45 protein-coding genes and 3 rRNA genes (2 of these 48 only partly in view) are annotated in these 57671 nt (G+C 65.9%); 35 read left to right on the top strand and 13 right to left on the bottom strand.

Features of this window, described 5'->3' with window-relative positions; all coding sequences use genetic code 11:
* On the bottom strand, positions 1-647 hold the 5' portion of the coding sequence (locus tag AC6JAC_RS14470; protein WP_028271924.1) for an MFS transporter. 565 nt of this gene lie to the left of the window's left edge; 647 of the gene's 1212 nt are visible here — the first part of the coding sequence; its start codon is at positions 645-647; its stop codon lies beyond the left edge, outside the window.
* Positions 648-827: 180 nt separating this feature from the next.
* On the opposite strand from AC6JAC_RS14470, the gene AC6JAC_RS14465 reads away from it, so the two are divergent.
* From AC6JAC_RS14465 to AC6JAC_RS14450, 4 genes are all read left to right on the top strand, one after another.
* Positions 828-1280, top strand: a complete 453-nt coding sequence (locus AC6JAC_RS14465) for a (deoxy)nucleoside triphosphate pyrophosphohydrolase (protein ID WP_028271923.1) — start codon at positions 828-830, stop codon at positions 1278-1280.
* A gap of 158 nt (positions 1281-1438) precedes the next feature.
* Positions 1439-2419 (top strand): methionine ABC transporter ATP-binding protein, encoded by a 981-nt coding sequence (locus tag AC6JAC_RS14460; RefSeq protein WP_028271922.1) that lies wholly within the window; start codon positions 1439-1441, stop codon positions 2417-2419.
* On the top strand, positions 2416-3117 hold the full coding sequence (locus AC6JAC_RS14455; protein WP_028271921.1) for a methionine ABC transporter permease: 702 nt from the start codon (positions 2416-2418) through the stop codon (positions 3115-3117). The genes AC6JAC_RS14460 and AC6JAC_RS14455 overlap by 4 nt, the downstream gene beginning before the upstream one ends.
* A gap of 101 nt (positions 3118-3218) precedes the next feature.
* Positions 3219-4022 carry a MetQ/NlpA family ABC transporter substrate-binding protein gene (locus AC6JAC_RS14450; protein WP_028271920.1) on the top strand — a complete coding sequence of 268 codons (804 nt, stop codon included), beginning with the start codon at positions 3219-3221 and terminating at the stop codon, positions 4020-4022.
* A gap of 125 nt (positions 4023-4147) precedes the next feature.
* On the opposite strand, the gene AC6JAC_RS14445 is transcribed toward AC6JAC_RS14450, so the two are convergent.
* A complete protein-coding gene (locus AC6JAC_RS14445; protein WP_497965171.1) occupies positions 4148-5281 on the bottom strand; it encodes an Rv2578c family radical SAM protein in 1134 nt (377 codons plus the stop codon).
* Between the two features lie 79 nt (positions 5282-5360).
* Between AC6JAC_RS14445 and pcp the strand changes: the two genes are divergently transcribed.
* Positions 5361-6011 (top strand): pyroglutamyl-peptidase I, encoded by a 651-nt coding sequence (pcp, locus tag AC6JAC_RS14440; RefSeq protein WP_497965169.1) that lies wholly within the window; start codon positions 5361-5363, stop codon positions 6009-6011.
* Positions 6012-6075: 64 nt separating this feature from the next.
* Here pcp and AC6JAC_RS14435 read toward each other — a convergent pair whose 3' ends face one another.
* Positions 6076-6720, bottom strand: a complete 645-nt coding sequence (locus tag AC6JAC_RS14435; RefSeq protein WP_028271918.1) for an SIMPL domain-containing protein — start codon at positions 6718-6720, stop codon at positions 6076-6078.
* A 1-nt stretch (position 6721) separates the two neighbouring features.
* On the bottom strand, positions 6722-7183 hold the full coding sequence (locus tag AC6JAC_RS14430) for an eCIS core domain-containing protein (protein ID WP_043439070.1): 462 nt from the start codon (positions 7181-7183) through the stop codon (positions 6722-6724).
* Positions 7184-7486: 303 nt separating this feature from the next.
* Here AC6JAC_RS14430 and pheS point away from each other — a divergent pair, with 303 nt between their 5' ends.
* Genes pheS through AC6JAC_RS14415 form a run of 3 tightly spaced genes read left to right on the top strand, consistent with a single transcriptional unit; the run spans position 7487 to position 11830 of the window.
* Positions 7487-8548 (top strand): phenylalanine--tRNA ligase subunit alpha, encoded by a 1062-nt coding sequence (gene pheS / locus AC6JAC_RS14425; protein WP_028271917.1) that lies wholly within the window; start codon positions 7487-7489, stop codon positions 8546-8548.
* Between the two features lie 2 nt (positions 8549-8550).
* Positions 8551-11094: a phenylalanine--tRNA ligase subunit beta gene (gene pheT / locus AC6JAC_RS14420; protein ID WP_028271916.1), complete on the top strand. Its 2544-nt coding sequence runs from the start codon at positions 8551-8553 to the stop codon at positions 11092-11094.
* A 55-nt stretch (positions 11095-11149) separates the two neighbouring features.
* Positions 11150-11830: a 4'-phosphopantetheinyl transferase family protein gene (locus AC6JAC_RS14415; protein ID WP_497965166.1), complete on the top strand. Its 681-nt coding sequence runs from the start codon at positions 11150-11152 to the stop codon at positions 11828-11830.
* Positions 11831-11839: 9 nt separating this feature from the next.
* On the opposite strand, the gene AC6JAC_RS14410 is transcribed toward AC6JAC_RS14415, so the two are convergent.
* From AC6JAC_RS14410 to AC6JAC_RS14395, 4 genes are all read right to left on the bottom strand, one after another.
* On the bottom strand, positions 11840-13207 hold the full coding sequence (locus AC6JAC_RS14410) for a M1 family metallopeptidase (RefSeq protein WP_028271914.1): 1368 nt from the start codon (positions 13205-13207) through the stop codon (positions 11840-11842).
* A gap of 51 nt (positions 13208-13258) precedes the next feature.
* Positions 13259-17164, bottom strand: a complete 3906-nt coding sequence (locus AC6JAC_RS14405; RefSeq protein WP_497966830.1) for a Pls/PosA family non-ribosomal peptide synthetase — start codon at positions 17162-17164, stop codon at positions 13259-13261.
* Between the two features lie 217 nt (positions 17165-17381).
* Positions 17382-18347 carry a quinone oxidoreductase family protein gene (locus AC6JAC_RS14400; protein ID WP_028271912.1) on the bottom strand — a complete coding sequence of 322 codons (966 nt, stop codon included), beginning with the start codon at positions 18345-18347 and terminating at the stop codon, positions 17382-17384.
* Positions 18348-18509: 162 nt separating this feature from the next.
* Entirely contained in the window at positions 18510-19598 is a 1089-nt protein-coding gene (locus AC6JAC_RS14395) for a fatty acid desaturase family protein (protein ID WP_028271911.1), read from the bottom strand.
* 214 nt (positions 19599-19812) lie between these two features.
* Between AC6JAC_RS14395 and argC the strand changes: the two genes are divergently transcribed.
* The 10 genes from argC to AC6JAC_RS14345 all read left to right on the top strand — a co-directional run bounded on the left by argC (position 19813) and on the right by AC6JAC_RS14345 (position 29970).
* The gene (gene argC / locus AC6JAC_RS14390; RefSeq protein WP_028271910.1) at positions 19813-20844 is read left to right on the top strand and encodes an N-acetyl-gamma-glutamyl-phosphate reductase; all 1032 of its coding nucleotides are present in this window, start codon (positions 19813-19815) and stop codon (positions 20842-20844) included.
* Positions 20841-22007 carry a bifunctional glutamate N-acetyltransferase/amino-acid acetyltransferase ArgJ gene (argJ, locus tag AC6JAC_RS14385; RefSeq protein ID WP_028271909.1) on the top strand — a complete coding sequence of 389 codons (1167 nt, stop codon included), beginning with the start codon at positions 20841-20843 and terminating at the stop codon, positions 22005-22007. Before argC ends, argJ begins: the two co-directional genes overlap by 4 nt.
* A gap of 28 nt (positions 22008-22035) precedes the next feature.
* A complete protein-coding gene (gene argB, locus AC6JAC_RS14380) occupies positions 22036-22983 on the top strand; it encodes an acetylglutamate kinase (protein WP_028271908.1) in 948 nt (315 codons plus the stop codon).
* Positions 22980-24284, top strand: a complete 1305-nt coding sequence (locus AC6JAC_RS14375; protein ID WP_028271907.1) for an acetylornithine transaminase — start codon at positions 22980-22982, stop codon at positions 24282-24284. The genes argB and AC6JAC_RS14375 overlap by 4 nt, the downstream gene beginning before the upstream one ends.
* On the top strand, positions 24281-25288 hold the full coding sequence (gene argF / locus AC6JAC_RS14370; RefSeq protein ID WP_028271906.1) for an ornithine carbamoyltransferase: 1008 nt from the start codon (positions 24281-24283) through the stop codon (positions 25286-25288). Before AC6JAC_RS14375 ends, argF begins: the two co-directional genes overlap by 4 nt.
* Positions 25288-25818, top strand: coding sequence for an arginine repressor (locus tag AC6JAC_RS14365; protein ID WP_028271905.1), 531 nt, complete (start codon positions 25288-25290; stop codon positions 25816-25818). The genes argF and AC6JAC_RS14365 overlap by 1 nt, the downstream gene beginning before the upstream one ends.
* A gap of 43 nt (positions 25819-25861) precedes the next feature.
* On the top strand, positions 25862-27067 hold the full coding sequence (locus AC6JAC_RS14360) for an argininosuccinate synthase (protein WP_028271904.1): 1206 nt from the start codon (positions 25862-25864) through the stop codon (positions 27065-27067).
* 6 nt (positions 27068-27073) lie between these two features.
* Entirely contained in the window at positions 27074-28513 is a 1440-nt protein-coding gene (gene argH, locus AC6JAC_RS14355; RefSeq protein WP_497965161.1) for an argininosuccinate lyase, read from the top strand.
* 148 nt (positions 28514-28661) lie between these two features.
* Complete coding sequence (locus AC6JAC_RS14350; RefSeq protein WP_028271902.1) at positions 28662-29201, top strand: pyridoxamine 5'-phosphate oxidase family protein; 540 nt, start codon at positions 28662-28664, stop codon at positions 29199-29201.
* Positions 29202-29232: 31 nt separating this feature from the next.
* Positions 29233-29970, top strand: coding sequence for a maleylpyruvate isomerase family mycothiol-dependent enzyme (locus tag AC6JAC_RS14345; RefSeq protein ID WP_028271901.1), 738 nt, complete (start codon positions 29233-29235; stop codon positions 29968-29970).
* Between the two features lie 60 nt (positions 29971-30030).
* Here AC6JAC_RS14345 and AC6JAC_RS14340 read toward each other — a convergent pair whose 3' ends face one another.
* Both AC6JAC_RS14340 and AC6JAC_RS14335 read right to left on the bottom strand, forming a co-directional pair.
* Positions 30031-30525, bottom strand: coding sequence for a methylated-DNA--[protein]-cysteine S-methyltransferase (locus tag AC6JAC_RS14340; protein ID WP_028271900.1), 495 nt, complete (start codon positions 30523-30525; stop codon positions 30031-30033).
* A gap of 56 nt (positions 30526-30581) precedes the next feature.
* Entirely contained in the window at positions 30582-32132 is a 1551-nt protein-coding gene (locus tag AC6JAC_RS14335) for an AlkA N-terminal domain-containing protein (protein ID WP_028271899.1), read from the bottom strand.
* A 107-nt stretch (positions 32133-32239) separates the two neighbouring features.
* Between AC6JAC_RS14335 and AC6JAC_RS14330 the strand changes: the two genes are divergently transcribed.
* From AC6JAC_RS14330 to AC6JAC_RS14250, 17 genes are all read left to right on the top strand, one after another.
* Entirely contained in the window at positions 32240-32917 is a 678-nt protein-coding gene (locus AC6JAC_RS14330; RefSeq protein WP_028271898.1) for a DNA-3-methyladenine glycosylase, read from the top strand.
* Positions 32918-32948: 31 nt separating this feature from the next.
* A complete protein-coding gene (locus AC6JAC_RS14325; protein WP_028271897.1) occupies positions 32949-33506 on the top strand; it encodes an adenine phosphoribosyltransferase in 558 nt (185 codons plus the stop codon).
* A 180-nt stretch (positions 33507-33686) separates the two neighbouring features.
* Positions 33687-35915: a HelD family protein gene (locus tag AC6JAC_RS14320; RefSeq protein WP_028271896.1), complete on the top strand. Its 2229-nt coding sequence runs from the start codon at positions 33687-33689 to the stop codon at positions 35913-35915.
* Between the two features lie 153 nt (positions 35916-36068).
* Positions 36069-37382: a tyrosine--tRNA ligase gene (tyrS, locus tag AC6JAC_RS14315; RefSeq protein ID WP_028271895.1), complete on the top strand. Its 1314-nt coding sequence runs from the start codon at positions 36069-36071 to the stop codon at positions 37380-37382.
* A gap of 513 nt (positions 37383-37895) precedes the next feature.
* Positions 37896-39421 (top strand): 16S ribosomal RNA (locus AC6JAC_RS14310).
* Between the two features lie 527 nt (positions 39422-39948).
* A 23S ribosomal RNA gene (locus AC6JAC_RS14305) occupies positions 39949-43074 on the top strand.
* A gap of 231 nt (positions 43075-43305) precedes the next feature.
* A 5S ribosomal RNA gene (gene rrf / locus AC6JAC_RS14300) occupies positions 43306-43422 on the top strand.
* Together the 16S, 23S and 5S rRNA genes form the textbook arrangement of a ribosomal RNA operon.
* Positions 43423-44048: 626 nt before the next feature.
* Entirely contained in the window at positions 44049-46037 is a 1989-nt protein-coding gene (locus AC6JAC_RS14295; protein ID WP_497965156.1) for a hypothetical protein, read from the top strand.
* A 6-nt stretch (positions 46038-46043) separates the two neighbouring features.
* Positions 46044-47036, top strand: coding sequence for an HAD-IIA family hydrolase (locus tag AC6JAC_RS14290; protein ID WP_028271679.1), 993 nt, complete (start codon positions 46044-46046; stop codon positions 47034-47036).
* Between the two features lie 22 nt (positions 47037-47058).
* Positions 47059-47259 (top strand): hypothetical protein, encoded by a 201-nt coding sequence (locus AC6JAC_RS14285; protein WP_454698111.1) that lies wholly within the window; start codon positions 47059-47061, stop codon positions 47257-47259.
* A gap of 2 nt (positions 47260-47261) precedes the next feature.
* Complete coding sequence (locus AC6JAC_RS14280) at positions 47262-48074, top strand: TlyA family RNA methyltransferase (protein WP_497965154.1); 813 nt, start codon at positions 47262-47264, stop codon at positions 48072-48074.
* Between the two features lie 13 nt (positions 48075-48087).
* Complete coding sequence (locus tag AC6JAC_RS14275) at positions 48088-49110, top strand: NAD kinase (RefSeq protein ID WP_028271682.1); 1023 nt, start codon at positions 48088-48090, stop codon at positions 49108-49110.
* A 3-nt stretch (positions 49111-49113) separates the two neighbouring features.
* Positions 49114-50853 carry a DNA repair protein RecN gene (gene recN / locus AC6JAC_RS14270; protein ID WP_347897393.1) on the top strand — a complete coding sequence of 580 codons (1740 nt, stop codon included), beginning with the start codon at positions 49114-49116 and terminating at the stop codon, positions 50851-50853.
* 145 nt (positions 50854-50998) lie between these two features.
* A complete protein-coding gene (gene pyrG / locus AC6JAC_RS14265; RefSeq protein WP_497965151.1) occupies positions 50999-52807 on the top strand; it encodes a CTP synthase in 1809 nt (602 codons plus the stop codon).
* A 27-nt stretch (positions 52808-52834) separates the two neighbouring features.
* Positions 52835-53497 (top strand): NUDIX domain-containing protein, encoded by a 663-nt coding sequence (locus AC6JAC_RS14260; protein WP_028271685.1) that lies wholly within the window; start codon positions 52835-52837, stop codon positions 53495-53497.
* On the top strand, positions 53497-54519 hold the full coding sequence (xerD, locus tag AC6JAC_RS14255) for a site-specific tyrosine recombinase XerD (protein WP_347897397.1): 1023 nt from the start codon (positions 53497-53499) through the stop codon (positions 54517-54519). The genes AC6JAC_RS14260 and xerD overlap by 1 nt, the downstream gene beginning before the upstream one ends.
* A 31-nt stretch (positions 54520-54550) precedes the next feature.
* Positions 54551-55042, top strand: a complete 492-nt coding sequence (locus AC6JAC_RS14250) for an 8-oxo-dGTP diphosphatase (RefSeq protein ID WP_497965149.1) — start codon at positions 54551-54553, stop codon at positions 55040-55042.
* Positions 55043-55143: 101 nt separating this feature from the next.
* Here the strand turns inward: AC6JAC_RS14250 and AC6JAC_RS14245 are convergent, their stop codons facing one another.
* The 3 genes from AC6JAC_RS14245 to AC6JAC_RS14235 all read right to left on the bottom strand — a co-directional run.
* Positions 55144-56283 carry a bifunctional 2-methylcitrate synthase/citrate synthase gene (locus AC6JAC_RS14245; protein WP_028271690.1) on the bottom strand — a complete coding sequence of 380 codons (1140 nt, stop codon included), beginning with the start codon at positions 56281-56283 and terminating at the stop codon, positions 55144-55146.
* A gap of 65 nt (positions 56284-56348) precedes the next feature.
* Positions 56349-57254 carry a methylisocitrate lyase gene (gene prpB / locus AC6JAC_RS14240; RefSeq protein ID WP_454698114.1) on the bottom strand — a complete coding sequence of 302 codons (906 nt, stop codon included), beginning with the start codon at positions 57252-57254 and terminating at the stop codon, positions 56349-56351.
* Positions 57254-57671, bottom strand: the 3' portion of a protein-coding gene (locus AC6JAC_RS14235) for an MmgE/PrpD family protein (RefSeq protein WP_497965146.1). Its footprint extends 1103 nt past the window's final position; the window shows 418 of its 1521 coding nt (coding positions 1104-1521); the start codon falls outside the window, past its right edge; its stop codon occupies positions 57254-57256. Before AC6JAC_RS14235 ends, prpB begins: the two co-directional genes overlap by 1 nt.

The following is a 57671-nucleotide window of genomic DNA, read 5'->3' as shown; positions in this document are numbered from 1 at the left end:
CGCTTCAAGGCGCCAAGTTCCCGCCGGATGCTGGCATCCGGGTGCGCTTCCTGGAACGGGACGAACTTCCAGAGCATGGCAAGTGTCACCAGCCCGATCACACCGACAAGCACGAACAGCAGGCGCCACCCGAACGCCTGGCCCAGCCAGGTGGCGAAGGGAACGCCGATGACGTTTGAGATGGTCAGGCCGGCCATCACCATGGAAATCGCCCAGCCCCGCTTTGTCGGTGCAACCAGCGAAGCGGCAATGACGGCCGCCACGCCGAAGAACGCTCCGTGGGGCAATCCGGCCGCGAACCGGGACACCAGCATGGTGCCGTAATCCGGAGCGATGAATGACGTGAGATTAGCGAGGCTGAAGAACAGCATGAGGCCCAGCGCGAGGTGCTTGCGGGGAAGCTTGGCGCCGACGGCTGCCAGGAGCGGCGCCCCGATCACGACACCGAGCGCGTAGGCCGAGATGAGGTGGCCCGCTTCCGGAGTACCGATGTTCAGGCCCTGTTCCACCTCCTTGAGCAGCCCCATCATGGTGAATTCGGTGACGCCGATGCCGAATCCGCCCATCGCGAGGGACACGATGGCCAAGGCGACGTTGCGGGGTCCGGCCTTCGGCTTGACGGGGCTGAGGGTGGGCGTGAAGGTCATTGGCCTGCTTTTCGAAAGTTCTGGTTCATCGGGGATTCAGTCAGCGCGAAGCATAAAATCTGATTACTGCAACATTGGAGGAGGCGGCCGTATTCCGGGTCACCGGTTCCTGGGTGACTGCCGTTCCGGGACGACGCCGGCGGAACCGGCCACCACCATTGTCCCCCATAGACTGTTGCGGTGACTGGACTCATCAATGTAGTTGGCGGAGCTGTTGTGGATTCCCTGAGTGCCCCGGCCCGGCTCCTGGTGGCCCGCCGGACGGCGCCACCGCAGTTCGCCGGGATGTGGGAGTTCCCGGGCGGCAAGGTGGAGCCGCTCGAAGCTGCCCAGGATGCCCTGCACCGCGAGCTCAGGGAAGAACTGGGCATTGGCGTCCGGCTGGGCGCTGAGCTGCTGGCGGAGTCCGCTTCCGGCTGGCCGCTCAATGCCAAGGCCACCATGCGCGTCTGGTTTGCCGAGATCGCGGACGGCGAACCCCGCCCGCTGGAAGACCACGACGAACTGCGCTGGATCAGCTTGACGGAAAGTGGCGAAGCTCTCACCCTTCCTTGGATCCCGGCGGATTTCCCGATTGTCCGGGCCCTGCTCGCTGCAGTTGCCGGTTCAGAGCGGGTTCCGCTGGATTCGTGAAATTATCCGAGTGCTGAAACCCGTTTCTGCGGAATAAATTCGGATTGGGCGCCTTCAATGGCTTCTTGGCAGAATTCTTAAGTTGGGTGCGGACGTTGTCCGCACCCGCTTTTGCGGACAATCGTTCCGCGAGGATTTGAGCCATCACAGGGAGCCCCATGATTTCCGTAGAACGGGTGTCGAAGAGCTACGGCTCCGGTGAGACGGCGGTTCGTGCGCTCGACGACGTTTCGCTGGCAGTCGGACGCGGTGAGATCTTCGGCGTCGTCGGGCAAAGCGGTGCCGGCAAGAGCACGCTGATCCGCACCATCAATTCGCTGGAGCGCCCCGATTCGGGATCTATCGTGGTGGATGGCCGCGACGTCACGTCCCTGACCGGTGCCGGGCTGCGCAGCGCCCGGCACAACATCGGCATGATCTTCCAGCACTTCAACCTGCTCAGCAGCCGGACAGTGCAGGCCAACGTGGAGCTGTCCCTCGAAATTACCGGAGCGGGGCGCGCCGCGAGGCGGTCACAGGCCTTGGAGATCCTCGAGCGGGTGGGCCTCCACGGAAAAGCGGCCGCGTATCCGGCGCAGCTGTCCGGCGGTCAAAAGCAGCGGGTCGGGATTGCCCGTGCGCTGGCTTCCAAGCCATCCGTTCTGCTCAGCGACGAGGCAACATCCGCGCTGGACCCCGAAACCACCACCCAGATCCTGGACCTCATCAGGCAGCTCAGCAAGGACATGGGCCTCACGGTGCTGCTCATCACGCACGAAATGGACGTGGTCAAACGCATCTGCGACGCCGCCGCCGTCATGAGCGAGGGCAGGATCCTGGAACAGGGGCCCGTGGAGCAGTTGCTGACCACCGAGAAGTCCTTGCTGGGCCATGCGCTCTTCCCGCTCGGCGACATACCGGAAACGGACAACACCATCATCGAAATCACCTTCACCGGAGCCACCTCCGACAGTCCGGTCATTGCGCGGCTGGCCCGCCGGCACGGCATCGACGTCGGGATCCTCGGCGCGGCCGTGGAAACCATCCATGGCCGGCAGACCGGCCGCACCCGGCTGGAACTGCCGGGCGAACCATCGGCGGTTGCCGCCGCAGTGGCCGATCTTCGGGCCCAGGGACTCTTTGTGGAGGTCGTTAAATGATTGACCGCGACGACCCGTACTTCTGGCGCGACCTGTTCGAGACGATTCTCAAGGGCACCGGCGAGACGTTCTACACCGTGGGCTTCAGTCTGCTGTTCACGGTGGTGTTCGGCCTGGCCGCCGGTGTCCTCCTCGTGACCACCGAGCCCGGCGGACTCCTCGCCAAGCCGTTCGGCAGCAGGATCCTCGGCACGGTCATCAACCGCCTGCTGGACGTGGCAGTGAACATTGGCCGGTCCATCCCGTTCATCATCCTGATGATTCTGCTGATTCCCTTCACCCGCCTGGTGGTGGGCTCCTTCATTGGCGCAACAGCCGCGATCGTGCCCCTCACCATCGCCGGCATCCCGTTCTTCGCCCGCCTCGTGGAGATCGGCATCCGCGAAGTTCCCCGGGGGCTGATCGAAGCCGCCGAATCGCTGGGCGCCACCCGGTGGACCATCCTGACCAGGGTGATGGTGGCCGAGGCCGTTCCCGCCCTGGCGCTTGGGCTGTCCACCACCGTTGTTGGATTGATCGGATACTCCGCCATGGTGGGTGCCGTGGGCGGCGGCGGGCTCGGCGACGTTGCGTTCCGCTACGGTTACCAGCGCTACAGCCCCGAGTACATGTTCGGTGTGGTGATCCTGCTGATCCTGCTGGTGCAGGTCTTCCAGTCCCTCGGCAACTTCGCCGCACGCCGCCTCTCACACCGCTAGCGGCTCGTCATCCGGCCGTAAAAACGCGCCGGTGCTCCCTCCTGTTTCATACCCCGCCCAACTTAACTTCCCCTCATGATCCATTCCGCGAAAGAGTTCCAATGTTCCGATCACACGTCCTGAAAGCCGCCGCAACCGGAGTAGCCGCCATACTCGCCCTGTCTGCCTGCGGCGCCGGCACCTCTGCCGGATCCGCCGAAACCATCAAGGTGGGTGCCCTGGCCGTGCCGGCCGGCGACATGCTCAAGCACGTCCAGCGTGAGCTCGCCCCCAAGGAGGGCCTCACGGTGGAGTACAAGGAGTTCAGCGACTACAACACGCCGAACCCCGCTGTAAGCGACGGCGATATTGACGCCAACCTGTTCCAGAATTCGACCTTCCTGGAAACCTACAACAAGGCTTCCGGCAAGAACCTCGTGAGCGTCGGCAAGGTCTACCTGCCCCCGATGGCCCTTTACTCCAACGACATCGCCAGCCTGGAGGCCCTTCCCGACGGCGCCTCGGTGGCGATCCCCAACGATCCCACCAACGAGTCCCGCGCGCTGAAGCTGCTGGCGTCGAAGGGGCTCATTGAAGTCACCGAAAACCCGATCACGCTCAAGGACGTCAAGGCGAACCCGAAGAACCTGGCCTTCACCGAAATCGAGAACGCCAGCCTTCCGCAGGCGCTCAATGACAAGGACGCCGCCATTGTGACGCTGGCCTTCGCCCTGCCCGCCGGGTTGAGCGCCGACAAGCAGCTGCTCGTGGAGGGCAAGGACAGCGCGTACTACAACGTCCTGGCGGTCAAGGCAGAGATGAAGGACGACCCGCGCGTGCAGAAGCTCTTCAAGATCCTGACGTCGCAGGAGATGAAGGACTTCATCAACACGAAGTTCAAGGGCCTGGTCATCCCGGCCAGCTAACCGGCAGCAGCCCGCCAGCAATTCCGGCCCCCGGCCCGGACACTCAGGCACGCACACCGGCTCCGGCCCTGCCCATGGCAGAACCGGAGCCGGAAGCGTTTAACCCGCAGGGATGGAATGCCGGGTCAGAAAAGCGTGGGCTGGGCGGATTCCACACCGGAATTCGCGCCGGGCCCGGTACGGGCTTCGGGGATGCTGCCGGCGGGATACTGTGCTTCTTCGTCCCTGGCGTCCTGGGCCAAGTCGCGGTGGCTGAAGCCGTGCGAACCCGAAAAGCCGTGCCGGGCCTTGAAGTAGCGGATCCGTCCCGCGAGCCATTCGCGGTACTCCTTGGAGGCGTAGGATCCTGTGCCGTACAGCCTGCGGTAACGGCCCGCCAGTTCGGGATGGCGGGCGGCGATCCATTGCATAAACCACTCGCGGGTGCCCGGCTTGAGGTACAGGGCGCCGGCCGTCACACCCGTAGCGCCTGCCGCGGCGAGCGAGCCGAAGAGTGAGTCCAGGGCGTCGTCGCTGTCGGAGAGCCACGGCAGGATGGGCATGGCCATGACGCCGCACGGCAGGCCGGCTTCGCGCAGCCGTGTGACCAGCTTCAGCCGCGCCCTGGGACCCGGCGTTCCGGGCTCCACGGCCTCCGACAACTGTTCGTCGGTCATGGCCAGCGAAATACCGATTCCGACCGGCACCTGGGCAGCGGCGTGCTTCAGCAGCGGGATGTCCCTGGCCAGCAGGGTCCCCTTGGTGAGGATGGAGAGCGGCGTCCCCGAATCGGCCAGCGCACGGATGATGCCGGGCATCAGCTGATAGCGCCCCTCGGCGCGCTGGTACGGATCGGTGTTGGTGCCCAGGGCCACGTGGTGATGACCCCAGGACGGCTTGGCAAGTTCCTTCCGCAGGACATCGGCAGCGTTGATCTTGACCACCACCTGGCTGTCGAAATCCAGGCCGGCGTCAAAGTCCAGATAGGTGTGGCTCTTGCGGGCAAAGCAATAGACGCAGGCATGGCTGCAGCCGCGGTAGGGATTCACGGTCCATTCAAAGGGCATGCGCGAACCGGCTGCCACTTTGTTGAGCACCGATTTGGCGGTGACCTCATGGAAAGTGACCCCGGCAAATTCGGGGGTTGAGACAGAACGCACAAGCCCGGCCAGCGGCAGCAACGCGTCAGCGGCTGGGGCGGCCGCTGACGCGTTGCCTGCGCTGTTGCCTGCGTTGTTGCCCGCAGGCGCCGGCCGGAGTGCTTGTGCGTCCCATCTCATGGTTACTATTCGAAGGTATGTTCGAATGGAAGTCAAGGTCCCTGGTTAACCGTGCGGGTGGTCTTGCTACGCTGGGCCCATGATTCTCCTGACCGGGTTCGAACCGTTCGGCGGCGAAACCACCAACCCGTCGTGGACCGCCGCGGCGGCCGCTTCGGAAATCCTGCGGGCCGAGGGCCATGCTGTCGCTGCCCTTGAACTGCCGTGCGTGTTCGGGCAATCCGTCACGGTGCTGGAGGATGCCCTGCGGCGCCATAGCCCTGGGCTGGTGATCTGCGTAGGCCAGGCCGGCGGACGGCCGCGGATTTCCCTGGAGCGGGTCGCCATCAACTGTGACGACGCCCGTATCCCGGACAATGCCGGAAACCGCCCCGTGGACGAGGAAGTGGTCCCGGGTGGCCCGGCAGCCTATTTCAGCTCACTGCCCGTGAAGGCGGCGCTGGGGGCACTTCGGGCAGCCGGGATCCCCGCCGAGGTTTCCCAAAGCGCCGGCACCTACGTCTGCAACCACATTTTCTATGCACTGATGCACTCGCTGAACACCGGAGTGGGCGCCTCCGCAACGAGGGGCGGATTCATCCACGTCCCGTATGAGACCAGGCAGGTGCCCAAAGACGGCGGTACGCCCTCGCTGCCCGCAGCCGTGATGGCGGAGGCGCTCGCCGTCGTCGTCCGTACCGCCCTGGCCACCACGGCGGACGTCAAGCTGTCCGCCGGCACCGTCCACTAAAGCGGCACTGTCCACTGAGCCGGCACAGTCCGCTCACCTGCCGCGGCGCTCGCAGGCAGCTGCGCTAGCTGTGGTCGCGAAGTTCCCAGACGACGCCCACTGTCGCCGACACGCTCGATTGCCCGGCCTCAATCCCTACGGAGTCTGTGGCCATGGCCCGCTGCATCTTCGCCACCGGAATCGGAGCCGAGGCCGCGGGCTGCTGGGTGACGGAAACAACCGGTCCGAGTTCCGTGCCGGCCAGCGAGGCAAACTGCGTGGCCGTGGCGAGGGCATCCTGCCAGGCGGCTTCGCGTGCCTGCGCCGTGACTGCGGCCGGATCTGCGAACCCCAGCTCCAGTCCGTTCAGCCTGACATCGTTGCCGCCTGCGGCCACCGCCGCTGCGATGACGTCCGAGGAACCGGGAACATCCCGCAGCCGCACGGCCAGGACACTTGAGGCAACGTACCCCGTCACGGTCTGGCCCTGGCCCTCTTTCCACACCACGTCCGCCCGGACGTTGAGGCCCGAGGTGCTGATGTCCGGGTCCGGTACGCCGTGCTCACGCAGGACCGCCGAAATCGCGGCCGCGGCCCTGCCTGCCGCCGCATACGCAGCGCCCACGTCCTCCCGGCGGCATTCCACGCCGATGGAGACGCTCAGTAGGTCGGGCACAGCTTCGGCAGTGCCGGAGCCGGTTACTGTGACGGTCCTGGCGAAGTGGGTCATCTCAAGCCTCATTTCCATCGGGAGCAGCGTTGCCCTTGCGGCGTTTGCTTCTGCGTGTGCCTGACCGGGGGTAGTAGCCGCCGGCCTCCAGCCCGGCCAGGCGTTCAAAAACGTTGGCGGACCCCGGGTTGCCCGTCCGCAGCTGCGACCACCCGGCCGCGATGAAATACAGGGGAAGGAACGGCAGGCCCAGGCACCAGGCATACTGGCTGCTGTGCCGTTCCTCGTGGCCCAGCAGAACCTTGTTGGACAGCGCCTCCGTCGCCTCCGCCCGGAACAGCACCACGTTGCCCACCGTGAACGCCTGGGCGAAGGGGAGCCGCCACCGGTACCCAGTGGCGATCAGCAGGCCGCCCGGACCGGTGCGCACAGCCGTCCGGGCGCACCTGGCCAGCAGCAGGCCCAGGAGCGTCGTTGCATTCAGCAGGTTGGCGATCTGCCGAAGCCGCTGTCCGGAGGTCATGAGGCCATGGTAGCGGCAGGCGGTAATCCCCGTCCCTCCCGCTGTGCGTCCCTGCGGGGTCCCGCCCACCTGCCTGCGGGGGCGTCACGTCCGTGCTCTGGCGCGTCCAGCGTGGCGCGTTCAACTAGACTGGGGGAGAGTGCCCGCCGGACGAATGCCGGCGAGCCCTGCCCTTTGTCACTTCATACGGCTCCTCGAAAGGGCCGTGCGGAACGACAAGCCAGTGACGGACACGCTGCCGGTGGACCCGAATGCAGCTGGACAGCTCGCTGGCGAGACCCGACTCGTAGCTAAGAACAGTAGATGACTGAAACTTTGCCGGGCGCTGCCATCCCGAACCCTCTGGATGAAGCCGCCATTACTGCCGCCGTAGACCACGCCGTTGCCGCCATTGCCGCTGCCTCCACCCTTGACGAGCTCAAGGCCGTGAGGCTGGCGCACACGGGCGAGAAGGCGCCGCTGAGCCTTGCCAACCGCGAAATCGGCGGCCTGGCAAAGGACCAGAAGGCCGCCGCCGGAAAACTCATGGGCGCCTCCCGCGGACGCGTCAACAAGGCGCTCGCGGACCGCACCGCCGAGCTCGAAGCTGAAAACGACGCGCGGATCCTCGTCGAAGAGACCGTCGACGTCACGGCCGCTCCGCGCCGCCGCCGTGCCGGTGCGCGCCACCCGCTCTCCACGCTGCAGGACCGTGTGGCGGACATCTTCGTGGGCATGGGCTGGGAAATTGCCGAAGGCCCCGAGGTCGAATCCGAGTGGTTCAACTTTGATGCCTTGAACTTCAAGCCGGACCACCCGGCCCGCGAAATGCAGGACACCTTTTTTGTGGAGCCCCCCGAGGCCCACCTGCTGATGCGCACGCACACCTCGCCCGTGCAGGTCCGCTCCATGCTGGAGCGCGAAGTGCCCATCTACGTGCTGTGCCCGGGCAAGGTGTTCCGCACCGATGAACTGGACGCCACCCACACGCCCGTGTTCCATCAGTTCGAGGGCCTGGCCATCGACAAGAAGCTGAGCATGGCGGACCTCCGCGGCACGCTGGAGCACTTCGCGCGGCAGATGTTCGGCGACGAGGCCCAGATCCGCCTGCGCCCCAACTACTTCCCGTTCACCGAGCCGTCCGCGGAGCTGGACATCTGGCACCCGGGCGCCAAGGGGGGTCCGCGCTGGATCGAGTGGGGCGGCTGCGGCATGGTCAACCCCAATGTCCTCCGGGCAGCCGGCATCGATCCGGACGTCTATTCAGGTTTTGCCTTCGGCATGGGCATCGAGCGCACCCTCATGTTCCGCAATGAGGTAGGCGACATGCGCGACATGATCGAAGGCGATGTACGTTTCAGCGAGCACTTCGGGATGGAGATCTAACAGTGCGTATCCCACTTTCCTGGCTGCGTGAGTTCGCGCAGGTACCGGCCGGAGCAACGGCCGAAGACGTTATGGCAGAACTGGTCAAGGTCGGTTTTGAAGAAGAGGCCGTCCACCGCCCCACGGACGCACTCCGCGGTCCCGTTGTGGTGGGCCAGGTCCTGAGCCTGGTCAAGGAACCGCAGACCAATGGCAAAACCATCAACTGGTGCCAGGTCCGCGTGGTCCCCGAGGGCCAGGAGCAGACCCTCACCGGCAAGGGCATCGACCCCTCCGGTGTCCAGGGCATCATCTGCGGCGCCCACAACTTCGTGGAGGGCGACAAAGTAGTGGTCACCCTTCCCGGCGCCGTGCTGCCCGGAGACTTCCACATCTCAGCGCGGAAGACGTACGGCCACCTGTCCGCCGGCATGATCGCCTCCGTCCGTGAGCTGGGCATCGGCGAGGACCACGACGGCATCCTGGTGCTGTCCCGGATCGGCCTGGACCCGGAAATCGGGACCGACGCCATGGAACTCCTGGGACTCTACGACCAGGCCGCCGAGATCAACGTGACGCCGGACCGCGGCTACGCGTTCTCCATCCGTGGCGTGGCCCGCGAGTACGCCCACGCCACCGGTACGTCCTTCACGGACCCGGCGTCGAAGGTGCAGGCGCCGGCTGGACTGGCCGGCGGCTACGGCGTGAAGCTCAACGACGACGCCCCGATCTACGGAAAGCCGGGCTGCGACCGCTTCGTGGCCCGCACCGTCCGCGGCGTCGACGCCACCAGGCCGACGCCCCCGTGGATGGTCTCGCGCCTCAGGCTGGCCGGCATCCGCTCCATCTCGCTGCCCGTGGACATCTCCAACTACGTCATGCTGGAACTCGGCCAGCCCACGCACTGCTACGACCTGGACAAGCTGTCCGGCGACATCGTGGTCCGGCGCGCGGTTGCGGGGGAGAAGATCACCACCCTGGACGACAAGGAGCGCACGCTCGACGTCGAGGACCTCCTGATCACCGACAGCTCCGGAGCGATCGGCATCGCCGGCGTGATGGGCGGCGCCGCCACGGAGGTGAGCGATTCGACGTCGAACGTCCTGGTTGAGGCAGCTCACTTTGACGAGGTGTCCATTGGCCGTTCCCGCCGCCGGCACAAGCTGCCCTCCGAAGCGTCCAAGCGTTTCGAGCGCGGTGTTGACTGGCAGGTTGCCGGCATCGCCGCGCAGCGGGTGGTTGATCTCCTGGTCGAGCTCGCCGGCGGCACCGCCGATGAAGCCGGCACCGACGTCGGCACTGCGCCTGACGCCGTCACGATCGAGCTGCCGGCGGCTTTCGCCGCGGCCCGGATCGGCATCGACTTCACCGAAGAGCAGATCGTCACCTCGCTCGAGGACCTCGGCGCCGCCGTGGTGAAGCACGACGCCGGCTGGACGGTCACTGCCCCGAGCTGGCGGAACGACCTGGAAACCAAAGAGGACCTCTCCGAGGAAATCGCCCGGCTGGTCGGCTACGACAACATTCCCGCCACACTGCCCGTGGCGCCCCCGGGACGCGGCCTGACGCGTGTGCAGCAGCAGCGCCGCCGTCTGGTGCAGGCCCTGGCCGATGCCGGGCTCACCGAGGTCCTGGCCTACCCCTTCGTGTCCAAGGCCGCCAACGACACCTTTGGCGTGGCCGAGCACGGGGCAGAGCGCAAGGCCGTCAAGCTGGCCAACCCGATCAGCGAGGAACAGGGCTACCTGCGGACGTCCATCCTGCCCGGCCTGATCGAGGTGGCCAAGCGCAACCACTCGCGCGGCTTCCGCGACCTGTCGGTCTTCGAAGCCGGACTCGTGTTCCTGCCGGGTGACACGGTGGGAACGCCGTCCATCCCGCCGCTCGGCGTCAAGCCCTCCGATGAGGTACTGGACGCACTGTACGACGGCGTCCCGGACCAGCCGCTGCATATCGCTGCGGTCCTGACCGGCCATGACTCGCCGGCGGCCGCCGCCCACACGCCGCGTGCCTGGGACTGGGCCGACGCAGTGGACATCGCCCGCCTCGCCGGAGACGTCCTCGGCGTCGAAATCGTGGTCAGCCAGGGTCAGCACCAGGCCTACCACCCGGGACGCACAGCCCAACTGTCGCTGCGCTCCGGTGACGTTGTGGGCTACGCCGGTGAACTGCACCCCAAGCTGCTGGCCGCGCACGACATGCCGGCACGTTCGGTGGCGCTCGAGTTCAACGCAGACGCACTGTTCGAAGCGGCAGCCGACGTCATCGTCGCGAAGCACATTTCCGGCTTCCCGGTGGCCACCCAGGACGTTGCCCTGGTGGTCCCCAAGGAGATCCCGGCGGACGACGTCCTGGCCGCCCTCCGCGAGGGCGCCGGCGAGCTGCTGGAAGACGTGGCACTCTTTGACGTGTACGCCGGAAAGGGCATCGAGGACGGCAAGAAGTCGCTGGCCTTCGGACTCCGCTTCCGTGCGGCGGACCGGACGCTCACGTCGGACGAAGCATCAGCCGCCCGTGAGAGCGCCGTAGCGGTTGCTGCCGAGCGCTTCGGGGCCGTTCAGCGCTAGAGCGCTCAGCGTTCAACTGTTCGGCCGTTCAAGGCTAAGACCGGAAGGGCGGGCCATGGCATCACACCTTGTTGTGCGTGCCTGCCCGCCCTTCCGCGTCCCCGGGCAGGATTCCGCGCCGGCGGTTGCGGCCCTGGAGCGTGAAGCCCTGCAGTTCCTGGACCCGCCGGAGCTGGAGCGAGCCCGCGCCATGATGCCCGCGCCACGGCAGGACTTCCTTGCGGCCAGGCTGGCCCAGCGGCTGTTCGCCGCAGAACTGCTGGGCGTGCGTGCCCGGGACCTGACGGCCCGTTACCGTTGCCCCCGGTGCGGCAGCGGTCCCGGTGTCACCCACGGGATGCCCGGATATGAACTGGCGGGGCTGCGGGCGCCCCTGCTGCTGAGCCTGTCCCGGGCGGCCGGCTGGACCCTGCTGGCAGCCGTGGCGGAACCGGGGCCGGAACAGCGGCTGGGCGTTGACGCCGAGGATCCGCAGCGGCTGGACTTCGACGGCTTCGACGCCGTGGCCCTGACCCCGGCCGAGCACCAGGCGATTGCCCCGTTGCGGGGGAGGGCGCTGCTGCGCGAGCGTGCCCGGCTGTGGGCGCGCAAGGAGGCCTTCCTGAAGATGACCGGAGAGGGCCTCAGGCGGCGGCCGGAGACCGTTGACGTCCTTAACCGGGCAGGTGTCCGGGACCTGGCCCCCGCCGAGTCGGGGCTGCCGGACGAGCTGGTGGCCGCCGTCGCCCTCGGATGACGTGTTGGCCTACCGCACAGGCAGGGCAGGCAGCGGCTCTTCGAACAGCCAGGGGTGCAGCAGGGCTTCTGAATCAATTCCGGTGACACGGTCCGCAGTCTGGATGAACCCGGCGGTGGAGACGGATGCGTGGCGGTTGCTTGCGGCCCAGTCGTGCAGCAGCGCAAAGAAGGCGAGGTCGCCGCACCGGATCCGGAGGGCATGCAGCGCGAGGGCGCCGCGTTTGTACACCCGGTCATCGAACATCAGCTCGGGCCCGGGGTCACCGACCATGAGGTCCTGGTTCCCGGCGTCGAGCTTCCGCCAGGCGGCTGCGGCGCGGTCCGCTACGCTCATGACTCCGGCCGCCTCGGACCAGATCCACTCCGCGTAGCAGGCGAACCCTTCGTGCAGCCAGATGTCCCGCCAGGACGCGACGGTCAGGGAATTGCCGAACCACTGGTGGGACAGTTCGTGGGCGATCAGCCGCTGTGCGTTCCAGTCCGGGGTGAGATGGTTGGGGCCCACGATGGACAGTGTCTGGGCTTCGAGCGGAATTTCGAGCTCGTCCTCTGCCACCACCACCGTGTACTCCTGGAAGGGATAGGGGCCGAAGCTGTTGACGAAGGTGCGCATCATCTCCGGCTGGCGTGCCAGCCCCCGGCGTGCCGCGTCGGCCAACGAGGCAGGCACAGCCACATGCTGCGGGACGCTGCCCGGAACCGACGTCGTATCCAGGGTCAGGACGTCATACCGGCCGATCTGCACCGTGGCGAGGTAGGTGGCCATCGGCTCGGCCTGCTCATACGTCCAGGTTTCCCGGCTGGAGCCTGATTTTCGGGAGATCAGCAGGCCGTTGCAGACTGCCCGGTAATTGGCATCCGTGGTGACGGCGATCCGGTAGCTGGCCTTGTGCTGCGGATGGTCGTTGCAGGGAAACCAGGAGGCGGCGCCGTTGGGCTGGCCCGCCACCAGCACGCCGTCGGTGAGTTCCTCCCAGCCCACTTCGCCCCAGAGGCCCCGCCGTGGAGACGGATTTCCCTCATACCGGATGTCCAGGGTGAAGCGGTCGCCCGGGAGCAGGGCCGCGTCGGGAACGATCACCAGCTGCTCGGCCCGCTGGCTGAACCTGCGCACGCGTTTGCCGTTCAGCGACACTTTGACGGTGCGCAGCCCCGCGAGGTCCAGGACGACGGCGGATGCCGCCCGGTCCGCCTCCGCGTGCAGGACGGCCTGGCCGTTCAGCCGGTTACTGGCCAGCTTGTAGTCAAGGTCCAGTTCGTACCGCGTGACCCGGTAGGCGTTTGTGCCGTGCCCGGGGACGTAGGGATCCGGGGAGCCGGAGGGCTCGTCGGGCCGGCGTGGGCCGCCGGGACCGGCTGGTGCTGCAAAACTCATAAACTGGCCTTCGTATTGCGGATGGTCGGAGCCGGGCTGGCCGTGCGGGAGCTACTTGAGCCGCCGGGCCGGCACTGCCGGGCCCGCCCAGGGGCTGACCGGATTGCCCATCCAATACGTCGCTGCCGGAACTGTTTCCCCGCGCATGACCAAGGATGCCGGGCCCACCGTGCCGCCCTTCGCGATGCGTGCCCGCGGGAGGATGACGCCATGTGGGCCCATGGTGGCTCCGTCTTCGAGCGTAACAGTGTCAATGCTCATGATCCGGTCGTGGAAGAGGTGGGTCTGGACGACACAGCCGCGGTTGACCGTTGAACTTTCGCCCAGCGTGACAAGGTCCGCTTCCGGCAGCCAGTAGCTCTCGCACCACGTGCCGCGGCCGATTTTCGCACCGAGCCCGCGCAGCCACCACACGAGGGCCGGAGTACCCGAGGCCGAGCGGGCGAACCACGGTGCGCTCACCATTTCGATGAAGGTATCCACTACTTCGTTCCGCCAGATGAAGGAACTCCACAGGGCATGCTCGCCGGGCTTGATCCTGCCCACCAGCAGCCACTTGGCGGCCACCGCGCTGGCGGCGGCTGTGGCACCGGCGATGAGGACCACGATGCCGCCCAGCAGCGCCGCGATACCGTAGCCCCACGCCGAAGCGAGCCAGTCGAACGCGAGCATGACGCCGGCGGCCAGGCCGACGGTGAGCACCACGGGAATGAACCGGCAGAGTTCCCACAGGGCGCGTGCCAGCTTCAGCCGCAGTGGAGGCTGGAACGTCAGGGTGTTGTCGGTGGCGATAGCCGTGCGGCGCAGCCGGACCGGGGGACTGCCCAGCCAGGAGGTGCCTGATTTGGCTTTGGCAGGAGTCGCGGACAGGACAGCAACCAGCGAGTTCTTGGGCACGCTTCGTCCGGCCCCCGTCATCCCGGAGTTGCCCAGGAAGGAGCGCTTTCCGATCTTGGCGGGGGCAATCCTCATCCAGCCGCCGCCCAGTTCGTAGGAGGCCACCATGGTGTCGTCCGCGAGGAAGGCGCCTTCGCCCACGGTTGTCATTTTGGGGAGCAGGAGGACGGTGGAGGCCTCCACGTTCTTGCCCACCTTGGCCCCCAGCAGGCGGAGCCAGACCGGGGTGAAAAGGCTGGCGTAGATGGGAAACAGGACATCCCGGGCCAGGTCCAGGACGCGTTCGGTGGCCCACACCTGCCAGCCGATCCGGCTCCGCACCCTGAAGTAGCCTTCCTTGAGTCCGACGCCCAGCAGGCGGGTGGTGGCAAGGATCAGCAGGAGGTTGGCGGCGAACCAGGTGAGGGCCGCCAGCGGCAGTGAGGTAAGGACCTGGGGGAGGGCGGCCGTCAGCGATTCGCTGCCGCGGATGAACAGGAACACCACGAACGCCCCGGCGGCTGCGGACAGCAGGGGGATGGTGGCCAGGACCGCTGAGGCTGCAGCGAACGCCGCGAACCATAGCCGCCCGATCAGCGCGTGCGCCGGCGGCGTGTCCGGCCATGCCTGTTTGGCCTTGCCGATCCGCTCGGCGGGGGAGCCGGACACCAGTTGCCCGGCCTTGACCTTTCCGAGGACCGCCGATCCCGGCTCCACCTGCGCCCCGGCGCCGATACTGGCTCCGGGCATGAGGGTGCTGCGGGCACCCACGGTGGCACCCGCTCCGACATGCACCCGGCCGATGTGGACGGTATCACCGTCGATCCACCAGCCGGAGAGGTCCACCTCAGGTTCGATGTTGCTGCCGCGCCCCAGCGAAAGCATTCCGGTGACCGGCGGCAGCGAGTGGAGCTGGACATCATTGCCGATTTTCGATCCGAGGGCCTTCGCATAGTAGGGCACCCAGGGGGCACTTGCCAGGCTGATGGCGCCGGACAGGTCCTGGATCTGCTCCGCCAGCCATAGCCGCAGGTGTACCTTGCCGGACCTGGGGTAGGTGCCGGGAACCACGCGCCTCAGCAGGGTCCTGGCGGCAAGCACAGAGAGCGCCATCCGCCCGGCCGGGCTCACGAACACCAGCCACGACGCCGCCACCCACCACCAGGAAACAACCGGAGCCGCCGTGAAGCCGGCGAAGGCCGCCAGGAGGTTGTTGGCCACCATCACGTAGGTCAGCCAGCGCATGCCCACCAGGATGTGCAACGGGACACCCATCAGTGTCTGGAAGACCTGCGATTTCAGGGCCGTGGGGCGGACGTTCCGTTCCGGCGCCGGCCCGGCTGCCCCCTCAGGCAATGACTGCCGGGCGGCATCGATGAGCGCGCCCACGCGGGGTGTGGCGTAAATGTCGGCCACCGTGATGGTGGGGTAGCGGACACGCAGGGCAGACACGAGCTGTGCTGCGGCCAGGGATCCTCCGCCGTGGGCAAAGAAGTCCGCGTCCAGGCTCGACGCCGGTGTTCCCAGCACGCTGCCCCACTGCTCCACGATCCAGCCGGCGTCGTCCGGCAGGTTCAGCGGGGCGTTGTCCGCGTCGGCCGCCCCTGCTCCTGCCAACGGCCAGGGCAGGGCATGGCGGTCAACTTTTCCGCTGGTTTTGGTGGGCAGGGACTCCACCACGGTCAGGAGCGGGATGAGCGCGGCCGGAAGGCTGGCCCCCAGCCGTTCACGGGCGGCGGCCAGGTCGATTTCCGCGGTGCCCGCAGGCGCAAGGTAACCCACCAGGATCTGGTTCCCGGCCGCCGTCGTACGGACAGCGGCCGCTGCGCCGGCAATATCAGGCAGCGCCTGCAGCGCGGCGTCGATCTCACCGAGTTCAATGCGCCGGCCACCGAGCTTCACCTGTTCATCCGCGCGCCCCATGAACACGAGGCCGGCCGCTTCGTAGCGGACCAGGTCTCCGGACCGGTACGCCCGGGCCCAGCCGAGGGACGGCATCGGCGCGTACTTTTCCGCATCCTTGGCGGGGTCAAGGTACCGGGCAAGCCCCACCCCGCCGATGATCAGCTCACCCACCTCGCCCTCCGCCACCGGGACGCCGGAAGAATCAACCACGGCAAGGTCCCAGCCATCGAGCGGCAGGCCGATCCGGACGGGCCCGGGTGTGCCAAGCGGTGCCGCGCAGGCCACCACTGTGGCTTCGGTCGGCCCGTAGGTGTTCCACACTTCCCGGCCGTCGACGGCGAGCCGCTCCGCGAGCTCCGGCGGGCAGGCCTCGCCGCCGAAAATCAGCAGCCGCACGTTCTCCAGCGCTTCGGCCGGCCACAGCGCGGCGAGGGTGGGCACCGTGGACACCACGGTGATGCCGTGGCTGATCAGCCACGGACCGAGGTCCATTCCGGTCCGGACCAGGGACCGGGGAGCGGGGACGAGGCAGGCGCCGTAGCGCCAGGCCAGCCACATCTCTTCGCAGGAAGCGTCGAACGCCACGGATAGTCCGGCCAGGACCCGGTCCTGGGGACCGATGGGTTCGTCCTGCAGGAAGATCCGGGCTTCGGCATCCACGAAGGCGGCCGAGGACCTGTGCTGCACGGCGACGCCCTTGGGTGTACCTGTGGAACCGGACGTGAAGATCACCCAGGAGTCGTCGTCGGCCTGGGGCATCCGCGGGTGCGGGAACGGCCGCGGACGCTTGCTGTCCGTGACGATCTCGCCGTCCGCCCGGACGATGGCGGCCACGCGGGCCTCGCTGAACACCAGCTTGGCACGCTCATCGGGATCATCGGCATCCACGGGCACGTATGCCGCCCCGATCAGCAGGATGGCCAGGATCGACACGTAAAGCCTGTTGGTGCCGGAGGGGATCCGCACGCCGATCTTGTCGCCGGCGCCGAGGCCCGCGAGATGAAGCTCACGCGCCGTGGCCCTGACTTCCGACATCAGCTGGGCGTAACTCAGGCGCCGGCGGCCGTCGTCCAGGGCCGAGGCTTCCGGATATGTGCGGGCCGTCTCCTCGAGGATGTCGATCAGCGTCCGCTCGGGCGGCGCCGCGGCGCCGCCCGGCAGCTGCGGCAGATACACGTTCCGGACGCCTGGACGGGCAGTGCGTCCTTCCGTGCTTCCTTCCCTGCTTCCTTCCGTGCTTCCTTCCAGGAGGCCGGTCTCTGGCGCCGGCGCGGTTCCGGGAGCTTGCGGTAGTTCAGTCACGGGGTGATTCTTTCCGCACAAGATGAACAAAAGGTGTCGCAGTTCGCCGGAGGTTCACGCCTTGTTTACCGGATCAGGGGATTTGGCCGGATCAGGGGACGAGGATGATCTTGCCGGTGGTCCGACGCTGTTCCAGGTCGTCGTGTGCCCGGGCAGCGTGGGCAAGGTCGTAGCGGCCGCCGATCCGGACCTTGAGGCTCCCGTCTGCAGCTGCTGCGAAGACCTCGTCCGAGCGCCAGCGGCGTTCCTGGGCGTTGCGGAGGAAGTGGTTGATGGTGGGTCGGGTCAGGTACAGCGAGCCGCCGGCGTTAAGCCGCTGCGGATCGAACGGCGGAACGGGGCCGGAAGCGGCACCGAAAAGAACCAGCGTGCCGCGGACGCGCAGCGCGGAGAGGGAACCGTCGAACGTGTCCTTCCCGACGCCGTCGTACACCGCATCCGCTCCGGTGCCGTCGGTCAGCTCCCGGACTTTGGCGGAGAAGCCCTCGTAGGGGATGACATGATCGGCGCCGGCTTCGCGGGCCAGCTTCGCCTTGTCATCGGTGGAGACGGTGGTGACGACCCGGGCCCCCTTAGCCTTGAGCAGTTGAATGGCCAGCAGTCCCACGCCGCCGGCCCCGGCGTGGAGCAGGATGGTGTGGCCGGGTTCCACCCGGAACGAGGAATTGATCAGGTAGTGCGCCGTAATTCCCTGGAGCGGGAGGGCGGCAGCGGTGAAATCGTCCACGCCGCGGGGGACCGGCAGCGCTTTGTCCTCGTCCACCAGGATGTAGCCGGCGTAGCAGTTGGCGCCTTCGGCGGTGGCCACGCGGTCGCCCGGGGAGAACACGGTGACGCCGTCGCCGATTTCCTCCACGGTGCCGGCTGCCTCGGAACCCGGGGTAAACGGATAGGCCACTTTGTAAGTGCCGCTGCGCTTGTAGGTGTCAATGAAGTTCACGCCGGTGGCTGACACCTTGACCAGCAGCTGGCGGGGACCCGGTACCGGGCGCTCCACCTCGGCCAGTTCCAGGACGTCGGGTCCGCCTGCCTGGCGGGCCACAATTGCGTGCATCATGTGTCTCCTTCCCTGGGCTGGGATTTCCAGGCCCGGATACAGGAACCATCCTAGGGACACCGCCGCCAACGACGAAGTGACGGCCGGTAACCGGCCGTCACTTCGGGTCAAACGTGGATCAGGGGGTTCGCCCCGTAAGCGGCTGGGCGCCGGCGGCGGCGCCTAGTAGCGGCGGGTCACCGTGGCCATGGGGCACTCGAAGTGCCGCCCGGCGCTGAGGCCCACGTCGTTGAGGTAGCGGACGATGATGCCGTAGGACTGCAGCAGGGTGGTCTCCGTGTAGGGGACCTGGTGCTTGGCGCAGAACTCCCGGACGATCACGGCGGCCTTGTCCAGCTGCGGGCGGGCCATGTCCGGGAAGAGGTGGTGTTCGGCCTGGCGGTTGAGTCCGCCCATCAGGATGTCCATGAAACGGCCGCCGGAGATGTTCCGGGAAGTCAGCACCTGGCGGCTGAAGAAGTCCACGCGGCTGTCCGCCGGCAGGACCGGCATGCCCTTGTGGTTCGGGGCGAAGGAAGCGCCCATGTAGAAACCGAAGACAGCGAGCTGGACGCCGATGAACGCCAATGCCATACCCCACGGCAGGAAAGTGAACGTGAGGACCGGCAGCAGGCTTAGGCGGGCCAGGAGGATCGGGAGTTCAACCCAGCGGTGTGTGACCTTTGCGCGGCGGAAGACGAACTTGACCGAATCGATCTGCAGGCCGAGGCCCACCAGGAACAGCAGCGGGAAGAAGAACCAGCCCTGCTTGCGGGTCAGGAAGGCGAACCGTCCCTTCCGGTCGGCCACCGCTTCGGTGTGGAAGGCGATGGGTCCGGGCGCGATGTCGGGATCCTTGGAAATGACGTTCGGGTGGTTGTGGTGGGCGCCGTGCTTCTGCTCCCACCAGGAGTAGCTCATGCCGGCGACTGACGTGGCCAGCAGCCTGGCGGCCCAGTCGTTGGCGCGGCGGGAGGCGAAGATCTGGCGGTGCCCGGCTTCGTGCGCCAGGAAGCTCAGCTGCGTGCAGAGGATGCCGATGGCGGCGGCGATGAGGAGCTGGAACCAGCTGTCACCGATGAGTGCGAAGCCGAACCAGGCGGCCGTCATCAGGAGCACCAGGACGGAGAAGACCGTGATGTAGAACCCGACGCGTCGTTCGAGCAGGCCGGCGGCCTTGACGGTCTTGAGGAGTTCGGAATAGCTCAGGACAACCTGGTTGGGCTGCCGGACACGCGTCTGCGGGCGCTCCGAAGTAGTGGTGGGGGTCATGGACTCGGGGCCTCGTAACTGTTACGGGCAACGCTGCAGCCGACATTCGGACCGCGCGGTCAGGATCACCCTTCTCCAAGCATACGCTGACGCTCGCAATGCGGGCTTGACGCGAGCGTGAGCGTGAGCGGGGATCAGCGCTTGAACGGGCGCAGGTGCCAGCGCATGCATAAATATCGGGTTCTATGCATAGTCTTGCTGTATAGTCGTTTCCATGACTATTTCTGTTGCCGTTTCCGGTGCCAGCGGTTACGCCGGCGGTGAGGTGCTTCGCCTTCTGGCCGGGCACCCCGACGTCACCATCGGCGCCATCACAGCACACAGCAACGCCGGTTCAAGACTAGGCGAATTGCAGCCGCATCTCCATGGTCTGGCCAGCCGCATCCTTGAAGACACCACGGTGGAGAACCTCTCCGGCCACGACGTGGTGTTCCTGGCGCTCCCGCACGGGGCGTCTGCCGAGATCGCGGCCCAGCTGCCCGACGGCACGGTGGTGATCGACGCTGGTGCGGACCACCGGCTGGAAGATCCCGCAGCCTGGGAAAAGTTCTACGGCTCCGCGCACGCCGGAACCTGGCCCTACGGGCTCCCTGAGCTGCCCGGCCAGCGGGAAAAGCTCAAGGGCGCCAAACGGATCGCCGTACCGGGCTGCTACCCGACGTCGTCCCTGCTGGCCCTTACGCCCGGCTTCGCCGCGGGTCTCCTCCAGCCCGACGACGTCGTGATCGTCTCTGCCTCGGGCACCTCGGGTGCCGGGAAAGCCGCGAAAGTGAACCTCATTGGCTCCGAGGTCATGGGGTCGATGAGCCCCTACGGCGTGGGCGGCGGCCACCGGCACACCCCCGAGATCGAGCAGGGCCTGGGCAACGCCGCGGGCGAAGCCGTGACGGTGTCCTTCACGCCCACCCTCGCGCCGATGAGCCGCGGCATCCTCACCACGGCAACCGCCCGGGTGAAGCCCGGTGTCACGGCGGCAGAGCTGCGCGCCGCCTGGGAAGAAGCGTACGACGACGAACCGTTCGTGCACCTGCTCCCCGAAGGCCAGTGGCCCGCCACCAAGTCCGTGCAGGGCTCCAACCACGCCGTGATGCAGCTGGCTTTCGACGCGCACACCGGCCGCGTTATTGTCACCTGCGCCATCGACAACCTGACCAAGGGGACGGCCGGCGGCGCCGTGCAGTCCATGAATATCGCCCTTGGCCTGGCGGAAACCGCCGGCCTCAACCTGCAGGGAGTTGCCCCGTGACCGTTACCGCCCCCAAGGGATTCCGCGCCGCCGGCGTTAAAGCCGGCCTGAAGGCGTCCGGGAATCCGGACCTTGCCCTGGTTGTCAACGACGGCCCCTCCAAGGCCGCAGCCGCCGTGTTCACGTCCAACCGCGTGGCCGCAGCACCGGTGCACTGGTCCCGCGAGGTGGTGAAGGACGGCCGGGTCGACGCCGTGATCCTCAACTCCGGCGGCGCCAACGCCTGCACCGGCCCGCAGGGCTTCCAGAACACCCACACCACTGCTGAAAAGACCGCCGAAGCCCTGGGCGTCTCGGCCACGGACATCTTTGTCTGCTCCACCGGCCTGATCGGCGAGCAGCTGCCCATGGACAAGATCATCCCGGGCATCAGCGCCGCCAACGCCGCCCTCAGCGCTGACGGCGGCCCGGCCGCGGCCACGGCCATCATGACCACCGACTCGGTGTCCAAGGAAGCCGTGTTCACTGGCAAGGACGCCGAAGGCAACGAATACACCATCGGCGGCATGGCCAAGGGTGCCGGCATGCTTGCTCCCGGGCTGGCCACCATGCTCGTGGTCATCACCACCGATGCGGAAGTCCAGCCGGAAATGCTCGACGTCGTCCTCCGCGATGCCACGCGCGTCACCTTTGACCGGGCGGACTCGGACGGCTGCATGTCCACCAACGACACCGTGGTGCTCCTCGCTTCCGGCGCATCCGGGGCCGTGCCCTCGGCCAAGGACTTCGGTGCCGGGCTGACGCAGGTCTGCGCCGAACTGGCCCGCAAGCTGATCGGCGACGCCGAGGGCTCCAGCCATGACATCGCCATCCGCACGTTCAACGCGGCCAGCGAGAAGGACGCGGAGATCGTGAGCCGGGCCGTGGCCCGCTCCAACCTCTTCAAGACGGCCATTTTCGGCAAGGACCCCAACTGGGGCCGCGTGCTCTCCGCCGTCGGCACCACTGACGCCGCGTTCGAGCCGGACCAGCTGAACGTTTCCATGAACGGCGTGCAGATCTGCCGGAACGGATCCATCGGCGAGGACCGCAGCCTGGTGGACCTGGAACCGCGGGAAGTCCTTGTTGAGATCGACCTCCAGGCCGGCGACGCCGAGGCAACGATCTGGACCAACGACCTCACGCACGACTACGTCCACGAAAACAGCGCCTACTCCAGCTAGGCGAAGCACCCACCTTCCGGGGAGACACATGAGCACCCAGACACGCGCGACCACATCTATCGGCCCCGATACAACCAAAGCTGCCCAGGACAAAGCCGGCACGCTGATCGAGGCCCTGCCCTGGATCCAGCGCTTTGCGGGCACCACCATGGTGATCAAGTACGGCGGCAACGCCATGGTCAACGAAGAACTCCGCCGTGCTTTCGCCGAGGACGTCGTGTTCCTGCACCATGTGGGCATCCACCCCGTGGTGGTCCACGGCGGCGGCCCGCAGATCAACTCCATGCTCAGCCGGCTCGGCATCGAGTCCGAGTTCAAGGGCGGACTGCGCGTTACCACCCCCGAGGCCATGGATGTTGTGCGGATGGTCCTCACCGGCCAGGTGGGCCGCGAACTGGTGGGCCTGATCAACTCGCACGGCCCCTACGCCGTCGGCATGTCCGGTGAAGACGGCGGCCTGCTGCGTGCCGTCCGCACCGGAACCGTCGTGGACGGCGAAGAAGTGGACCTGGGCCTCGTCGGCGAGGTTGTGGGGGTCAACCCGGAAGGCATCGTTGATATCCTGGCGGCCGGCCGGATCCCGGTGATTTCAACCGTGGCCCCGGAGATCGCCGACGACGGCTCCACCACCGGGCAGGTGCTCAACGTGAACGCGGACACCGCGGCGGCCGCCGTCGCGTCCGCCCTGGGCGCGTCCAAGCTGGTCATCCTGACCGACGTCGAGGGCCTCTATGCGAACTGGCCGGACAAGTCGTCGCTGATCTCGTCCCTGACGGCGTCGGAGCTGCGCGAGATGCTGCCGAGGCTTGAATCGGGCATGATCCCCAAGATGGCCGCCTGCCTGAAAGCGGTTGACGACGGCGTGGAACGCGCCCATATCGTGGACGGCCGGCTGCCGCACTCCATGCTGCTGGAAACATTCACCACCGCGGGTATCGGCACGCAGGTGGTCCCGGACGAGGAAACGAACGCATGAGCCAGATTGAAAAGTCCCCGGTAGTCGAGCTCGTCGAAACCAAGGGCCACCCGACCGGTGCCGAGTGGCTGAACCGGTACTCCTCGTCCCTCATGGGCGTTTTCGGCACCCCGCAGCGTGTCCTGGTCCGCGGCGCCGGATGCCTGGTCTGGGACGCCGACGGCAAGGAGTACCTGGACCTGCTGGGCGGCATCGCCGTGAACGCGATGGGCCATGCCCATCCGTTCGTGACGTCGGTGATCTCCAGCCAGCTGGCCACCCTGGGCCACGTCTCCAACTTCTTTACGAGCCCCACACAGATCGCGCTGGCCGAGAAGCTGCTTGAGCTCACCAAGGCGCCGGCGGGGTCCAAAGTGTTCTTCGCCAACTCCGGCACGGAAGCGGTGGAGGCGGCGTTCAAGCTGGCCCGCCGCAACTCCGGTGCGGAGGCGCCCACCGGCACCTCCGGAAACGGCACCGCCGGCCCCGGCAGCGTCGTCAAGCGGCGGACCAAGATCATCGCGCTCGAGGGCGCCTTCCACGGACGCACCATGGGCGCTTTGGCACTGACCGCCAAGGCTGCCTACCGGGCGCCGTTCGAACCGCTTCCCGGCGGCGTTGTCCACATCCCGTTCGGGGACATTGACGCCCTGCTCGGGGAAATCGACGAAACCACCGCGGCGGTCTTCCTGGAACCGATCCAGGGTGAAGCGGGCGTCCGGCCGCTGCCCCCCGGCTACCTGCAGGCAGCACGCGAGGCCACGACGAAGGCCGGCGCGCTCCTGATCCTAGACGAGGTCCAGACCGGCATCGGCCGCACGGGCACGTGGCTGGCCAGTGAAGACGCCGGGATCGTCCCGGACGCCGTGACCCTGGCCAAGGGCCTGGGCGGCGGCTTCCCGATCGGGGCGCTGGTCACCTTCGGCCCTGAGACGTCCTCGCTCCTCACGGCCGGCCAGCACGGCACCACCTTCGGCGGGAATCCGGTGGCAACGGCCGCGGCACTGGCCACCCTGCACGCCATTGAAAGCCAGCGCGTCCTGGACAACGTCCGCACCGTGGGCGAACTCCTCCGTTCCAAACTCGCCGACGTCGACGGCGTCACGGAAGTGCGCGGCGAAGGCCTCCTGATCGGCTTTGACCTGGACGCGGACATTGCCCCCGCCGTAGTGACCGCAGGGCTGGATGCCGGATTCATCGTCAACAGCCCCGGTCCGCGCACCATCCGCCTTGCCCCGCCGCTGATCCTGACGGCCGAACAGGCCGACAGCTTCATCCAGGCCCTGCCCACGCTCCTCCAGACCGCAAAGGATGCCCAGTGACCAGCTCCGCAACCACCCGTCACTTCCTCAAGGACACGGACCTCACGCCGGCCGAACAGGCCGAGGTCCTGGATCTCGCGGTCCGCATGAAGGCTGCGCCCTACAGCGTGCAGCCCTTTGCCGCCGCGGGCAGCGGACGCAAGACCGTCGCCGTCATCTTCGATAAGACGTCCACCCGGACCCGGGTGTCCTTCGCCACCGGCGTGGCCGACATGGGCGGAAACGCCCTCATCATCAATCCGGGTGAGGCGCAGATCGGCCACAAGGAATCGGTGGAGGACACCGCCAAGGTCCTCGAGCGCATGGTCTCCACGATCGTCTGGCGCACCGGGGCGCACTCCGGGCTGGTGGCCATGGCCGAGAACTCCAAAGTTCCGGTCATCAATGCCCTGTGCGATGACTACCACCCCTGCCAGCTCCTCGCCGACCTGCTTGCCGTCAAGGAACACAAGGGCGAGCTCAAGGGCCTCACCATGAGCTACCTGGGCGACTCCGCCAACAACATGGCGAACTCGTACCTGCTGGCCGGCGTGACCGCCGGGATGCACGTGCGCATTGCCGGACCGGACGGCTACCTGCCGGCCGCGGACATCGTCGCTGCCGCGGAGGAGCGGGCCGCGGAAACGGGCGGTTCGGTGCTGATCACCACGGACGCCGCGGAAGCCCTTAAGGGGGCCGACGTCGTCGCCACCGACACCTGGGTTTCCATGGGACAGGAAGCCGAGAAGGAAGCCCGGCTCCAGCTGTTCCGCGACTATTCCGTGGATGAAGCGGCGATGCAGCTCGCGGCGCCGGACGCCGTCGTGCTTCACTGCCTGCCGGCGTACCGGGGCTATGAGATCTCCGCGGGGGTCATCGACGGTCCGCAGTCGATCGTCTGGGATGAGGCGGAAAACCGCCTGCACGCCCAGAAGGCGCTGATGGCGTGGCTCATGCACCGGTCGGGGCTGGCCTTCGTCGACGGTCTCTCGCCCGTTGAAGGAACCGGGGAGAGCACGTTCTAGTGTCCACCAACCCGTCGGTACCGGGCGCGAGCCCGGCCACCAAAACGGCCAGGCTGGCGCGGATCACCGCGATCCTGACCGGTGAATCCGTCCGTTCGCAGGCAGAGCTTGCCGCGCTGCTGGCGGACGACGGCGTCCAGGTCACCCAGGCCACGCTTTCCCGCGACCTCGTGGAACTCGGCGCCGTCCGGGTCCGCGGCAAGGACGGCGTGCTGGTGTACGCCGTTCCGGGGGAGGGCGGGGAGCGTGCAGCCAAGGCCGGAGTCACCCAGGAGATCCTGGATGCCCGGCTCGCCCGCCTGTGCGGCGAACTGCTGGTGACGGCGGAGGCCTCGGCCAATATCGTGGTCCTGAGGACCCCGCCGGGCGCCGCTAACTTCCTGGCACTGGCGATCGACCACTCGGTGATGCCGTCCATCCTGGGGACCATCGCCGGTGACGATACCGTGTTGCTGGTCACGCGGGACCCGCTGGGCGGAGCGGACGTGGCCGCCCGCTTCCTGCAGTTTGCCGAAGAAGCCGGCCAATAAGCTTGAAGACAACCAAGAACCAAACAACTAAGGAGCATTTGAAGTGACTGAGCGTATTGTGCTGGCCTACTCCGGTGGCCTGGATACTTCCGTAGCGATCGGCTGGATCGGTGAAGCGACCGGTGCCGAGGTGATCGCCGTTGCGGTCGACGTCGGACAGGGCGGCGAGTCGCTGGAGACCATCCGCCAGCGTGCCCTGGGCTGCGGCGCCGTCGAGGCCTACGTGGCGGACGCGTCCGACGAGTTCGCCAACGAGTACTGCATGCCCACGCTGAAGGCCAACGCCCTCTACCAGGGCCACTACCCGCTGGTTTCCGCGATCTCCCGCCCGGTGATCGTCAAGCACCTGGTCAAGGCCGCCCGCGAATTCGGCGCCACCACCGTGGCCCACGGCTGCACGGGCAAGGGCAACGACCAGGTCCGCTTCGAAGTGGGCATCCAGACCCTCGGGCCGGACCTGAAGTGCATCGCCCCCGTCCGCGACCTCGCCCTGACCCGCGACAAGGCCATCGCCTTCGCCGAGGAAAAGGGACTGCCGATCGAGACCACCAAAAAGAACCCGTACTCGATCGACCAGAACGTCTGGGGCCGCGCCGTCGAAACCGGCTACCTCGAAGACATCTGGAACGCCCCCACCAAGGACATCTACGACTACACCGCCACCCCGGAATTCCCGCCGGCACCGGATGAAGTCACCATCTCCTTCGAAGCCGGCGTTCCGGTAGCGATCGACGGCGTCAAGGTCACCCCGCTGCAGGCCATCAAGGAACTCAACCGCCGCGCCGGCGCCCAGGGCGTGGGCCGGATCGACGTCGTCGAGGACCGCCTCGTCGGCATCAAGTCCCGCGAGATCTACGAGGCCCCCGGCGCCATGGCGCTGATCACCGCGCACAAGCACCTCGAGGACATCACGGTGGAGCGCGAGCAGGCCCGCTTCAAGGCCACCGTGGGCCAGCGCTGGGCAGAACTGGTCTACGACGGCCAGTGGTTCTCCCCGCTGAAGCGCTCCCTCGACGCCTTCATCGAAGACACCCAGAAGTACGTCTCCGGCGACATCCGCATGACCCTGCACGGCGGCCAGGCGATCGTCAACGGACGCCGCTCCGAGACCTCGCTCTACGACTTCGACCTCGCCACCTACGACACCGGCGACACGTTCGACCAGTCGATGGCGCGCGGCTTCATCGAACTGTGGGGCATGTCCGCCAAGGTTGCCTCCGGCCGCGACATCCGCGTCGCAGGAAAGTAAGAATCGGTGGTTGAGCCCGTCGAAACCAAGAAGGCAGAAGCCACCAACACGGGTGCGCTGTGGGGCGGCCGGTTCGCCGGCGGCCCCGCCGACGCCCTCGCGGCGCTGAGCAAGTCCACGCACTTTGACTGGCGGCTGGCCCGCTACGACATCGCCGGGTCCAAGGCGCACGCCCGCGTGCTGCACAAGGCCAGGCTGCTGGACGACGCCGAGCTCGAAGGCATGCTTGCTGCGTTGAGCCAGCTGGACGAGGACGTCGCGTCCGGCGCCTACCTGCCGGCGGAGTCCGATGAGGACGTCCACGGGTCACTGGAACGCGGACTGATTGAGCGTGCCGGTACCCAGCTCGGCGGCAAGCTCCGTGCGGGCAGGTCCCGCAACGACCAGGTGGCCACGCTGGGGCGGATGTTCCTGCGTGATCACGCCCGGATTGTTGCCCGGGGTGTCCTGGCCACGATCGACGCGCTGGTGGACCAGGCCAAGGCGCACCATGGTGTGGCCATGCCGGGCCGCACGCACCTCCAGCACGCCCAGCCGGTCCTGCTCAGCCACCACCTGCTGGCGCACGCCTGGGCGCTGCTGCGCGATGTGCAGCGGCTGCAGGACTGGGACAAGCGCGCAGGGGTTTCGCCGTACGGTTCGGGGGCCCTCGCGGGCTCCTCGCTGGGCCTGGACCCGGAGGCCGTGGCGGCGGACCTGGGCTTCTTCTCGGCCACGCACAACTCGATCGACGGCACCGCCTCGCGCGATGTCTTCGCCGAGTTCGCCTGGGTGTGTTCGATGATCGGGGTTGACCTCTCCCGCGTGTCGGAGGAAGTGATCCTGTGGGCCACGAAGGAGTTCTCCTTTGTGACCCTGCATGATTCCTATTCCACGGGGTCCTCGATCATGCCGCAGAAGAAGAACCCGGACGTTGCCGAGCTCGCGCGCGGCAAGGCCGGCCGGCTGATCGGCAACCTGACCGGGCTGCTGGCCACGCTCAAGGGCCTGCCGCTCGCGTACAACCGCGACCTGCAGGAGGACAAGGAGCCGGTGTTCGACGCCGCCGACACCCTGGAGCTACTGCTCCCGGCCGTCTCGGGCATGATCGCGACGCTGAAGTTCAACACGGAGCGGATGGAGTCCCTGGCACCCCAGGGCTTCGCGCTGGCCACGGACATTGCCGAATGGCTGGTCCGCCAAGGCGTTCCGTTCCGTGAGGCGCACGAGCTTTCCGGAGCAGCGGTCAAGCAGGCGGAAAGCCGGGACGTTGAGCTGTGGGACCTGACGGACGAGGAATACGCCGCCATCTCAGAGCACCTGACGCCGGAGGTCCGTACGGTCCTGTCCACGGAGGGGTCGCTCAACAGCCGCAACTCCCAGGGCGGCACCGCACCCGCCGCCGTCGAACGCCAGCTGCTCGCCCTCGAGGGCGAGCTCGCCGGCGTGCGGGAGTACGCCGGGTAGCAGTCAGACGCTCTCTCACTTCCTGCCGCTTTTGGGCCCTCGCTCTCTCACTTTCCGCAAGAAAGTGAGAGAGCGTTGGCGGTTTTCGCGCAGGAGCTGAGAGAGCGTTGTGCGTTAACCGCCGGGCGCGCCCCGCTACGATGGCGCCATGAGCGAATCCTTCCGCCGGTACCTCCGCGCCCTGCCGGATTTCCCCGACAACCTGCCGGATTTTGACCCCGCGGTTGCCCCTGCGGACCCGGCCGAGCTGTTCCGGCAATGGCTCGGGGAGGCGCTGGCCGCCGGGGAACGCCAGCCCCATGCGTGCAGCGTGGCCACCGTGGGAGCCGATGTCCAGCCGTCGTCCCGGATGCTGATCCTGAAAGACATCGACGACGACGGCTGGCACATCGCGACGTCCCGCACCTCACGTAAGGGCCAGGAACTCGCGGCGACGCCGAACGCAGCGCTGAACTTCTACTGGCCGCTGCAGGGCCGGCAGGTCCGGGTGGCCGGCCCCGTCGTGGAGCTGTCCGCGGAGGCATCGGCGGCGGACTGGGCCGCCAGGCCTGCGGCGGACGGCAGCGGGAACCCGGACTGGCAGGTCTATGCGGTCCAGCCGCACGAGGTCGAGTTCTGGCAGGCCCGGCACGACCGCCGCCACGTGCGCCACCGCTATGGCCGCGGCCAGGAGCCCGACCTGCGTTAACTGAGATTAACTGTCCGCTACGATGGCGGGTATGACCGCAATCACAACGGACGCGCTGCTCGCCGAACTCCACAAAGCCGCCGACGTCGTTGCCTCCCAGGCCGGCAAACTCACCGACGAGGACGTCCCGGCATCCTCCCTGCTGCCGGGCTGGACACGGGGCCACGTGCTCGCGCACCTGGCCGGTATTTCGAACGCGATGGCCCGGCAATTGGAATTCGCCGCCCGCGGCGAAACCGTGGAACTTTACGACGGCGGCCAAGAGGGCCGCACCAAGGCCATCGAAATGGCAGCCGGCCACAGCCTGGCGGAACACCGGGCCGATCTGGATTCTGCGCTGGAGCGCGCCATGCGTGCCTTCGATTCCTTGGACGCCGGAGCCTGGCAGGTTCCGATTTCCTACCGCGGGGGAGTGGTGCAGGACGGCGGGTTCGCGCTTTGGCAGGAACTCGTGATCCATGCCTCGGACCTGAACACCGGCCTTGGCCCGGAAACCTGGAGCCGGCCCTTCTGCGAGCACCTGTTCGATTTCCTGGCAGCCCGGGTGCCGGACGGGCAGCGGTTCGTGCTACAGCCCCTCGGCCTTCCGCCCGTGACCATCGGCACCGGAAACCGGTCCACCGTCATCAACGGAATGCTGACGGACATCGCGGCCTGGCTCGCGGGGCGCGAACCTTCCCTTGGCAGCCTGCGGGCGTCTGCTGCCGCCGACGGCGTGGATCTTCCGGCGTTGCTGCCCTGGCCCTCGGGCGTTCCGGCCAGCAAGTAGGCCGAGCACCAAGTAGGGCCGGCCGACAGGTTGGCCCCCCGGCCGCCGCCACCGGTCCCGTCAGCCCTTTTCGCGTCCCAGCAGGCTTTCCTTAACAGCGAGTCCCCACCTGAATCCGCCCAGCGTTCCATCTGTGCGTACCACGCGGTGGCACGGCACGAAGAGGGCGGCCGCGTTGAACGCGCAGGCACTCGCCGCAGCCCGGACGGCCCGGGGGTTTCCGGACAGCTCCGCGTATTCGGTGTAGGTGACAGGCCGTCCCGGGCTCACCGTGCGGAGGACGTCCCAGGCATGGCTGCGGAACGGCCCCGATTTCTGCAGGACGGGCACCCGCATGGCCGGTGCCGGATCGCCGTCGTAGAAAGCCTTGACGGCGTCGGAGATTTCGCCCAGGTCCGTGACGGCGACGAATTCATCCGGCAGCAGTTCGGGATGGATCTGTCCGGTCAGCTCCGCAGTCTCGGCAGTCCAGCCGGAGGCCAGGACGGCACCGTCGCGGGCAATGATCGTGAACGGACCGTCCGGAGTGGATATGGTCAGAAGTTCGGCTTTCATTTCTTCACTTTCCTGGGTTAAATCTTCGGTTTGAACTTCGGGGCTGAATCGGCGGCTTAACTCTTCAGGGTTAAATCTGCGGTACGGCGGACAGCTGACGGCGCCGACGCCTGCCGGGCCCGCCTGGGCTTCGGGCTGATGGCGGCCGCCCGCCAAAGGTGCATGGTGGCATATGAACGCCAGGGGCTCACTTCGGTGAAGTCCGGTGTGCCGGCGCCCGCCGGGTTGCCGGCGCTGAGGGCGAGGATGCCGTTGCGGACAGCCGCGTCATTGGCCAGGAACACGTCCGGCGCACCAATCACGCGCATGGCGACGTAGCCCACGGTCCAGGGCCCTACGCCGGGCAGTGGAAGGAGCTTTGATTGCAGGCCGGCGAGGTCGTCCCCGTAGCCGAAGTCAAGGTCACCGGCGGCCATGGCACTGGCTGCGGCCCGCACGGAATCGATCCGCCGTTGGGGTCCACGCAGCAGGCCGAAACCCGGGTCGGCAATCTGGGCAGCTGTGGGAAAGAGCCGGTGCAGTCCGTCCGCGGGCGCCAGGCTCTCGCTCCCGCAGGCAGACAGCTGGGTGAGGGCGGTCCGGGCAGCCGCGACAGTGATCTGCTGGCCGATCATGGCCCGGATCAGCAATTCCTGCGGATCCACGGCCCCGGGCATCCGCATGCCCGGGAAGGTCTTGACGGCAGGGGCCAGCCGCGGATCCGCGGCCAGTGCGCCGTCGATGGCCACAGGGTCGGCGTCGAGATCCAGGAGGCGGCGGACCCGGCTCAGCAGTGACGGCAGGTCCCGGAGGTCCACCGCACCAATGGTGAGGACGAGTGGCCGCCCCGGGGCGCCGGCGTCGTACGTCACGCCAAAGCGGGCGTCAGCGTGCGGGAGCCGCAGGGTCCTGGCGTAAGAGGATGCGGTGCCGGCCTCAATCCCGGGAATGGCCCGGACGGCAAGGAAATCGAAAACGCCTGGGTCGAACGGTTCACGGTAGGGCAGGTTCAGTGTCAGCGCCGTGGTCGCGGCGGGCGCCCGGTGGGCGGTCCCCCGGAGTGCGCTGCCCCGGAGTGCCGTGCCCCGGAGTGCCGTCGGCGTCATGGCGAAGACCTCGCCGATGGTTTCATTGAACTGGCGGACGCTGCTGAACCCCGCTGCGAACGCGACATCGGCGAGCTTCATCTGCGTGGATACCAGAAGCGTCCGGGCGGTCTGGGCCCTGCTGGCCCGCGCCAGCGACAGGGGACCGGCGCCCAGTTCGTGGCTGAGGATCCGGTTGAGCTGCCGGGACGAGTAGCCGAGCCGCGAGGCGAGCCCCTCCACGCCGTCGCGGTTGATCACGCCGTCGTTGATGAGCCGCATCGCCCGCCCCGCAATGTCGGAGCGGATGTTCCACGCCGGCGTGCCCGGAACGGCTTCCGGCAGGCACCGCTTGCACGCCCGGTACCCGGCATCGTGGGCCGCAGCGGAGGTTTCGTAGAACGTGACGTTCTCCGCCTTCGGCGTCCTGGCCGGGCAGGAGGGCCGGCAATAGATGCCGGTTGTCCGGACAGCGGTGTAGAACTGCCCGTCGAAACGGGTGTCGCGGGCGTCGATTGCCCGGTAGCGCTGCCAGAAGTCCATGGCTCCATCCTGTCAGGTCCCCGCAGCGGGGGCTAGCGGAAATCGGACACGGCCGTGGAGGCCCTGGTGCGGCGGCGCTTTGTCAAAGGCTTTGTTAAAGTCAGTGCATGAGCAGCAGGCCGCCGCGCCCCGGACACGAACACGCCGTGCGGCAGGTGCTGTCCGGGGACGCCCGGCACGTGGCGCCCCTGGTGCTTGGCGCTGTACTCACCCATAACAGCCCGGAGGGTGCGGTTTCCGTACGGATCACCGAGGTGGAGGCCTATCTGGGCCCCCATGACTCCCCGCACCCGGACCCCGGTTCCCACACCTTCCGCGGACAGACCGGCCGCAACAAACCCATGTTCGGCCCCGCCGGGCACCTCTACGTCTACTTCACCTACGGCATGCACTATTGCGCCAACATTGTTTGCGGACCGCCCGGAACGGCGTCGGCACTGCTGCTGCGGGGCGGGGAAATAGTGGGCGGCGAGGAGCTTGCCCGGGCCAGGCGGCCGACGTCGAAGTCCTCCAAAGACCTGGCCAGCGGCCCGGCCCGGCTCGCCACGGCACTGGGACTGACGACGGCGGACAGCGGGCGGGACGCCCTCGGTGAACCGTTCAGGCTGGAACTGCCGGTGGCACGGGCACGCGACATCAGCACCGGGCCGCGCGTGGGGGTTTCGGGTGCTGGCGGCAGCCATGCGTATCCGTGGCGGTTCTGGCTGACCGGCGATCCCACCGTCTCGCGCTACAAGGCAGCGAAAGTGCGCCCGGACCGCCCCGAGGCCGCGCCCGGATCGTGAAGAATGGCCTCCACCGGCATAGGGTGGATGCGTGAATCTAAGCGAGCCGGGCCAGGCCAGACGAAACGTTCCCGTGGACCAGCTGATCAACAGCCTCTGCGCGACGGTGCCGGACTACCCCAAACCCGGAATCATTTTCAAGGACCTGACTCCGGTCTTCGCCAACGGTGCCGCCTTCCACGCCGTCGTGGACGCCCTCGTGGAGCCGTTTAAGGGCCAGTTCGACGCCGTTGCCGGAGTGGAGGCCCGTGGCTTCCTCCTGGCGGCCGCTGCTGCCTACGCCACCAACACCGGCGTGATTACCGTACGCAAAGCCGGCAAGCTCCCCCGCAAGGTGATCTCGGAGGACTACGCGCTGGAGTACGGCAGCGCAACGCTGGAACTGCACACCACCGACCTGCCGGCCGGAAGCCGGGTGCTGATTCTCGACGACGTCCTTGCCACGGGCGGCACGCTCGGGGCCGCGACGCGGCTCTTTGAGCGCTGCGGAGTGCACGTTGCCGGAGTGGGCGTGGTCATGGAACTCGGCGAGCTTCGCGGCCGTTCGGCCCTGAGCGGCCACCGCGTCCGCTCGCTCATCCGGATTTAGCGTCGGCCCCGCCGGGCCGTTGAAACCGGGCCGTTGAACCGGCGCCGGTGAACCGGCGCGGGTGTGGACCCGGCGGCCGATGCGGGGAGCGGAAACCCGGGGAACTGAATTGTTTCAGGCGCGTTCAACAAAATGGTTGTAGAATGGACGGTCTGTCTTTTGCGATAGGGGAAAGTCTCGATGCTCGACGCTGATTTGGCCCATGAACGGGACTATGTTGCGGGACTGTATGCCCGCCTTGATGAGTTGCGCGAGGAAAAGCGCACTCAGCTAGCCCAGGTCCGCCGTGCCGGAGCCGTGGGAACAATGCAGAACGTTTCCGAACGGGACGCGTTTGCGGCCCTTTATGAGGACCGCCTGGCGCAGTTGGACGCCGTGGACGACCGGCTGGTTTTTGGCCGCCTTGACCTGGACTCGGGGGAGGCGCAGTACATCGGCCGTATCGGCCTGACGACTGATGACCTCCAGCGGCTCATGGTTGACTGGCGCGCGCCCGAAGCCGGGCACTTCTACCAGGCCACTGCCTTCGACCGCCAGGGCGTGCGCCGCCGCCGCCACCTGATTCTGCAGGGCCGCGAGGTCAAGGCCATTGAAGACGACGTCCTGGACGCCGACATGCTGGCCGACAACGAATCCCTGCAGGGAGAGGGCGCGCTGCTGGCCGCCCTCAACTCCAAGCGCACCGGACGCATGTCCGACATCGTGGGCACCATCCAGTCGGAACAGGACCGGATCATCCGCTCCTCCATCTCCGGCGCCGTCGTCGTCCAGGGCGGCCCCGGAACAGGCAAGACCGCTGTTGCCCTGCACCGTGCCGCGTACCTCCTGTACACCCACCGCGACCGGCTCAAGACGGCCGGTGTGCTCCTTGTGGGCCCGTCGTCGTCCTTCATGAAGTACATTGAGCGCGTCCTGCCGTCACTCGGCGAGACGGGTGTGGTCATGGCGAGCGTCGGGCGGCTCATGCCGGGCATCAATGCCGTACCGGAGCAGGAAGCGGACGTCGCGGCCGTCAAGGGACGGCTGGACATGGCCGAGGTCGTGGCCAATGCGGTGTCCAACCGGCAGCGCATTCCGGCCGAGAACCGGATCCTCGAAGTGGACGGCCGCAAGCTGGTCCTGACCCCGCGCCAGGTGCGCCGGGCCCGGGAGAAGGCCCGCGCCACCCACAAGCCGCACAATGAGGCGCGCCTGACGTTCGTGAAGATCCTGCTGCGCGAGCTGACGGAACAGATGACCGAGCTCGTCGAGGCCGGCAGCATCGGCAATAACGCCGACCGCTCGTACCTCGCCGAGGACGTCCGCACAGCCCGCGATGTCCGCATCGCGCTGAACCTTTGCTGGATGCCGATGACGCCGGAGAAGCTCATCTCCGAGCTGTTCAGCAAGCCGGCCATCCTCGAAGCCTGCACGCCCCAGCTGACCGATGCTGAACGTGCGCTGCTGGCCCGCCCTGCCGACAGTCCCTGGACCGAGGCCGATGTGCCGCTGCTGGACGAGGCCGCCGAACTGCTGGGCGAGCTTGATCCCGCAGCGGGGCGTGGCCTGGCCCAGCAGGAGCACGACCGCGCCCGGGACATCGCCAACGCCAAGCAGACGCTGGTGAACATGGAAACCGCCGGGGTGGACGTCCTGATGACGGCCGAGGAACTCGTGGACCAGAACCAGGAGCGCGAAGCGCGGCTCACCGCGGCGGAACGGGCCACCAGCGACCGCACCTGGGCGTTCGGGCACATCGTTGTCGACGAGGCCCAGGAACTGTCGCCGATGCAGTGGCGCCTGCTGGTCCGGCGCTGCCCGCTGAAGTCGTTCACGATTGTCGGCGACATCGCCCAGACCAGTTCCGTGGCCGGGGCCAAGTCCTGGCAGAGCGCGCTGGAGCCGATGTTCGGCGACCGCTGGCAGCTCGAGGAACTCACCGTCAACTACCGCACGCCGTCGCAGATCGCGGAGGCAGCAGCCAGGATGGCCACTGCCGCCGGACTGGTGATTTCGGCTCCCAAGGCTGTCCGGGAGGGACGCTGGTCGCCGATCATTGACCGCGTGGAGGACGGGGCAGTCGTCAGCCGGCTCGTTGAGGTCCTTCCGGATGAACTGGACGCGCTCGACGGCGGCCTGCTTGCGGTGATTGCCGACGGAGAGCTCCTCCCGCAGGCCACGTCCGCGCTGCGCGCCGCCTACGGCCGCCGGGTCGGTACCGGTGCCGGCAGCTACGAGCAGGACATTGTGGTCATCAGCCCGCGCGAGGCCAAGGGCCTGGAGTTCGACGGCGTAGTGGTGCTCGAGCCGTCCATGATGCTCAACCACGAACACGGACGGGTGGGGGACCTCTACGTTGCCATGACCCGGCCCACCCAGCGGCTGCGGCTCATCTCCGCCGCTCCGGTGCCGGCAGGCATCGAACGCTGATCGCGGCGGTACCCGCTGGGTCCCGGCTGGAACTCGGCTGGCGGGAGGACCGGATTATTCCGGCCTCCCGCCGGTCCGGAGGCACTGTCACGCAACGCTCATTTGACGCCTGCGCAGCGCTGGGGACCGGCCAATCCTGCTAACTTAGATCACGTGTCCCAACTAAATGATCTCGAGTCCCAGCAGAACGATCCGACCTTTGCCAACATCTGGCAGGAGCTCAACTGGCGCGGCCTGGTCCATGTGTCCACTGATGAAGTGGAACTGGAAAAGCTGCTCGCCGGGGACCCGATCACCTATTACTGCGGATTCGATCCCACCGCTCCCAGCCTGCACCTGGGCAACCTCGTGCAGCTGCTCCTTATGCGCCGCATCCAGCTCGCCGGCCACAGGCCGCTGGGCCTGGTTGGCGGATCGACGGGCCTGATCGGTGACCCGCGCCCGACGGCGGAACGTACCTTGAACACCAAGGACACAGTTTCCGAATGGGTCGGGTACCTCCAGGCACAGGTCCGCCGCTTCCTCAGCTTTGACGGCGAAAACGCAGCCAGGATGGTTAACAACCTGGACTGGACCGCTCCCTTGAGCGCCATCGACTTCCTGCGCGACATCGGAAAGCACTTCCGGGTCGGCACCATGCTCCGCAAGGACGCCGTCGCCTCCCGCCTCAGCTCGGATGAAGGCATCAGCTACACCGAGTTCAGCTACCAGATCCTGCAGGGCATGGATTACCTCCAGCTCTTCCGTGACTACGGTTGCGTGCTGGAAACCGGCGGCTCCGACCAGTGGGGCAACCTCACCAGCGGCACCGAACTCATCCGCAAGGTTGAGGGCAAGCACGTGCACGCGCTGGGCACGCCGCTCATCACCAATTCGGACGGCACCAAATTCGGTAAGAGCGAAGGTAACGCCATCTGGCTCGATCCGGAGATGTGCAGCCCGTACGCGTTCTACCAGTTCTGGCTGAACACGGCCGACGCCGACGTCGCCGCTCGATTGAAGGTGTTCACGTTCCTGACCCGTGCCGAGATCGAGGCCCTGGAAGTTTCCATCGCGGAACGCCCCTTTGCCCGCGAAGGCCAGCGCCGGCTTGCGTTCGAAGTGACCTCCCTGGTCCACGGCGTGGAAGCAACGGAAAAGGTCATCGCCGCTTCCGCTGCCCTGTTCGGCGGCGGGGACCTTGCGGCGCTGGACGAACGGACCCTCACGGCTGCAACCGCCGAGCTGCCCTCGGCCCGTGTTGCCGCTGATGGCCTTGGCATCGTGGATCTGCTCGTGGCCTCCGGGCTCTCGGACAGCAAATCGGCTGCGCGCCGGACCGTGGGCGAAGGCGGTGCCTATGTCAACAACACCAAGGTGACCGATCCTGAAGCGGTCATTCCGGGCAGTGAACTTCTGCACGGACGCTACCTGCTCCTGCGCCGCGGGAAGAAGAACCTGGCAACCGTGGAAGTGGCAGCCTCCTAGGGCTGGCAGCTTCCAGGACGTCAAATGCACGCTCCTTTCCGGCCGATTTGCGGGGCCGGGGAGGAGCGTGTATTGTTTTCTGAGTCGCCGCCGCTGAGTGGTGACAGACCCCCTTCAAATGAAAAGCAATTCTTTATGCGCAAGTCGCAGAAATGAAAAATTGCTTCATATTTTGCTGGGCGGATTCACTCCACCAAGTGAACTTCGGAAGAATAACCGGATTTGCAAAGTGGAAATGAATGAAATAAGCTAGAAACATCGCAGCGAAGAAATGATAACAAAGAATTCATTGGAATTCAAGTAATTGTTTGAAAAGTATTCGAATGTGTCTGTTGTTTGAGAACTCAATAGTGTGCCAAGTTTGTTGATACCAATTTTTTGTATTGAATTGGTTGAATTGACTGGATTGTCCATCCCGTGGATGGTCTGGTTTTTACAGCTGGTTTCAAATTTTGTGCATTGTGTGTATCCCGTTTTCCCGGGGGCGCATGGTGTGTCTGTTTTTGTTTTACTTCAACGGAGAGTTTGATCCTGGCTCAGGATGAACGCTGGCGGCGTGCTTAACACATGCAAGTCGAACGATGACCTCCAGCTTGCTGGGGTGATTAGTGGCGAACGGGTGAGTAACACGTGAGTAACCTGCCCTTAACTCTGGGATAAGCCTGGGAAACTGGGTCTAATACCGGATATGACTCCTCATCGCATGGTGGGGGGTGGAAAGCTTTTTGTGGTTTTGGATGGACTCGCGGCCTATCAGCTTGTTGGTGAGGTAATGGCTCACCAAGGCGACGACGGGTAGCCGGCCTGAGAGGGTGACCGGCCACACTGGGACTGAGACACGGCCCAGACTCCTACGGGAGGCAGCAGTGGGGAATATTGCACAATGGGCGAAAGCCTGATGCAGCGACGCCGCGTGAGGGATGACGGCCTTCGGGTTGTAAACCTCTTTCAGTAGGGAAGAAGCGAAAGTGACGGTACCTGCAGAAGAAGCGCCGGCTAACTACGTGCCAGCAGCCGCGGTAATACGTAGGGCGCAAGCGTTATCCGGAATTATTGGGCGTAAAGAGCTCGTAGGCGGTTTGTCGCGTCTGCCGTGAAAGTCCGGGGCTCAACTCCGGATCTGCGGTGGGTACGGGCAGACTAGAGTGATGTAGGGGAGACTGGAATTCCTGGTGTAGCGGTGAAATGCGCAGATATCAGGAGGAACACCGATGGCGAAGGCAGGTCTCTGGGCATTAACTGACGCTGAGGAGCGAAAGCATGGGGAGCGAACAGGATTAGATACCCTGGTAGTCCATGCCGTAAACGTTGGGCACTAGGTGTGGGGGACATTCCACGTTTTCCGCGCCGTAGCTAACGCATTAAGTGCCCCGCCTGGGGAGTACGGCCGCAAGGCTAAAACTCAAAGGAATTGACGGGGGCCCGCACAAGCGGCGGAGCATGCGGATTAATTCGATGCAACGCGAAGAACCTTACCAAGGCTTGACATGGGCCGGACCGGGCTGGAAACAGTCCTTCCCCTTTGGGGCCGGTTCACAGGTGGTGCATGGTTGTCGTCAGCTCGTGTCGTGAGATGTTGGGTTAAGTCCCGCAACGAGCGCAACCCTCGTTCCATGTTGCCAGCGCGTAATGGCGGGGACTCATGGGAGACTGCCGGGGTCAACTCGGAGGAAGGTGGGGACGACGTCAAATCATCATGCCCCTTATGTCTTGGGCTTCACGCATGCTACAATGGCCGGTACAAAGGGTTGCGATACTGTGAGGTGGAGCTAATCCCAAAAAGCCGGTCTCAGTTCGGATTGGGGTCTGCAACTCGACCCCATGAAGTCGGAGTCGCTAGTAATCGCAGATCAGCAACGCTGCGGTGAATACGTTCCCGGGCCTTGTACACACCGCCCGTCAAGTCACGAAAGTTGGTAACACCCGAAGCCGGTGGCCTAACCCCTTGTGGGAGGGAGCTGTCGAAGGTGGGACTGGCGATTGGGACTAAGTCGTAACAAGGTAGCCGTACCGGAAGGTGCGGCTGGATCACCTCCTTTCTAAGGAGCACCTACAAGCACCGTGCCTCATGTATGTGAGTGTGGCGGGTTTGTCAGGAGTAACGCCCGTTGCGCAGACGATTGTTCTGCGGCGGGTGCTCACGGGTGGAATATCAACAAATAGCGGCCGCTGGTTTTTTGCCGGCACCCAGTACGGACCTGTTCTTCGGAGCGTGTCCTGGAACGGTGCGGGTGAGGGGGCGGCGGTTTAGTGTTTGGCACACTGTTGGGTCCTGAGACAACAGGACCGGGAGGGAACTTCCGGTACTTGTTTGTTTCTGGTTTCCTGGCTGCATCGATCACATGGTTGCCTGGTCCCTTTGGGGCGGGTGTGTGTGGGGTGTGTGGTACGGGGTTGTTGTTTGAGAACTACATAGTGGACGCGAGCATCTTTTATAAGAAGCAATTTCCAAGAATATGAACCTGGATCTGGCTGCGCGTGATGATGGCATTCCTTTGGGGGTGTGGTTGTTGGGTGTGGTTGGTTTTCGTGGTTCTCTCGAAAATTAGTTTTTTTGATCTTTTGTGGTCAAGTTTTTAAGAGCACACGGTGGATGCCTTGGCATTAGGAGCCGAAGAAGGACGTAGGAATCTGCGATAAGCCTGGGGGAGTCGATAACCGGACTGTGATCCCAGGGTGTCCGAATGGGGAAACCCCGCCAGGGGCGCGAGCTGCCTGGTGACCCGCATCTGAACACATAGGGTGCGTGGAGGGAACGCGGGGAAGTGAAACATCTCAGTACCCGCAGGAAGAGAAAACAATAGTGATTCCGTTAGTAGTGGCGAGCGAACGCGGATCAGGCTAAACCGTTCCATGTGTGATAGCCGGCGGGCGTTGCATGGTCGGGGTTGCGGGACTTTCCGTGCTGTCTCTGCCGGGACAGCGAGGTGTGATGTGCAGGCATAGGTGAACGGTCTTGAAAGGCCGGCCAGAGAGGGTGTGAGCCCCGTAACCGTAATGTTGTGTACCGCCTGGGAAGTATCCCAAGTAGCACGGGGCCCGAGAAATCCCGTGCGAATCTGTCAGGACCACCTGATAAGCCTAAATACTCCCTAATGACCGATAGCGGACCAGTACCGTGAGGGAAAGGTGAAAAGTACCCCGGGAGGGGAGTGAAACAGTACCTGAAACCGTGTGCTTACAATCCGTCGGAGCCAGTCTGATTCTGGTGACGGCGTGCCTTTTGAAGAATGAGCCTGCGAGTTAGTGTTACGTCGCGAGGTTAACCCGTGTGGGGCAGCCGTAGCGAAAGCGAGTCTGAATAGGGCGTTGCAGTGGCGTGATCTAGACCCGAAGCGAAGTGATCTACCCATGGCCAGGTTGAAGCGACGGTAAGACGTCGTGGAGGACCGAACCCACTTCAGTTGAAAATGGAGGGGATGAGCTGTGGGTAGGGGTGAAAGGCCAATCAAACTTCGTGATAGCTGGTTCTCCCCGAAATGCATTTAGGTGCAGCGTTGCGTGTTTCTTACCGGAGGTAGAGCTACTGGATGGCTAATGGGCCCTACAAGGTTACTGACGTCAGCCAAACTCCGAATGCCGGTAAGTGAGAGCGCAGCAGTGAGACTGTGGGGGATAAGCTTCATAGTCGAGAGGGAAACAGCCCAGACCACCAACTAAGGCCCCTAAGCGTGTGCTAAGTGGGAAAGGATGTGGAGTTGCGAAGACAACCAGGAGGTTGGCTTAGAAGCAGCCATCCTTAAAAGAGTGCGTAATAGCTCACTGGTCAAGTGATTCCGCGCCGACAATGTAGCGGGGCTCAAGTACACCGCCGAAGTTGTGGCATTCACATTTTATCCAAGCCTTTGTGGTTCAGGAGTGTGGATGGGTAGGGGAGCGTCGTGTGGGCAGTGAAGTCGCGGTGTAAACCAGCGGTGGAGCCTACACGAGTGAGAATGCAGGCATGAGTAGCGAAAGACGGGTGAGAAACCCGTCCGCCGAATGATCAAGGGTTCCAGGGTCAAGCTAATCTGCCCTGGGTAAGTCGGGACCTAAGGCGAGGCCGACAGGCGTAGTCGATGGACAACGGGTTGATATTCCCGTACCGGCGAAAAACCGCCCATGCTGAACAGGGGATACTAACTGCCCGAAGCCTGACCAATCACCCTTGTGGTGTGCGGTTTTTGGTGGAGCGCGGGACCTGATCCTGGGAGGTAAGCGTATTAACAGGTGTGACGCAGGAAGGTAGCCGAGCCGGGCGATGGTTGTCCCGGTCCAAGGATGTAGGGCGAACGGTAGGCAAATCCGCCGTTCATGATGCCTGAGACCTGACGGGACCCCCGTATGGGGGGATTCGGTGATCCTATGCTGCCTAGAAAAGCATCGACGCGAGGTTTTAGCCGCCCGTACCCCAAACCGACACAGGTGATCAGGTAGAGAATACTAAGGCGATCGAGAGAATTATGGTTAAGGAACTCGGCAAAATGCCCCCGTAACTTCGGGAGAAGGGGGGCCCCAACCTTGAACACCACACGCTGGTGGGAGGGGATCGGGGCCGCAGAGACCAGGGGGAAGCGACTGTTTACTAAAAACACAGGTCCGTGCGAAGTCGCAAGACGATGTATACGGACTGACTCCTGCCCGGTGCTGGAAGGTTAAGAGGACCGGTTAGCCGCAAGGCGAAGCTGAGAATTTAAGCCCCAGTAAACGGCGGTGGTAACTATAACCATCCTAAGGTAGCGAAATTCCTTGTCGGGTAAGTTCCGACCTGCACGAATGGAGTAACGACTTCCCCGCTGTCTCAACCATAAACTCGGCGAAATTGCAGTACGAGTAAAGATGCTCGTTACGCGCAGCAGGACGGAAAGACCCCGAGACCTTTACTATAGTTTGGTATTGGTGTTCGGAGTGGCTTGTGTAGGATAGGTGGGAGACGTTGAAGCCCGGACGCCAGTTCGGGTGGAGTCATCGTTGAAATACCACTCTGGTCACTTTGGACATCTAACTTCGGCCCGTAATCCGGGTCAGGGACAGTGCCTGATGGGTAGTTTAACTGGGGCGGTTGCCTCCTAAAAAGTAACGGAGGCGCCCAAAGGTTCCCTCAGCCTGGTTGGCAATCAGGTGTCGAGTGTAAGTGCACAAGGGAGCTTGACTGTGAGAGAGACATCTCGAGCAGGGACGAAAGTCGGGACTAGTGATCCGGCGGTACATTGTGGAATGGCCGTCGCTCAACGGATAAAAGGTACCTCGGGGATAACAGGCTGATCTTGCCCAAGAGTCCATATCGACGGCATGGTTTGGCACCTCGATGTCGGCTCGTCGCATCCTGGGGCTGGAGTAGGTCCCAAGGGTTGGGCTGTTCGCCCATTAAAGCGGTACGCGAGCTGGGTTTAGAACGTCGTGAGACAGTTCGGTCCCTATCCGCTGCGCGCGCAGGAAATTTGAGAAGGGCTGTCCTTAGTACGAGAGGACCGGGACGGACGAACCTCTGGTGTGTCAGTTGTACTGCCAAGTGCACCGCTGATTAGCTACGTTCGGATGGGATAACCGCTGAAAGCATCTAAGCGGGAAGCTCGCTTCGAGATGAGATTTCCATACACCTTGTGTGTGAGAGGCCCCCAGCCAGACCACTGGGTTGATAGGCCGGATGTGGAAGCGAGGACTAACGACTCGTGAAGCTGACCGGTACTAATAGGCCGATAACTTACACCACACACCACCCCGCAAACCCGACTTCAAAAGGGGTTTGCACCCAGGGGGTGGTACAAAGAAACAAGACTGCTTGCGTCCACTATGTGGTTCCCAACCAACAAACCCGTTGCGTTGCAGGAACAAAACCACAACAAAATAACAACACCACAACTGCGATAACACCGCAGAAAAGTTGTAACCACCAGATTTCCCACCACCACCCCCACGGGGCCGGCCGGTGCGGAGCAAGGGTTACGGCGGTCATAGCGTGGGGGAAACGCCCGGTCCCATTCCGAACCCGGAAGCTAAGACCCACAGCGCCGATGGTACTGCACCCGGGAGGGTGTGGGAGAGTAGGTCACCGCCGGAACACCATTCAGGTCGAGAGCCCCAACCACACGGTTGGGGCTCTCCCACTTTAACCACCACAACCCACCCCCACTCCCGGAACGTGCACCCCCAGGGCAACCCACTCCCAGATCCTGCGTCGTTCTGACGAACCCTCTCGCAGATCCTGCGTTGTTCTGACGAACCCTCTCGCAGATCCTGCGGTGTCACGGCCAACCCTCTCCTACCACCCGCACCGACCGGCCACGCCGGCCAGGCACCCAACCCCAGCCACCGCCGTCGAACCCCCATGATTGAGCGTCGGGTTGGAACCCGCAGGAACTGAGAGAGCGTTGCCGGGGCGGGCACGAAAGGTGAGAGAGCGTTGGTGGGGGAGGAGCGTCCGCTGCTCAGGGATTTCCCCCGCGCGGAGCGGACCGGAAGCCGTCCGTGCCCAAACGCCGAGTTGGGTTCGAGGTCCTTGTGAGGCTTGCCACGGCAGCGGCTCATGGGGCCGGGGCAGTTAGTTCGTGAGCGGTGACTCGCCTAGAATTGCATGAGATGTACGGACTTCGAAGCGCTTTATTTCGGGTTGCGTAGGATAACGAAACACGGATAAGAGCGGCTGCGATTGCGCCAGTGGTCGGCTCACAACAGGAGGAATCCAACATGGCTGAGCACAACGGCGGAAATCGAAGCGGAAAAGACCGCGGCAGTTCCGGAAGCGGCCGGCCCTCGGGCGGCGGCCCCTTCCGCCCATCGAATAACTCAGGGGGCGACCCCCGCGGATTCCGTGCCAGGGATGACCGAGGTGAGCGTCCGTCGCGCGAAGGTGGCGGAGAGCGCCGCAGCTTCGGTGCCGGTGGTGGCGATCGTGACCGTGACCGTAAGCCTTTCGGTGCCGGCGGCGATCGTGATCGTAAGCCCTTTGGCGAGCGTCCGTCGCGCGAAGGTGGCGGAGAGCGCCGCAGCTTCGGTGCCGGTGGTGGCGATCGTGATCGTAAGCCCTTTGGCGAGCGTCCGTCGCGCGAAGGTGGCGGGGAACGCCGCAGCTTTGGTGCCGGCGCCGGCGACCGTGACCGCAAGCCGTTCGGTGAGCGTCCGTCGCGTGAGGGTGGTGGAGAGCGCCGCAGCTTTGGTGCCGGTGGTGGTGACCGTGATCGTAAGCCGTTCGGCGCCGGCGACCGTGACCGTAAGCCTTTCGGTGATCGTCCGCGCCGTGAAGGCGACGGGGAACGCCGCAGCTTTGGTGGTGGTGACCGTGATCGTAAGCCGTTTGGTGCCGGTGGTGGCGACCGTGACCGTAAGCCTTTCGGTGATCGTCCGCGCCGTGAAGGCGATGGCGAACGCCGCAGCTTTGGTGGTGGCGATCGTGATCGTAAGCCGTTTGGTGCCGGCGGTGGCGACCGTGACCGCAAACCGTTCGGCGACCGTCCGCGCCGTGAAGGCGATGGCGAACGCCGCAGCTTTGGTGGCGGCGACAACCGCAAGCCTTTCGGCGACCGCCAGGAACGCGCTCCCAGGAGCTTTGACCGAAGCGAATCAGGCCCCCGCGACTTCGGACGCGACCGCCCCGAGGACCGCCCTGCACGCGTGCCCAACGCCCGCGACCTGCGCAGCGCCAACCGTCCGGACCGCGAGCGTTCTCCCCAGATCGACGAGGACGTCACGGGCCAGGAGCTGGACCGCGCCACCAAGCACGAGATCAAGACCCTCGAACCCAAGAGCGCTGAGTGGGTCGCACGCCACCTGGTGATGGCCGGCCGCCTCATTGACGAAGAACCGGAGCTTGCCTTCCAGCATGCCCTGGCCGCCAGCCGGCGCGGCGGACGCCTGTCCGCAGTGCGCGAGGCAGTTGGCCTGACCGCCTACGCCGCAGGCCACTACGGTGAAGCCCTCCGAGAGTTCCGCACCTACCGCCGGATCAGCGGCTCCAACGTCCACCTGCCCGTGATGGCGGACTGCGAACGCGGCCTGGGACGTCCGGACCGTGCCCTTGATGTGGCGCGCTCGGAGGAAGCCAACGACCTCGACGCACCCGGCAAGGTTGAACTGGCCATCGTGGCTGCCGGCGCCCGTACCGACCTTGGCCAGCTCGACGCTGCCGTGGCCGAACTGGAAATCGCCCAGTTGGATATCAACCGCGCCTTCTCCTACAGCCCCCGGCTGTTCCGCGCTTATGCCGATGCTCTCGCGGCAGTGGGCCGCACGGAGGAATCCGCAAAGTGGCAGCGCCAGGCCGTTGTGGCCGAGAACGCCCTCGGCCTTGGCGAGGATGAGGAACCTGACATCATCGACCTCGGCTGGGACGAGGAAGAAGAAGCCCGCGAAGAAGAAGCACGGCGCCGCCTGCTTGCCCAGCAGCAGGCCGACAGCGCTCCGGCCGCAGCGCCCGGCGTTCGTGACGAGAGCCAGTCGGCCGTCGTCGAGGCTGCGGCCTCGGACGCTGCCGCATCAGACGCCGCTGCCTTGGACGAAGGCTCCGACGATGCGGAAGGTGACTACTTCGAATCCGACGACGCTGAATCGGACCAGGACTCCGTCGAAGCGGACGAACTCGAAGACGGCACCACCGAAGACGCCGAAGGCGCCGCCGAAGACTACGCCTACGATGCCGGAGATGCCGATACCGCAAACCCGGACCGCGAAAGGGAATAACTGCCCATGAGCGGTGCTTCATTGATCTCAAGGTTCGACGCCCTGCTGTCGGACCTTGACGGAGTCGTCTACGCCGGTCCCCACGCCATTCCGGGAGCTGTCGAGGCCCTGCGGCAACTGGCAGGTATCGACGTCGGACTTGGCTACGTGACCAACAACGCCTCACGGACGCCCGCGCAGGTGGCAGCCCACTTGCGCGAGCTTGGCGCTCCCGCCGAAGACGAGCAGGTGGTCAGTTCCTCGCAGGCTGCCGGCGAGCTGCTCGCCGGCCTCCTTCCCCCCGGCGCAAAAGTCCTGGTGACAGGGAGCCCGGCACTGGCGCATGAGGTGGAACTGGTGGGACTGACCCCGGTCCACAGCGCCAAGGACAATCCAGTGGCCGTGGTCCAGGGATTCAATCCCGAGATCGGCTGGAAGGACCTCGCCGAGGCCTCGTATGTCATCGCCGGCGGCGCCCTTTGGGTTGCCACCAACACGGACATGTCCATCCCGCAGGCCCGTGGCATTGCTCCGGGCAACGGAACCCTGGTGGCTGCCGTTGCGGCGGCCACCGGACAGCGGCCCCTGGTGGCCGGAAAGCCGGAGGCTCCGCTGTTCCGCACGGCCGCCAAGCGGCTGACCTCCGACCGGCCGCTCGTCGTCGGCGACCGGCTGGACACGGACATCCTCGGGGGGAACAACGCCGGCTTCGCCACCGTGGCAGTGCTCACCGGCGTCGACACCAGGGAATCGATCCTCGCCGCCCGCACGGCCGAGCGGCCGGACTACCTCATCAATGACCTCAGCGATCTGTACCGCCCGTACCCCGCGGTGGAAGAGCACGACGGCGGCACGTTCCGCTGCGGTGCGGCCTCCGCGGTCGTACGGGGAGAAGCGGTCCACATCAGCGGGCTTCCCGGTGACCTGGACTCGTGGCGTGCGGCCTGCTCGGCGTGGTGGACGGCAAATCCGCAGGAAGACGCTCCGCTGGCACCGGCCATCGAATGGCTGACGCACTAAGACGACTCACTAGACTGGGAACATGACCGAGCTGAACAACATTCCGGACGCCGGCAGCGGCGTGAGCCCGGTCGGAGACTCTGCCGTCGACGCCGTCCTGGACCGCCTGGCCGGCATTCCGGGCCTGCCCGTTGCCGCGCACGCCGAGGCGTATTCCGCCCTCCACGATGCACTGCTGGACGCACTCAACGATGACGACCCGTCGGCTGAAGGCGACGCCTGAGGATGGCAAGGCTTGATCAAATGCTCGTCACCCGCGGGCTGGCGATGTCCCGCACCCATGCCGCGCGCCTGATTGCCGAAGGAAAAGTCAGTTCAGACGGAACAGTCCTGGCCAAAGCCTCCGTCCAGGTGGACGATCTCACGCCCCTGGACGTTGCCCATGACGGGCAGGACACCTACGTCAGCCGGGCCGGCCACAAACTGGCCGGGGCCCTGGACGCCTTCCCGGACGTCACTGCGGAAGGAAAGCGCTGCCTGGACGCCGGAGCCTCCACCGGCGGCTTCACTGAGGTCCTGCTGAGGCGCGGTGCGGACCATGTGGTGGCGGTCGATGTCGGACACGGCCAGCTGGTTCCGCAGATCAGGAACGACCCCCGCGTGTCCGTGCACGAAGGCCTCAACGTGCGCTACATGGCGCCGGACGCGATCGGCGGTCCCGCAGCGCTGACGGTTGCTGACCTGTCGTTCATCTCGTTGACCCTGGTCCTGGTGCCGCTGGCGGCATGCACGCGTCCCGGCGGCGACCTGGTCCTGATGGTCAAGCCGCAGTTCGAGATCGGCAAGGACCGGCTGGGCCGCACGGGCGTGGTGAATTCCGAGCGTGAACGCAGGATGGCGGTGGAAAAAGTCGCCAATGCGGCGCTGGACGCCGGGCTTGAACTGCGCGGCCTCGCGGCGAGCCCCCTCCCCGGCCAGGACGGAAACGTCGAATACTTCCTGTGGATAAAGCGCAGGATCACCTCAGACTTGCCTAAGATCGAAGAGCGGGACGCAGCCCTTGCTGCGTTGCTCGGAACAATCTGGCCGAACCACTAGAAAGCGGAACCCGATGAGCAGGCGTGTACTGGTCCTTGCCCACACCGGCCGCGAGGAATCACTGAAGGCTGCCTGGGAGGCATGCATCCAACTGCATGCTTCAGGCATTGTTCCCGTGATGCAAAAATCCGAACTCGAAGACATGGAAGGCTTTTTCGGCCGGCTCGATGACCCCGTGGAGATCCTCCATGACCACATCCAGCTCGCCGACGTCGAGCTTGTCATGGTCCTCGGCGGTGACGGCACCATCCTCCGTGCCGCCGAGCTGGTCCGGGAAGTGGACGTGCCGCTGCTGGGCGTCAACCTGGGCCATGTGGGCTTCCTCGCCGAGAGCGAGCGGGCCGACCTTGCCCAGACCGTGGAATGGATCGCCAGCCGCGACTACACGGTGGAAGAGCGGATGACCATCGACGTCCAGGTCTGGGTCCGCGGACAGAAGATCTGGCACACATGGGCGCTGAACGAGGCCGCCATCGAGAAGGGCAACCGGGAACGGATGCTTGAGGTGGTCACGGAAGTGGACGAGCGTCCGCTGACCTCCTTCGGCTGTGACGGCGTGGTGATGGCAACGCCTACCGGCTCCACGGCCTATGCCTTCTCCGCCGGCGGTCCGGTGGTGTGGCCTGAGGTGGAGGCCCTGGTGATCGTTCCCATCAGTGCCCACGCGCTCTTCGCCAAGCCCCTGGTGGTCTCACCCCGGTCCAGGCTGGCTGTGGAGGTCCTGAACCGGACCGATGCCCAGGGTGTGCTCTGGTGTGACGGCCGCCGTTCCGTTGACCTGCCGCCGGGCGCACGCGTGGAAGTTACCCGCTCGGCCACGCCGGTGCGGCTCGCACGGACGCACCAGACACCGTTTTCAGCGAGGCTGGTCCGGAAGTTCCAGCTTCCCATTCACGGCTGGCGCGGGCCCATGCCCCAGTCCGAATCCATCCACACCGGGCCCGTGCCCATCATCCGTACCCCCAGGCCGATGGTGCCGCCTGCGGGTCCCCGGCACACCGGGACGTCCGAGACTGATCCGACGACTGCGAAGTGAATCATGCTTGAAGAACTGAGAATCCGCGACCTCGGCGTCATCACCGACGCAACCCTCCCGCTCGGCCCTGGCCTCAGCGTGGTGACCGGCGAGACCGGCGCCGGCAAGACCATGGTGGTCACCGCCGTCGGGCTCCTGCTGGGTGCCCGCTCCGATGCTGGCGCGGTCCGCAGCGGCGCGAAGAGCGCCTCGGCGGAGGCCGTCCTGAAGTTGGACGCAGGCCACGCCGCCGTGCACCGCGCCCGGGAAGCCGGCGCCGACGTTGAAGAGTTCGACGGCGGCGCCGAGCTGATCCTTGCCCGTCGCCTGGGGGCGGACGGACGCAGCCGTGCGTACCTTGGCGGGCGCGCCGCCCCGGTGGGGGTCCTCGCGGAGATCGGCGAAAGCCTGGTGGTGGTCCACGGCCAGTCGGACCAGATCAGGCTTAAGGGGGCAGTTGCCCAGCGGGGCGCCCTCGACAAGTTCGCCGGCGACGCCCTGGCAGGCCCCCTGGACACGTATCAGTCGCTGTACAGCCACTGGAAGGCCAGCCAGGCGGAGCTGGACACGCTGCGCGGTGCTGCACGGGACAGGCTCCGGGAAGCGGAATCGCTGCAGATTGCCCTGGCGGAGATCGATGACGTGGATCCGCAGCCGGGCGAGGACGAGTCCCTCAAAGCGGAGGCCGTGAAACTGGCCAACGTGGAAGAACTCAGGATTGCGGCAAATACCGCGCACCAGGCGCTCATCGCGGAGGACTATGGCGACGAGGGCGACGCCACCACCCTGGTGGACGCGGCGAAACGGACCCTCGAACATGTGGCCGAGCACGACGCCGAACTCGGGGCGGCAGCCGCCCGCCTCGCGGAGGTCGGTTTCCTGCTGAACGACATCGCCACGGAACTGGCAAGCTACCAGGCAGGGCTGGATTCAGAGGGGCCGGAACGGCTCGCGGAAATCGAGGACCGGCGGGCTGCCCTGGCCAAGCTGGTCCGAAAATATGCCCCCAGCATCGACGAGGTCCTGGTATGGGCGGAGAATGCACGCGTCCGGTTCGACGAACTCCAGGACGACTCCACCCGGATCGAGGCGCTGGACGCGGAGGTTGCCCGGACCGAGGCTGAGCTGAAGAAAGAGGCTGCGGCCATCAGCAAGGTCCGCGGCAAGGCCGCCAAGGACCTCTCGGCACGGGTCAGCGCCGAGCTGAAGGCCCTGGCCATGGCCGATGCGACCCTGGTGATCACCATCGAACCTGCCGCCCAGCTGATGCCGTACGGCGCGGATGAGATCTCGTTCCTGCTCCAGCCCCATTCCGGAGCGCCGGCACGGCCGCTGGGCAAGGGTGCCTCCGGGGGCGAGCTTTCCCGCGTGATGCTGGCCATTGAAGTGGTGCTGGCTGCTGTGGATCCGGTGCCCACTTTTGTGTTCGACGAAGTGGACGCCGGCGTGGGCGGGCGGGCCGCCGTCGAGATCGGCCGACGGCTGGCCATGCTGGCACAGCATGTGCAGGTCCTGGTGGTCACGCACCTGCCGCAGGTGGCCGCGTTCGCGGACCAGCACATCACCGTCACTAAAACATCGGTCAGAGGGGCCGACGGCGGCACCGCCACCGGGTTCACCTCAAGCGACGTGCGGCTGCTCGACGGCCCCGAAAGGGTCAAGGAGCTGGCCCGGATGCTCGCCGGCCAAGAGGATTCCGAGACGGCCCAGGCCCACGCCCAGGAGCTTCTGGACGACGCCAAGCTGCTGCCGCAGAGGGCCTGAGAACACTGCGAGACTGGTCACATCCGCCGGACCGGTCAAGCACCCGGAAGCCGCCGTCCCCTGAGCAGGCTTGATCAGGAGGGGACAGCGGGGGAGACTGAAGCATTTGGGGAATCCGATTTTCGACCCGTGGAAGGCTCAATTGATGATAGGCTCGAATTCCGTGGTGCAGCGATCAAATTCCCGTGTAAATTCCCGGTTCCCGGGCTCGTCCAAGACGACCAAACACATCTTCGTCACCGGCGGTGTGGCGTCCTCGCTAGGCAAGGGACTGACGGCTTCGAGCCTCGGCCACCTGCTGCGGGCACGCGGTTTGTCTGTAACAATGCAGAAGCTCGATCCCTACCTGAATGTGGATCCGGGCACGATGAACCCCTTCCAGCACGGCGAAGTCTTCGTCACTGACGACGGCGCCGAGACTGACCTGGACGTCGGCCACTACGAGCGCTTCCTCGATGAAAACCTCGAAGGGTCGGCCAACGTCACGACCGGCCAGGTCTACTCCACGGTTATCGCCAAGGAACGCCGCGGCGAGTACCTCGGCGACACCGTCCAGGTCATCCCGCACATCACCGATGAGATCAAGCGCCGGATGCGCCTTCCTGCCGAAGGCAAGAATGCGCCGGACGTCATCATCACCGAGATCGGCGGAACCGTCGGCGACATCGAGTCGCAGCCCTTCCTTGAATCCGCCCGCCAGGTCCGCCAGGACATCGGCCGCGGCAACGTCTTCTTCCTGCACGTGTCCCTGGTCCCGTACATCGGGCCGTCCCAGGAACTGAAGACCAAGCCGACGCAGCACTCCGTTGCCGCGCTGCGCTCCATCGGCATTCAGCCCGAGGCGATCGTGATCCGTTCGGACCGCGAAGTCCCGCAGGCCATGCGCGACAAGATCGGCCGCATGTGCGACGTCGACATCGACGCCGTGATCGGCTGCCCGGATGCCCCGAGCATCTACGACATTCCCAAGACCCTGCACTCCCAGGGCCTGGACTCCTACATCGTCCGTGCACTGGACCTGCCGTTCAAGGACGTTGACTGGACCAGCTGGGACAGGCTGCTCGAAGCGGTCCACAACCCCAAGCACGAGGTGGAAATCGCCCTGGTGGGCAAGTACATCGACCTGCCGGACGCCTACCTCTCCGTCACCGAGGCCCTGCGCGCCGGCGGTTTCGCCAACGACACCAAGGTGAAGATCCGCTGGGTCCCCTCGGACGAATGCGAAACGCACGAAGGCGCCGTCAACTCCCTGGACGGCGTGGACGCCATCTGCGTGCCCGGCGGCTTCGGCATCCGCGGCCTCGAAGGCAAACTGGGCGCCCTGAAGTACGCCCGCGAAACCAAGCTGCCGGTCCTGGGCCTGTGCCTGGGCCTCCAGTGCATGGTCATCGAATACGCCCGGAACGTGGTGGGCCTCGAGGGCGCATCGTCCAGCGAATTCGAACCGGACTCCAAGTACCCGGTCATCGCCACCATGGAAGAGCAGCTGGACATCGTGGACGGCAAGGGCGACCTTGGCGGCACCATGCGCCTTGGCCTCTACGAAGCCAAGCTGGACGAAGGCTCCGTCATCGCCGAGACCTACGGCACCACGAAGGTCAGCGAACGCCACCGCCACCGCTACGAGGTCAACAACAAGTACCGCGACCAGATTGCGGCGAAGGGGCTCGTGTTCTCCGGAACCTCCCCGGACGGCAAGCTGGTGGAGTACGTGGAGCTTCCCCGCGACGTCCACCCCTACTATGTGGCAACGCAGGCGCACCCCGAGCTCAGCTCACGCCCCACCCGGCCGCATCCCTTGTTCGCGGGCCTGGTCAAGGCTGCGCTGGATCACCAGAAGGGCGGGGACCTGCTTCCCGTCGCTAACGGCGCGGAAACGAAGAGTGCGGAAGTAACCAGTGCGGAAGCACCGGCCGGGGCCGGCGGCTCCGTCCGCAAGGTTTCGGCCAAGTAGTCACCAACTAAATCAAAGGACGGCGCGATGCCCGGTATGTCTGAAACCCCCAATGCTGCACGGCAGGTTTCGGATGCGCCGAGCCCGCGCCGTCTTTTGTCGTCCCGGAAGGTGTACGAAGGCCGCATCTGGGACGTTGTCAGCGACAGCTTCCAGCTCAGCGAACACGGCGACGAGCTGGTCCGCGATTACATCGACCATCCGGGCGCGGTGGCCGTCCTGCCCATGAACGAAGCCGGCGAGGTGCTGCTGATGAAGCAGTACCGGCATCCCGTGGGCATGGACCTGTGGGAGATCCCGGCCGGGCTGCTGGACGTTGAGGGTGAGGACTTCGTCGTCGGCGCCGCCCGGGAGCTGGCCGAGGAAGCGGACCTGGTGGCCGGGACCTGGAATGTGCTGGCGGACTTCTTCAACTCGCCCGGATCCTCAAGCGAGGCCATCCGCATCTACCTCGCCCGGGACCTCAGCGATGTGCCCGATCACGAACTGCATGTCCGCACGGATGAGGAAGCGGAGATCGAACTGCACTGGACGCCGTTGGAGGACGCGGTCGCTGCAGTCCTGGAGGGCCGGCTGCACAACCCGTCCGCCGTCGTCGGAATTCTTGCCGCAGCGGCGGCCCGCGCAGATGGCTTCGAGCACCTGCGCCCGGGGAACGCACCCTGGCCCGCCCATCCCAGCCAGCGCTGATGGGCAGCACCGTCACTCCCGCGCCGGAACGTGCCGGTGCCGAACAGGCGCAGGCGGCGTCCGGCGCGGAAGCGGCCGTCCGGCCGCGCAACGCCATAGACCGGGCAGTGGGCGACTACCTCCAACACATGGGCGTGGAACGGGGGCTTGCAGCGAACACGCTGTCCGCCTACCGCCGCGACCTGTCCCGCTACGCCAACTACCTCGCGGCGTGCGGCCCGGACCGGCCGGGTGACGTCACCCGCCGGCACGTCACCGGGTTCGTGCAGGCATTGTCCGACGGTTCCGACGGCGGGACTGCCCTCGGTGTCAGGTCTGCGGCGCGGACGGTCGTGGCGGTCCGCGGGCTCCATAAGTTCTGGGCACTTGAGGGAATCACGACGGCGGATCCCGCCAGCGACGTCCACCCGCCCATGCCGGGCAAGCGCCTTCCCAAGGCGATCAGCGTCGATGAGGTCACCAGGATCCTGGAAGCGGCCGGCACGGACACGGCAACAGGCCTGAGGGACCGGGCCCTGCTGGAATTCCTCTACTCCACCGGCGCCCGCATCAGCGAGGCGGTGGGCCTGGATGTGGACGACATATCGCTGCAATCGGAGCTGGCCGGCCCGGCGATTGTCCGGCTGTTCGGCAAGGGATCCAAGGAACGCCTGGTGCCGCTGGGGTCCTACGGCGCACGTGCCCTTGACGCGTACCTGGTGCGCGGGCGGCCTTTGCTTGCCGCCAAGGGCAAGGGCACGCCGGCGCTCTTCCTGAACGCCCGCGGCGGCCGGATCAGCCGGCAGAGCGCCTGGACCATCCTCAAGGCAGCCGCGGACAAAGCCAACATCACCAAGGACGTCTCGCCCCATACCCTGCGGCACTCCTTTGCCACCCACCTCCTGGAAGGCGGCGCGGACGTCCGTGTGGTCCAGGAACTCCTGGGCCACGCCTCGGTGACCACCACGCAGGTCTACACGCTGGTCACGGCCGATACCTTGCGGGAGATCTACGCCGCCGCCCACCCGCGGGCGCTGGGCTGACCTCTCAGGTCAACACAGCTAGTCTGGGTCCATGACTTCGACCCCCGTAACACTCTGCTTCCTGCTCCGGGACCGGCCTGACGGGGGAACGGATGTACTGCTCGGCCTCAAGAAGACCGGCTTCGGCAGGGGCAAGATCGTGGGGCTGGGCGGTCACGTGGAGCCGGGAGAGAGCCACGCCGAGGCGGCCTGCCGGGAGGTTCAGGAAGAGTCCGGCGTCACAGTGCTCGAGCGGGATCTGCACCCCGCCGGCGTTGTGGAGTTTGTCTTCCCCCACCGGCCGGAATGGAACATGCACACCACCTTGTTTACCGCCCGCCGGTGGCACGGCGAACCGGCGGAAAGTCCGGAGATAGAACCCGAATGGTTTGATGCGCTGTCGCTGCCGGTGGACCGCATGTGGCAGGACGCGGACCACTGGCTGCCGCCGGTGCTGGAAGGCGGGACCGTGGACATCGTGGTCACCCTCAACGCCGACAACGAAACCGTCGCGTCTTCAGTGAGCGTCCTGCGGAACCTGTGAGCACGACGCACGACGGCGGCCGGTCACCTGAAAAGTGACCGGCCGCCGTCGTGCGCTCCCAAAGTCCTGCGCACGCAGTCCTGGGGAAAGGACCTGAGGGCCTAGGAAAGGTGCCGCTCTTCCACGCCGTTGTACTCGCTCAACGGACGGATCAGCGAGTTCGAATCCAGCTGCTCCATGATGTGCGCAGTCCAGCCGGTGATTCGGCTGGCAACGAACAGGGGAGTGAACGTATCAGTGTCGAAGCCCATGAGGTGGTAGGTGGGGCCGGTGGGGTAGTCGAGGTTCGGCTTGATTCCCTTGGCCTCGTCCATTGCGGTCTCCAGCCCGTTGTAGAGGCCCAGGAGTTCCGGACGGCCGTAGTGCGCGATCATCTTGTCCAGCGCGGCCTTCATGGTGGGGACGCGCGAGTCGCCGTGCTTGTAGACACGGTGGCCGAAGCCCATGACCTTCTTCTTCTGGGCCAGGGCGTCCTCCATCCAGGCCTTGGCCCGGGCGGCGGCTTCTTCCAGGGATTCCTCCGGCCTGATGCCGATTTCGTCGAAGGTGTGCATCACGGCTTCGTTGGCACCACCATGGAGTGTTCCCTTGAGGGCGCCGATGGCGCCGGTCACTGCCGAATGCAGGTCCGACAGGGTGGACGTGATCACGCGGGCCGTGAACGTGGACGCGTTGAAGGAGTGCTCGGCGTACAGAATCATGGAGACATTGAACGCGTCGACGACTTCGGGGACAGCCTCCTCGCCGAACGTCATCCAGAGGAAGTTGGCGTCATAGCCCAGGTCATCGCGGGGCTCCACCAGCTCCAGGCCGTGGCGGCGGCGCTGGTCATACGCTACGACGGCCGGCATCGCGGCGAACAGATCCATAGCCTTGGCCAGATTGGCTTCCCGGGAGGAATCCTCGGCGAGCGGGTGCCGTGCGCCCATGACCGATGCAGCAGTCCGGCAGACGTCCATCGGGTGGGACGTGATGGGCAGCGCGTCGATCACCTGCTTGACCACCGGATCCAAAGCGCGGCCGGCACGTTCCTTGGCCGTGAACTCGGCCAGCTGCTCCGGCGTGGGCAGTTCACCGTTCCAGAGCAGGTAGGCCACTTCCTCGAAGCTGCACTTGGCTGCAAGTTCCTGCACCGGGTAGCCGCGGTACAGCAGCGAGTTGGTGTCGGGGTTGACCTTGGACACCGCGGTGTAGTCCACCACGACGCCGGCGAGGCCCTTTTTGATCTCATTTTCAGCCATGCTGAAACTCCTTCGTTCCTTATGCTGTGTGCCGGCCGGAGCCGGAAGTCCGGATGAATAGGGGGTCAGTTGGTGCCGGGAATCCTGAAATTGAAGACCCCGGTGTCAAAGCGGTTGTAGGCCTCGTAGTCCACCAGGTCATACAGCCGCGCACGGGTCAGCATGCTCTCTACCTGTGCCTCCTGGGTGCCGTCGGACTTGATCGATTCCAGAGTACGCTCAGCTGCCCCCATGGCACTACGGAGCAGGGTGACCGGGTAGATGACCATGTTCACCCCGACGTCCTGCAGCTGCTGCACAGTGAACAGCTCGCTCTGGCCGAACTCGGTCATGTTGGCGAGGATGGGCACGTCCACGGCGTCGCGGATGGCCTGGAACTCGCCGAGGTCCTTCATGGCTTCCGGGAAGATGGCGTCCGCCCCGGCCTCGACAAGTGCCTTGGCGCGTTCCTGTGCCGCTTCCAGACCGTCCGTGGCGCGGATGTCGGTCCGGGCCATAATGAGGAAGTTGGGGTCGCGGCGGGCGTCGGCTGCGGCGCGGATGCGTTTGGTGGCAGTGTCCAGGTCCACCACGTTCTTGCCGTCCAGGTGGCCGCACCTCTTGGGGTTGAACTGGTCCTCAATGTGCAGGCCGGCCAGGCCGGCGTTCTCGATTTCCTGGACGCTGCGGGCCACGTTCATGGGCTCGCCGAACCCGGTGTCCGCGTCCACGATGCTGGGCAGGTCCGTCATCCGGGCGATCTGTCCGGCCCGCGTCGCCACTTCGGTGAGCGTGGTCAGGCCGATGTCCGGCAAGCCCAGGTCGTTGGCCAGCACGGCGCCGGAAATGTAGACGCCGGCGAAGCCCTTCTCCTCGATCAGCCGCGCCGAGAGCGGGTTGAACGCGCCGGGGAACTGCTGGATGGTCCCGGACGCCAGGAGTTCGCGGAACCGGATCCGTTTCTGCTCCGGCGTGACCTTCGAGTACAGCATCAGAAGAGTCCCTTCGGAGCGTCGGCGAGGTCGATCACGCCGTCGGCTGCCTTGATGTTCAGCTGGTCCAGCTCTCCGGCTGCCAGTTCCGGAAGCCGGGCCGCGGCGGCGAGGAAGCGTTCGATCTCCTCTTCGTCGACAACACCGGCGGCGAGGGTACGGAACTTGTTGACGTACTGCTCCCGGGCGAACGGCCGTGCGCCGAGCGGGTGGGCGTCGGCCACCGCGATTTCGTCGGTGATGACGGTGCCGTCGGTCAGGGTGATCTCCACCGATCCGCCGAAGGCCTTCTCCGCGATGTCCAGGGAGTGGTAGCGGCGGGTCCATTCCGGGTCCTCCACCGTGGTGACCTTGTGCCACAGCTCCACGGTGTCCGGGCGCGCTGCCCGCTCCGGGGCGTAGGAGTCCACGTGGTGC

The organism is Arthrobacter sp. KUASC02 (assembly GCF_059739395.1).
This window is presented reverse-complemented; position numbering and strand designations above follow the sequence as displayed.

What these genes read in the sequence shown, in the direction of transcription:
- AC6JAC_RS14410 (WP_028271914.1), bottom strand. Translation starts at nt 13,207, where the DNA reads ATGAGTTTTGCAGCACCAGCCGGTCCCGGCGGCCCACGCCGGCCCGAC.
- AC6JAC_RS14340 (WP_028271900.1), bottom strand. Translation starts at nt 30,525, where the DNA reads ATGAAAGCCGAACTTCTGACCATATCCACTCCGGACGGTCCGTTCACG.
- AC6JAC_RS14345 (WP_028271901.1), top strand. Translation starts at nt 29,233, where the DNA reads ATGACCGCAATCACAACGGACGCGCTGCTCGCCGAACTCCACAAAGCC.
- AC6JAC_RS14455 (WP_028271921.1), top strand. Translation starts at nt 2,416, where the DNA reads ATGATTGACCGCGACGACCCGTACTTCTGGCGCGACCTGTTCGAGACG.
- AC6JAC_RS14285 (WP_454698111.1), top strand. Translation starts at nt 47,059, where the DNA reads ATGACCGAGCTGAACAACATTCCGGACGCCGGCAGCGGCGTGAGCCCG.
- AC6JAC_RS14245 (WP_028271690.1), bottom strand. Translation starts at nt 56,283, where the DNA reads ATGGCTGAAAATGAGATCAAAAAGGGCCTCGCCGGCGTCGTGGTGGAC.
- AC6JAC_RS14290 (WP_028271679.1), top strand. Translation starts at nt 46,044, where the DNA reads ATGAGCGGTGCTTCATTGATCTCAAGGTTCGACGCCCTGCTGTCGGAC.
- AC6JAC_RS14435 (WP_028271918.1), bottom strand. Translation starts at nt 6,720, where the DNA reads ATGACCCACTTCGCCAGGACCGTCACAGTAACCGGCTCCGGCACTGCC.
- AC6JAC_RS14400 (WP_028271912.1), bottom strand. Translation starts at nt 18,347, where the DNA reads ATGATGCACGCAATTGTGGCCCGCCAGGCAGGCGGACCCGACGTCCTG.
- AC6JAC_RS14295 (WP_497965156.1), top strand. Translation starts at nt 44,049, where the DNA reads ATGGCTGAGCACAACGGCGGAAATCGAAGCGGAAAAGACCGCGGCAGT.
- pcp (WP_497965169.1), top strand. Translation starts at nt 5,361, where the DNA reads ATGATTCTCCTGACCGGGTTCGAACCGTTCGGCGGCGAAACCACCAAC.
- recN (WP_347897393.1), top strand. Translation starts at nt 49,114, where the DNA reads ATGCTTGAAGAACTGAGAATCCGCGACCTCGGCGTCATCACCGACGCA.
- argC (WP_028271910.1), top strand. Translation starts at nt 19,813, where the DNA reads ATGACTATTTCTGTTGCCGTTTCCGGTGCCAGCGGTTACGCCGGCGGT.
- AC6JAC_RS14375 (WP_028271907.1), top strand. Translation starts at nt 22,980, where the DNA reads ATGAGCCAGATTGAAAAGTCCCCGGTAGTCGAGCTCGTCGAAACCAAG.
- xerD (WP_347897397.1), top strand. Translation starts at nt 53,497, where the DNA reads ATGGGCAGCACCGTCACTCCCGCGCCGGAACGTGCCGGTGCCGAACAG.
- AC6JAC_RS14280 (WP_497965154.1), top strand. Translation starts at nt 47,262, where the DNA reads ATGGCAAGGCTTGATCAAATGCTCGTCACCCGCGGGCTGGCGATGTCC.
- AC6JAC_RS14275 (WP_028271682.1), top strand. Translation starts at nt 48,088, where the DNA reads ATGAGCAGGCGTGTACTGGTCCTTGCCCACACCGGCCGCGAGGAATCA.
- AC6JAC_RS14415 (WP_497965166.1), top strand. Translation starts at nt 11,150, where the DNA reads ATGGCATCACACCTTGTTGTGCGTGCCTGCCCGCCCTTCCGCGTCCCC.
- AC6JAC_RS14260 (WP_028271685.1), top strand. Translation starts at nt 52,835, where the DNA reads ATGCCCGGTATGTCTGAAACCCCCAATGCTGCACGGCAGGTTTCGGAT.
- AC6JAC_RS14450 (WP_028271920.1), top strand. Translation starts at nt 3,219, where the DNA reads ATGTTCCGATCACACGTCCTGAAAGCCGCCGCAACCGGAGTAGCCGCC.
- AC6JAC_RS14250 (WP_497965149.1), top strand. Translation starts at nt 54,551, where the DNA reads ATGACTTCGACCCCCGTAACACTCTGCTTCCTGCTCCGGGACCGGCCT.
- prpB (WP_454698114.1), bottom strand. Translation starts at nt 57,254, where the DNA reads ATGCTGTACTCGAAGGTCACGCCGGAGCAGAAACGGATCCGGTTCCGC.
- AC6JAC_RS14330 (WP_028271898.1), top strand. Translation starts at nt 32,240, where the DNA reads ATGAGCAGCAGGCCGCCGCGCCCCGGACACGAACACGCCGTGCGGCAG.
- AC6JAC_RS14430 (WP_043439070.1), bottom strand. Translation starts at nt 7,183, where the DNA reads ATGACCTCCGGACAGCGGCTTCGGCAGATCGCCAACCTGCTGAATGCA.
- AC6JAC_RS14445 (WP_497965171.1), bottom strand. Translation starts at nt 5,281, where the DNA reads ATGAGATGGGACGCACAAGCACTCCGGCCGGCGCCTGCGGGCAACAAC.
- pheS (WP_028271917.1), top strand. Translation starts at nt 7,487, where the DNA reads ATGACTGAAACTTTGCCGGGCGCTGCCATCCCGAACCCTCTGGATGAA.
- pyrG (WP_497965151.1), top strand. Translation starts at nt 50,999, where the DNA reads ATGATAGGCTCGAATTCCGTGGTGCAGCGATCAAATTCCCGTGTAAAT.
- AC6JAC_RS14395 (WP_028271911.1), bottom strand. Translation starts at nt 19,598, where the DNA reads ATGACCCCCACCACTACTTCGGAGCGCCCGCAGACGCGTGTCCGGCAG.
- AC6JAC_RS14320 (WP_028271896.1), top strand. Translation starts at nt 33,687, where the DNA reads ATGCTCGACGCTGATTTGGCCCATGAACGGGACTATGTTGCGGGACTG.
- AC6JAC_RS14460 (WP_028271922.1), top strand. Translation starts at nt 1,439, where the DNA reads ATGATTTCCGTAGAACGGGTGTCGAAGAGCTACGGCTCCGGTGAGACG.
- AC6JAC_RS14350 (WP_028271902.1), top strand. Translation starts at nt 28,662, where the DNA reads ATGAGCGAATCCTTCCGCCGGTACCTCCGCGCCCTGCCGGATTTCCCC.
- argB (WP_028271908.1), top strand. Translation starts at nt 22,036, where the DNA reads ATGAGCACCCAGACACGCGCGACCACATCTATCGGCCCCGATACAACC.
- AC6JAC_RS14335 (WP_028271899.1), bottom strand. Translation starts at nt 32,132, where the DNA reads ATGGACTTCTGGCAGCGCTACCGGGCAATCGACGCCCGCGACACCCGT.